Annotated in this window: 53 protein-coding genes, 4 tRNA genes and 1 rRNA gene (1 of these 58 running past the window's edge); 13 read left to right on the top strand and 45 right to left on the bottom strand. The window is 35.7% G+C overall.

Translation table 11 applies throughout. The features are described from left to right. Positions 1-122: the start of a two-component system sensor histidine kinase LytS gene (gene lytS / locus ACXVYO_RS01175; protein ID WP_000933595.1), read on the bottom strand. It extends 1,648 nt beyond the left edge of the window; the window shows 122 of its 1,770 coding nt (coding positions 1-122); it begins with the start codon at positions 120-122; the stop codon falls past the left edge of the window. Between the two features lie 327 nt (positions 123-449). On the opposite strand from lytS, the gene ACXVYO_RS01170 reads away from it, so the two are divergent. Next, entirely contained in the window at positions 450-1,748 is a 1,299-nt protein-coding gene (locus ACXVYO_RS01170) for an MFS transporter (protein ID WP_048560485.1), read from the top strand. 96 nt (positions 1,749-1,844) lie between these two features. Here the strand turns inward: ACXVYO_RS01170 and ACXVYO_RS01165 are convergent, their stop codons facing one another. Both ACXVYO_RS01165 and ACXVYO_RS01160 read right to left on the bottom strand, forming a co-directional pair. Next, on the bottom strand, positions 1,845-3,413 hold the full coding sequence (locus tag ACXVYO_RS01165) for a BCCT family transporter (protein WP_458465823.1): 1,569 nt from the start codon (positions 3,411-3,413) through the stop codon (positions 1,845-1,847). A gap of 361 nt (positions 3,414-3,774) precedes the next feature. After that, positions 3,775-4,845 carry a nitric oxide synthase oxygenase gene (locus tag ACXVYO_RS01160; protein ID WP_458465822.1) on the bottom strand — a complete coding sequence of 357 codons (1,071 nt, stop codon included), beginning with the start codon at positions 4,843-4,845 and terminating at the stop codon, positions 3,775-3,777. Between the two features lie 215 nt (positions 4,846-5,060). Here ACXVYO_RS01160 and sodA point away from each other — a divergent pair, with 215 nt between their 5' ends. Then, positions 5,061-5,687 carry a superoxide dismutase [Mn] gene (sodA, locus tag ACXVYO_RS01155; protein WP_458465821.1) on the top strand — a complete coding sequence of 209 codons (627 nt, stop codon included), beginning with the start codon at positions 5,061-5,063 and terminating at the stop codon, positions 5,685-5,687. Between the two features lie 88 nt (positions 5,688-5,775). Here sodA and ACXVYO_RS01150 read toward each other — a convergent pair whose 3' ends face one another. From ACXVYO_RS01150 to trhA, 4 genes are all read right to left on the bottom strand, one after another. Further along, the gene (locus ACXVYO_RS01150; RefSeq protein ID WP_458465820.1) at positions 5,776-6,663 is read right to left on the bottom strand and encodes an NAD-dependent epimerase/dehydratase family protein; all 888 of its coding nucleotides are present in this window, start codon (positions 6,661-6,663) and stop codon (positions 5,776-5,778) included. A gap of 99 nt (positions 6,664-6,762) precedes the next feature. Further along, entirely contained in the window at positions 6,763-7,353 is a 591-nt protein-coding gene (locus ACXVYO_RS01145) for an AmiS/UreI family transporter (protein ID WP_063262405.1), read from the bottom strand. Positions 7,354-7,783: 430 nt separating this feature from the next. After that, entirely contained in the window at positions 7,784-8,800 is a 1,017-nt protein-coding gene (gene galE, locus ACXVYO_RS01140; protein ID WP_458465819.1) for a UDP-glucose 4-epimerase GalE, read from the bottom strand. 223 nt (positions 8,801-9,023) lie between these two features. Continuing rightward, on the bottom strand, positions 9,024-9,671 hold the full coding sequence (gene trhA, locus ACXVYO_RS01135) for a PAQR family membrane homeostasis protein TrhA (RefSeq protein ID WP_000995322.1): 648 nt from the start codon (positions 9,669-9,671) through the stop codon (positions 9,024-9,026). Between the two features lie 164 nt (positions 9,672-9,835). Between trhA and ACXVYO_RS01130 the strand changes: the two genes are divergently transcribed. Next, positions 9,836-10,396: a DUF1836 domain-containing protein gene (locus ACXVYO_RS01130; protein ID WP_458465818.1), complete on the top strand. Its 561-nt coding sequence runs from the start codon at positions 9,836-9,838 to the stop codon at positions 10,394-10,396. 193 nt (positions 10,397-10,589) lie between these two features. On the opposite strand, the gene ACXVYO_RS01125 is transcribed toward ACXVYO_RS01130, so the two are convergent. The 3 genes from ACXVYO_RS01125 to ACXVYO_RS01115 all read right to left on the bottom strand — a co-directional run bounded on the left by ACXVYO_RS01125 (position 10,590) and on the right by ACXVYO_RS01115 (position 14,735). Then, positions 10,590-11,828, bottom strand: coding sequence for a hypothetical protein (locus tag ACXVYO_RS01125; protein ID WP_458465817.1), 1,239 nt, complete (start codon positions 11,826-11,828; stop codon positions 10,590-10,592). 242 nt (positions 11,829-12,070) lie between these two features. Then, positions 12,071-13,516, bottom strand: a complete 1,446-nt coding sequence (gene dbpA / locus ACXVYO_RS01120; protein WP_458465816.1) for an ATP-dependent RNA helicase DbpA — start codon at positions 13,514-13,516, stop codon at positions 12,071-12,073. 187 nt (positions 13,517-13,703) lie between these two features. After that, the gene (locus ACXVYO_RS01115; RefSeq protein WP_458465815.1) at positions 13,704-14,735 is read right to left on the bottom strand and encodes an acyltransferase; all 1,032 of its coding nucleotides are present in this window, start codon (positions 14,733-14,735) and stop codon (positions 13,704-13,706) included. A 240-nt stretch (positions 14,736-14,975) separates the two neighbouring features. Here ACXVYO_RS01115 and guaC point away from each other — a divergent pair, with 240 nt between their 5' ends. After that, positions 14,976-15,959 (top strand): GMP reductase, encoded by a 984-nt coding sequence (gene guaC, locus ACXVYO_RS01110; protein ID WP_458465814.1) that lies wholly within the window; start codon positions 14,976-14,978, stop codon positions 15,957-15,959. A gap of 137 nt (positions 15,960-16,096) precedes the next feature. Then, a complete protein-coding gene (pepF, locus tag ACXVYO_RS01105) occupies positions 16,097-17,914 on the top strand; it encodes an oligoendopeptidase F (RefSeq protein WP_458465813.1) in 1,818 nt (605 codons plus the stop codon). Between the two features lie 187 nt (positions 17,915-18,101). On the opposite strand, the gene ACXVYO_RS01100 is transcribed toward pepF, so the two are convergent. The 25 genes from ACXVYO_RS01100 to ACXVYO_RS00980 form a co-directional block, all read right to left on the bottom strand. Further along, positions 18,102-18,980 carry a radical SAM/SPASM domain-containing protein gene (locus tag ACXVYO_RS01100; RefSeq protein ID WP_000713629.1) on the bottom strand — a complete coding sequence of 293 codons (879 nt, stop codon included), beginning with the start codon at positions 18,978-18,980 and terminating at the stop codon, positions 18,102-18,104. A 104-nt stretch (positions 18,981-19,084) separates the two neighbouring features. Continuing rightward, on the bottom strand, positions 19,085-19,696 hold the full coding sequence (locus tag ACXVYO_RS01095) for a hypothetical protein (RefSeq protein ID WP_458465812.1): 612 nt from the start codon (positions 19,694-19,696) through the stop codon (positions 19,085-19,087). A gap of 70 nt (positions 19,697-19,766) precedes the next feature. After that, the gene (rlmH, locus tag ACXVYO_RS01090) at positions 19,767-20,246 is read right to left on the bottom strand and encodes a 23S rRNA (pseudouridine(1915)-N(3))-methyltransferase RlmH (RefSeq protein WP_001027003.1); all 480 of its coding nucleotides are present in this window, start codon (positions 20,244-20,246) and stop codon (positions 19,767-19,769) included. A 59-nt stretch (positions 20,247-20,305) separates the two neighbouring features. Then, positions 20,306-20,491, bottom strand: a complete 186-nt coding sequence (locus ACXVYO_RS01085) for a CxxH/CxxC protein (RefSeq protein ID WP_001052827.1) — start codon at positions 20,489-20,491, stop codon at positions 20,306-20,308. 53 nt (positions 20,492-20,544) lie between these two features. Beyond that, positions 20,545-21,720, bottom strand: coding sequence for a S1C family serine protease (locus ACXVYO_RS01080; RefSeq protein WP_097845638.1), 1,176 nt, complete (start codon positions 21,718-21,720; stop codon positions 20,545-20,547). Positions 21,721-21,783: 63 nt separating this feature from the next. After that, a complete protein-coding gene (locus tag ACXVYO_RS01075; protein WP_000522836.1) occupies positions 21,784-22,578 on the bottom strand; it encodes an MBL fold metallo-hydrolase in 795 nt (264 codons plus the stop codon). Beyond that, entirely contained in the window at positions 22,562-23,404 is an 843-nt protein-coding gene (locus tag ACXVYO_RS01070) for a two-component system regulatory protein YycI (RefSeq protein ID WP_458465811.1), read from the bottom strand. Before ACXVYO_RS01070 ends, ACXVYO_RS01075 begins: the two co-directional genes overlap by 17 nt. Continuing rightward, positions 23,385-24,701 carry a YycH family regulatory protein gene (locus ACXVYO_RS01065; protein WP_458465810.1) on the bottom strand — a complete coding sequence of 439 codons (1,317 nt, stop codon included), beginning with the start codon at positions 24,699-24,701 and terminating at the stop codon, positions 23,385-23,387. The genes ACXVYO_RS01070 and ACXVYO_RS01065 overlap by 20 nt, the downstream gene beginning before the upstream one ends. Next, the gene (gene walK, locus ACXVYO_RS01060; RefSeq protein ID WP_000755360.1) at positions 24,698-26,539 is read right to left on the bottom strand and encodes a cell wall metabolism sensor histidine kinase WalK; all 1,842 of its coding nucleotides are present in this window, start codon (positions 26,537-26,539) and stop codon (positions 24,698-24,700) included. The genes ACXVYO_RS01065 and walK overlap by 4 nt, the downstream gene beginning before the upstream one ends. 3 nt (positions 26,540-26,542) lie before the next feature. Then, complete coding sequence (walR, locus tag ACXVYO_RS01055) at positions 26,543-27,250, bottom strand: cell wall metabolism DNA-binding response regulator WalR (protein WP_000971865.1); 708 nt, start codon at positions 27,248-27,250, stop codon at positions 26,543-26,545. Positions 27,251-27,683: 433 nt separating this feature from the next. After that, positions 27,684-27,756 (bottom strand) — tRNA-Phe (locus tag ACXVYO_RS01050). A 41-nt stretch (positions 27,757-27,797) separates the two neighbouring features. Further along, positions 27,798-27,873: transfer RNA gene (locus tag ACXVYO_RS01045), tRNA-Asp, on the bottom strand. A gap of 22 nt (positions 27,874-27,895) precedes the next feature. After that, a tRNA-Glu gene (locus ACXVYO_RS01040) sits at positions 27,896-27,967 on the bottom strand. 13 nt (positions 27,968-27,980) lie between these two features. Continuing rightward, a tRNA-Lys gene (locus ACXVYO_RS01035) sits at positions 27,981-28,056 on the bottom strand. Between the two features lie 141 nt (positions 28,057-28,197). After that, the gene (locus ACXVYO_RS01030; protein ID WP_000100234.1) at positions 28,198-29,487 is read right to left on the bottom strand and encodes an adenylosuccinate synthase; all 1,290 of its coding nucleotides are present in this window, start codon (positions 29,485-29,487) and stop codon (positions 28,198-28,200) included. 215 nt (positions 29,488-29,702) lie between these two features. Further along, positions 29,703-31,052: a replicative DNA helicase gene (dnaB, locus tag ACXVYO_RS01025; protein ID WP_001286239.1), complete on the bottom strand. Its 1,350-nt coding sequence runs from the start codon at positions 31,050-31,052 to the stop codon at positions 29,703-29,705. Between the two features lie 27 nt (positions 31,053-31,079). Then, positions 31,080-31,526: a 50S ribosomal protein L9 gene (rplI, locus tag ACXVYO_RS01020; RefSeq protein WP_000864239.1), complete on the bottom strand. Its 447-nt coding sequence runs from the start codon at positions 31,524-31,526 to the stop codon at positions 31,080-31,082. After that, positions 31,523-33,496: a DHH family phosphoesterase gene (locus tag ACXVYO_RS01015; RefSeq protein WP_458465809.1), complete on the bottom strand. Its 1,974-nt coding sequence runs from the start codon at positions 33,494-33,496 to the stop codon at positions 31,523-31,525. The genes rplI and ACXVYO_RS01015 overlap by 4 nt, the downstream gene beginning before the upstream one ends. Positions 33,497-33,574: 78 nt before the next feature. Next, positions 33,575-34,510 (bottom strand): YybS family protein, encoded by a 936-nt coding sequence (locus ACXVYO_RS01010; RefSeq protein WP_458465808.1) that lies wholly within the window; start codon positions 34,508-34,510, stop codon positions 33,575-33,577. An 81-nt stretch (positions 34,511-34,591) separates the two neighbouring features. Continuing rightward, a complete protein-coding gene (rpsR, locus tag ACXVYO_RS01005) occupies positions 34,592-34,825 on the bottom strand; it encodes a 30S ribosomal protein S18 (RefSeq protein ID WP_000918874.1) in 234 nt (77 codons plus the stop codon). 44 nt (positions 34,826-34,869) lie between these two features. Next, a complete protein-coding gene (ssb, locus tag ACXVYO_RS01000) occupies positions 34,870-35,391 on the bottom strand; it encodes a single-stranded DNA-binding protein (RefSeq protein ID WP_000981963.1) in 522 nt (173 codons plus the stop codon). 26 nt (positions 35,392-35,417) lie between these two features. Further along, positions 35,418-35,708, bottom strand: coding sequence for a 30S ribosomal protein S6 (gene rpsF / locus ACXVYO_RS00995; protein ID WP_001233781.1), 291 nt, complete (start codon positions 35,706-35,708; stop codon positions 35,418-35,420). A 191-nt stretch (positions 35,709-35,899) separates the two neighbouring features. Then, on the bottom strand, positions 35,900-37,000 hold the full coding sequence (ychF, locus tag ACXVYO_RS00990) for a redox-regulated ATPase YchF (RefSeq protein WP_000524656.1): 1,101 nt from the start codon (positions 36,998-37,000) through the stop codon (positions 35,900-35,902). A gap of 115 nt (positions 37,001-37,115) precedes the next feature. Beyond that, the gene (locus ACXVYO_RS00985; protein ID WP_000436051.1) at positions 37,116-37,313 is read right to left on the bottom strand and encodes a DUF951 domain-containing protein; all 198 of its coding nucleotides are present in this window, start codon (positions 37,311-37,313) and stop codon (positions 37,116-37,118) included. Positions 37,314-37,333: 20 nt separating this feature from the next. After that, on the bottom strand, positions 37,334-38,215 hold the full coding sequence (locus ACXVYO_RS00980; RefSeq protein WP_242253526.1) for a mechanosensitive ion channel family protein: 882 nt from the start codon (positions 38,213-38,215) through the stop codon (positions 37,334-37,336). Between the two features lie 259 nt (positions 38,216-38,474). Between ACXVYO_RS00980 and yyaC the strand changes: the two genes are divergently transcribed. Continuing rightward, positions 38,475-39,071 carry a spore protease YyaC gene (gene yyaC / locus ACXVYO_RS00975; RefSeq protein ID WP_458465807.1) on the top strand — a complete coding sequence of 199 codons (597 nt, stop codon included), beginning with the start codon at positions 38,475-38,477 and terminating at the stop codon, positions 39,069-39,071. Positions 39,072-39,091: 20 nt separating this feature from the next. On the opposite strand, the gene spo0J is transcribed toward yyaC, so the two are convergent. From spo0J to rpmH, 10 genes are all read right to left on the bottom strand, one after another. Further along, entirely contained in the window at positions 39,092-39,943 is an 852-nt protein-coding gene (spo0J, locus tag ACXVYO_RS00970) for a stage 0 sporulation protein Spo0J (RefSeq protein ID WP_458465806.1), read from the bottom strand. Then, the gene (gene soj, locus ACXVYO_RS00965) at positions 39,936-40,697 is read right to left on the bottom strand and encodes a sporulation initiation inhibitor protein Soj (RefSeq protein ID WP_000516117.1); all 762 of its coding nucleotides are present in this window, start codon (positions 40,695-40,697) and stop codon (positions 39,936-39,938) included. The genes spo0J and soj overlap by 8 nt, the downstream gene beginning before the upstream one ends. A 189-nt stretch (positions 40,698-40,886) precedes the next feature. Next, the gene (noc, locus tag ACXVYO_RS00960; protein ID WP_000799027.1) at positions 40,887-41,759 is read right to left on the bottom strand and encodes a nucleoid occlusion protein; all 873 of its coding nucleotides are present in this window, start codon (positions 41,757-41,759) and stop codon (positions 40,887-40,889) included. A 105-nt stretch (positions 41,760-41,864) separates the two neighbouring features. Then, the gene (gene rsmG / locus ACXVYO_RS00955) at positions 41,865-42,584 is read right to left on the bottom strand and encodes a 16S rRNA (guanine(527)-N(7))-methyltransferase RsmG (RefSeq protein WP_001019622.1); all 720 of its coding nucleotides are present in this window, start codon (positions 42,582-42,584) and stop codon (positions 41,865-41,867) included. 21 nt (positions 42,585-42,605) lie between these two features. Then, positions 42,606-44,495, bottom strand: a complete 1,890-nt coding sequence (gene mnmG, locus ACXVYO_RS00950; RefSeq protein ID WP_073519039.1) for a tRNA uridine-5-carboxymethylaminomethyl(34) synthesis enzyme MnmG — start codon at positions 44,493-44,495, stop codon at positions 42,606-42,608. Positions 44,496-44,541: 46 nt separating this feature from the next. Continuing rightward, positions 44,542-45,918 carry a tRNA uridine-5-carboxymethylaminomethyl(34) synthesis GTPase MnmE gene (mnmE, locus tag ACXVYO_RS00945; RefSeq protein WP_000393765.1) on the bottom strand — a complete coding sequence of 459 codons (1,377 nt, stop codon included), beginning with the start codon at positions 45,916-45,918 and terminating at the stop codon, positions 44,542-44,544. 226 nt (positions 45,919-46,144) lie between these two features. Then, entirely contained in the window at positions 46,145-46,762 is a 618-nt protein-coding gene (jag, locus tag ACXVYO_RS00940; protein WP_458465805.1) for an RNA-binding cell elongation regulator Jag/EloR, read from the bottom strand. Continuing rightward, a complete protein-coding gene (gene spoIIIJ, locus ACXVYO_RS00935; protein ID WP_061679591.1) occupies positions 46,759-47,526 on the bottom strand; it encodes a YidC family membrane integrase SpoIIIJ in 768 nt (255 codons plus the stop codon). Before spoIIIJ ends, jag begins: the two co-directional genes overlap by 4 nt. A gap of 52 nt (positions 47,527-47,578) precedes the next feature. Further along, positions 47,579-47,926: a ribonuclease P protein component gene (gene rnpA, locus ACXVYO_RS00930; RefSeq protein ID WP_000750813.1), complete on the bottom strand. Its 348-nt coding sequence runs from the start codon at positions 47,924-47,926 to the stop codon at positions 47,579-47,581. Positions 47,927-48,002: 76 nt separating this feature from the next. Further along, complete coding sequence (gene rpmH / locus ACXVYO_RS00925; RefSeq protein ID WP_000831901.1) at positions 48,003-48,137, bottom strand: 50S ribosomal protein L34; 135 nt, start codon at positions 48,135-48,137, stop codon at positions 48,003-48,005. Positions 48,138-48,702: 565 nt separating this feature from the next. On the opposite strand from rpmH, the gene dnaA reads away from it, so the two are divergent. The 7 genes from dnaA to ACXVYO_RS00890 all read left to right on the top strand — a co-directional run. After that, positions 48,703-50,043 (top strand): chromosomal replication initiator protein DnaA, encoded by a 1,341-nt coding sequence (gene dnaA / locus ACXVYO_RS00920; RefSeq protein ID WP_016085337.1) that lies wholly within the window; start codon positions 48,703-48,705, stop codon positions 50,041-50,043. Positions 50,044-50,221: 178 nt separating this feature from the next. After that, on the top strand, positions 50,222-51,361 hold the full coding sequence (dnaN, locus tag ACXVYO_RS00915) for a DNA polymerase III subunit beta (protein WP_001212888.1): 1,140 nt from the start codon (positions 50,222-50,224) through the stop codon (positions 51,359-51,361). Between the two features lie 127 nt (positions 51,362-51,488). Next, on the top strand, positions 51,489-51,701 hold the full coding sequence (gene yaaA, locus ACXVYO_RS00910) for a S4 domain-containing protein YaaA (protein ID WP_000821366.1): 213 nt from the start codon (positions 51,489-51,491) through the stop codon (positions 51,699-51,701). A 12-nt stretch (positions 51,702-51,713) separates the two neighbouring features. After that, the gene (recF, locus tag ACXVYO_RS00905) at positions 51,714-52,841 is read left to right on the top strand and encodes a DNA replication/repair protein RecF (protein ID WP_000470743.1); all 1,128 of its coding nucleotides are present in this window, start codon (positions 51,714-51,716) and stop codon (positions 52,839-52,841) included. Positions 52,842-52,879: 38 nt separating this feature from the next. After that, positions 52,880-54,802, top strand: coding sequence for a DNA topoisomerase (ATP-hydrolyzing) subunit B (gene gyrB, locus ACXVYO_RS00900; protein WP_327799181.1), 1,923 nt, complete (start codon positions 52,880-52,882; stop codon positions 54,800-54,802). A gap of 88 nt (positions 54,803-54,890) precedes the next feature. Then, on the top strand, positions 54,891-57,362 hold the full coding sequence (gene gyrA, locus ACXVYO_RS00895) for a DNA gyrase subunit A (protein WP_001282859.1): 2,472 nt from the start codon (positions 54,891-54,893) through the stop codon (positions 57,360-57,362). A 243-nt stretch (positions 57,363-57,605) separates the two neighbouring features. Then, a 16S ribosomal RNA gene (locus tag ACXVYO_RS00890) occupies positions 57,606-57,671 on the top strand; the annotation flags it as partial.

Raw genomic sequence — 57,671 nt, 5'->3', positions numbered from 1 at the left:
TTATCTACATATCCATCTTGTCTATGAAGAAGGCGCCTGAACGTTTTAATATGAGAAAGTAAAAATCCTAAAATAACAATAAGTCCAACACGTTCAATCATCATAAGTACTAAATTTAGCATCTGTGATTCATTCCTTTTTATATGAGTTAGTTTTATTATGGGAAAATAATGAAGTGGGCGTCAAGGAGAATGAAGTATCTTTTGAAATATTTTACACATAACTATCCCCTCTTTATTTGACAATCTAATAGAAGAGTGCTAAAAATAAAGTAATATAATACAGTCCTTTAACCCAACCCCGTGAGGTTGAGAAGGAAGTCGGAATATACTATACGTATGGTCTTTTTTAGGGATACGTATGCTTTTTTGGCCTTCTCATCATATCAGGTGAGAAGGCCTTTTGTTATTCTTCCATAGCGACTGTAGAAAAAATAAGGAGGAGTAATGATGAACGTCACTACTGATGTACAATCAACAACAGAGGAAACGAAGGAGAAAAGATATAAAACATTGTTTGGTTCTGCGCTAGGATATGCAGCAGAAGGTTTAGATATGTTGCTCTTATCTTTCGTACTCGTCTACATTTTAAAAGAATTTCATTTAAGCCCTGTTGAAGGTGGAAACTTAACATTAGCTACCACAATAGGAATGCTAATTGGGTCTTATTTATTTGGATTTATTGCTGATTTATTTGGGCGTATCCGTACGATGGCCTTCACAATCTTACTATTCTCACTAGCAACAGCACTTATTTATTTCGCAACAGATTATTGGCAATTATTAATTCTTCGCTTTTTAGTTGGAATGGGAGTTGGTGGTGAATTCGGGATTGGGATGGCCATCGTAACTGAAACATGGTCTAAAGAAATGCGCGCTAAGGCGACATCCGTTGTTGCACTGGGATGGCAATTCGGCGTACTAGTCGCTTCACTCCTTCCAGCATTTATCGTCCCGCATTTCGGATGGAGAGCTGTTTTCTTATTTGGGCTCATTCCCGCTCTACTAGCTGTCTATGTACGCAAAAGTTTAAGTGAACCGAAAATATGGGAACAAAAACAACGCTACAAAAAAGAGTTGTTACAAAAAGAAGCTGAAGGTAATTTAACAACTACTGAGGCAGAACAACTAAAGCAAATGAAAAAGTTCCCACTTCGAAAGTTATTTGCCAATAAAAAAGTAACGATAACAACCATTGGTCTTATTATTATGTCATTTATCCAGAACTTCGGATATTATGGAATTTTCACATGGATGCCAACTATTTTAGCGAATAAATATAACTACACATTAGCAAAAGCGAGCGGTTGGATGTTCATCTCTACGATCGGCATGCTAATTGGAATTGCAACGTTTGGTATTCTAGCCGATAAAATTGGCCGCCGTAAAACTTTTACAATCTATTATGTCGGTGGTACTATATACTGTCTCATTTACTTCTTCTTATTCACAGACTCAACATTATTGTTATGGGGAAGTGCATTGCTGGGATTCTTTGCAAATGGCATGATGGGAGGATTCGGAGCCGTTTTAGCTGAAAACTATCCTGCTGAAGCTCGATCGACAGCAGAGAACTTTATTTTCGGTACAGGACGTGGGTTAGCTGGCTTTGGACCTGTTATTATCGGATTACTTGCTACAGGTGGTAACTTAATGGGAGCACTATCTCTCATCTTCATTATCTATCCAATCGGTTTAGTTACAATGTTATTATGTGTCCCAGAGACGAAAGATAAAGTATTAGAATAGATTGAAACTGTATCCTTCAAGAAAAGTAGTTGGATAAATAGTAAAGAGGAAGCATCTCAAATGAAATGCTTCCTCTTTTTATATAAATACAATTCTTTATTTTGATTTACTAGCTTTTTGGAACAAGAAGGAAGTTTTCTCTCCTTCTTTTACAATACCTTGTTTTAACGCTAATTCTCCTGCAACTTTAGGCGCTAGCCATAGCATTGGGAATAACAGAATAGATACTGGGACAGCTGTTACTACGATGAATGATTGTAAGGCGTTAATACTTCCCTCACCCATGTATAAAAGAATCGCTGCAACTGCGCCCATAATAAGCGACCAAAACACTCGCAAACTAATTCTAGGATCTCCATCTCCAGTCACTGCCATTGAAATCGAATACGCCATTGAATCTCCTGTTGTCACTACAAATAAAATTGTTAATAAAAGAAATGCAGGTCCAATAATATTAGATAGTGGCAGTTGCTCTGTAATTGCAATCATAGCCGCTGGCATACCAGATTCACTTAATGCGGTCGAGATAGAACCAGGATTCATTAACTCATAAAACACACCTGATCCACCTAGTATAGTAAACCAAAACGTTGTAATAATAGGTGCAATAATTCCAATTGCAACGATGATTTCTCGGATTGTTCTTCCTCTTGAAATACGGCTCACTAAAATTGCCATCATCGGTCCGTATCCAATAAACCATCCCCAGAAAAAGATTGTCCACGATCCTAACCAACCTGTGTCCCCACGATATGTGCTCATTGGAATAAATTCATTTATATAAAATCCAAACGAAGAAACAAATGAATCAATAATAAATCCACCTGGTCCAAACAGTAATACGAATACCATTAATAAAACTGCTAACCTAACATTTAAATCACTTATAATTTGAATCCCTTTATCAATTCCTGTTACCGCAGATATAGTAGAAACAGCTACTACACAAACAATAATGGCTAATTGAGTAGTAAACACATCAGGAATGTCAAACAATGCTTGTAATCCATAACTTGCTTGTAGTCCTAAAAATCCAATCGGACCAATTGTCCCTGCAGCTACTGCAATAATTGCAAACACATCGATCGTTGTTCCAAGCCAACTCTTTCGCAATTTCTCTCCAAAAATAGGATATAAAAGCGTTCGAGGTTTTAACGGCATACCTTTATGGTAATGTCCGTACATCATAACTACCGCACTAATTGTTCCTAAAATCGTCCAAGCGAGGAAACCCCAATGCATATAACTTTGCGCTAAAGCAGGCATTACTGCTTCTTTCGTTCCAGCAGTTATACCTTCATGTATTGGTGGCACCGTCATCAAATGGTACATCGGCTCTGCAGCTGCCCAAAAAACGCCACCTCCGGCAAGTAATGTAGACATAATAATAGCGAGCCATTTTGCCGTACTAATCTCAGGTTTTTCTAGTCCCCCAAGTTTAACTCTCCCATATTTTGAAAACGCCATACACATTGCCACAATAAATGTACCAATTAATAAAACCTGCCAAAAGGCACCAAAATATTTAATCGAAGCTGCAAAACTTCTATTAATAACTCCCTCTACGTAATTTTTATTTAAAATAACTGCAATTACAAATAATAAAAGTGAGCCACCACTAATAAGAAATACAGGCCAATCTGTTTTTCGACTCTTCATTCTCATTTACACTTCCTCCTTCCTCAGCAATCTAAAAAAACAACTTTATTATGTTTTATTGTTTACACCCAAAACATAATGATTATATAAGCATAATAATTTATCGATTTTCTACACACTTATGTTGTCCCTAAAAATATGCTAAATCCCTTATTTAAAAGGAAATTCCTATTCTTATTACATAAAAAAGCAAAACAAAAGACCTTATATTTCTATAAGGTCTTCGAAACAGAAATTTGATTATAACATAAGGAACTCCTTGGTTCAAAAAGCTCCTTCCAAAAATAACCGATAGTAAAGGCTTCCATTTGCTACGTAACAGTAATTAAAAAAAATTATATTTTGCAGAAAAAAACTATACTAAGTATCATTTATGAAAGAAATTTGGCTTCAAAATTTCATTCGGATATGGTTTATGATAAATATGAGTGGTAGCTGGCGACAAAGGTGGAATGAGCCACACCCAATTGCCTGTTACAACCCGTCCACATGCTGCTTCTTGCTTTTCAAATTGTTGAAATTGTTGTGCGGCTGTATGGTGATCCACAATACTAACTCCTTGTTTTTTGAAGGAATGTAATACAGCAATATTCAACTCAATTAGTGCCTTGTCTTTCCATAACGTACCGTTTCTTGATGTATCTAACTCCATCATCTCCGCGACAGCCGGAAGTAAATTATAGCGATCATGATCCGCTAAGTTACGTGCCCCAATTTCCGTACCCATATACCATCCATTGAACGGAGCAGCAGTATAAGAAATACCTCCAATCTCTAGGCGCATATCTGAAATCATCGGTACTCCATACCATTTTGCTCCAAGTGATGAAATCGGGTATTCTGGGTGTTCAATTGGTACTTCTTTCACTTCTTTTTTAGGAATTTCTTTATATACAGGTTCTTTTCCATCGACAGAAAATACAAGTGGCAATACATCGAAATTCGTACCTTCTCCCTGCCAGCCAAGTTCCTGACAAAAATCCGTAAACGCAGTGGAATGAGAGTCACCAATCACTCCCATTTCTGTTTTATATCCTGCATATCGAATCAATTGGTGATTATAAATTCGTATATTATTTTCCTCACCTTGATATTGCTTAAAAATTGTAATTGTCGGTTTCACTTTTCCATCGTTCGTTGCATATTTAATATGATGAATTAATGCATTATATACACCTTCTTCATCATTTACTTCACGTGCATCTAATATGTGCATCTTACTCCAAAATAGTCTTCCGATACATCGATTACTATTGCGCCATGCCATTCGCGATCCATGAACAAGTTCTTCAAATGTATGCTCATACGTCCCCGTCTTCTCTATCTCAACTTGAATTTCTTTCACACGCTCTTCTATGAATTGCTCTTTATTAAGCTCTTTATAGCAAATCGTAATAAACTGACTCGCTTCCTCTATTAATTGTTTCGTTTTACTCATAAACAATCTCCTTCTATTTCAACAAAACGTTCTACTCTACAGTATAAGCAAAAAGAATAAGAGTCACAAATGAAAGTCGAAGTGTTACTTTTATTGTAATATTTTTCAGAAAATTAAAGGCATTACTATTGACTTGTATAAAAAATAGGTGTATTTTTGACTCAGGTAAATTATTTTTACCTAGACCAACTTTTAATACGAAAGGAGGGAATATCATGTCTTCATTTCAATTGCCAAAGCTTTCATATGACTATGACGAACTAGAGCCATATATCGACAGCAACACACTTTCTATTCATCACGGAAAACATCATGCGACATACGTAAATAACTTGAATGCCGCTTTAGAAAACTATACGGAATTACATAATAAGTCTTTAGAAGAGTTACTATGTAATTTAGACATTTTACCAAAGGAAATTGTTACAGCTGTAAGAAATAACGGTGGTGGTCACTATTGTCATAGTCTTTTTTGGGAAGTAATGAGCCCGCGAGGTGGCGGTGAGCCTAATGGAGACGTTGCAAAAGTAATTGATTATTATTTCAATACCTTTGACAACTTAAAAGATCAACTTTCCAAAGCAGCTATTAGTCGTTTTGGAAGTGGCTATGGGTGGCTTGTTCTTGATGGTAGAGAACTTTCCGTTATGAGTACACCCAATCAAGATACACCTTTGCAAGAAGGTAAAATTCCATTACTCGTCATCGATGTATGGGAACACGCCTATTATTTAAAGTATCAAAATCGACGTCCAGAATTTGTTACCAATTGGTGGCATACAGTGAACTGGGACCAGGTAAATGAAAAGTATTTACAAGCAATTCAATCAAAAAAGCATTAGTCGTGCGTATAAGGTAAGTTTGGTAATGTAAAATTAGTATTGTCGAAATCCTCCAGAATCCCCCGGATTGCCACCGGGGGATTTACAATTACTCCATTGCATGTATGTAATAACGTAATACTTGCTCTATGTCTATTTTCACCTCTCGGAACGGGAATCCTAATTCACTAGCTTTCCCATTATGTAATGTACAATTAATCACTTCATTATAAGGCGCTACATTATCTCCTACTTCTTGAACAAGTGCTTTTATTCCCGTACTTTCTTCTATGAAATGAATAACTTCGCTAGTAGAAACTACCCCGTTGCTACAAGCATTAATTGGCCCTTTTATGTCCTTCATTCCGCACCAAGCTAAAAATTCTCCTGCTTCTTTCTCATGTATAAATGACAATTCTCCATCTAAATGCTTCACCGCGACAGGCTCTTGCCACGCAATATGTTCAACGTAAAATTGTAACCTTTTCGTATAATCGTTTTCTCCAATAACAACTGGAAAACGTACTGCAACAACTGGGAATATTGCGTGTTGAAATACAACAGCTTCAGCTAATCGCTTGCCTTCACCATAATTAAAATCCTTCCTATCCCCATACGTAATAGCATACTCATACGGATTAAAGTTCTCTTCTAACAATCCTATTGCTGGCTCGTAAACAGCCATTGAAGATGTCATAACGTATTTCTTCGTTTTTCCTCGTAACACCTCACATATTACCTTCGCTGCATTCGAGCTATAGCATAAATTATCGTATACGATATCATAACTTTCATCTTCTAGACGCTCTGCAAGTTGTTTTTCGTCTTCTCTATCGACAATCAGTCTTTTTACTGCACTTCCAAAAGGATCTTCTGTAATCCCTCTCGTCGCAATTGTTACATCGTGTCCATCTTGCAAAAGTGCTTCTACTAAATGTTTACCAAAAAATCTTGTTCCCCCTAGCACTAATACTTTTTTCAACTTCATCATCCCCATTTTGATAAAATGTAAAATAATACCTCTCTATTATAACTGCTCACATATAAAAAGCATGGAATTCGTTTAACGATTCCATGCTTTTCTACAGAAAATATATTAACGTACTCGATATTTATAAATACAATAACAGAAGTATAAAATAGAAATTACGGATACATAAACCCATAGATCATATACGAATCCCTCGCCCCATACTCCCATAAAATAAAAGAGTGAAGGCAACGTTAACGTTACCCACGATTGTACGAAGGCGATTCTTCCAAGATATTGATTGATATTCTTTTTTTGTGTATTTAATACAAAGAATAAATACCAAAGTAATGCCCACATAAACCATGTTAATGCATTCACAACATCATGGAATTGAACAAATGAAACAACCATATAGAATAAAGCAATAATTGCTACCCACATACAAAACCAGCCTAGACCGCTACTATCCATTCCTTTTATAAAAGTAACACCTACATATAAATATGTTAATCCAAATAAGAAAGTAGCTGCATATGAATACACTGTCCAATTGCTTTGGTCAGAAATCATGATCAAATAGAACGGAATAATAATTTGTAGTGCACCTACAAATAAATTAAAAACACCCGCACTTTTCATCTCTGCTTTTCCTAATATAACAAGACTATTCAAAAATAAAGCTGCACCCGAAAGTAATAATCCTACGTAACCCATATATCCTCATGTGAAAACCTTACATTTTCACACTGTCCCTCCCTATCTTGTAAAAATTATATTATTCCTTATTCTCCTTCTTACTTACAACTACATACAAAGTTTTTTCGGAAATAAGTCAGACTTCCTACCTTAAAAAACAATAAAAAAACCTTTTCATACATGTCATACAGTAATGATATCAATCGAAATGTACCACACAATAAAAACGCTTTCAATAATAGGTAATTCAATCAAAAAGCTAATAAGATTATTTGATTATAAACGTACTTTAACAATGATACAAGTATTGGAATACTTTTCAAGAGAACCCGTTTCTATTCAAATGCTATGGTCAGTAATATTTTATTACATTCTCTTTCTTGAATTGAACATATTACTGACCTCAAGCAACATAATAAAAAATACAATTTATTATATACTAACTCGCTTAAATCATTTGATAACCATTTTTATTATTTACCTGCCATCTCCAAGAATCTACACACATCTCTTCTAATCCATATTCCGCTTCCCATCCTAATTCTCGTTTCGCTTTAGATACATCAGCAAAACATATTGCTACATCACCAGGACGACGCCCTATTACTTTATAAGGTATTTTTTTACCTGAAACCTTCTCAAAAGCCTTTACCATCTCCAATACACTATATCCCTTACCTGTGCCAAGATTGTATGCCTCGATTCCTTCCGTCTCAAGTACTTTCTCAAGTGCCTTTACATGTCCTTTTGCAAGATCAACAACGTGAATATAATCACGGACACCGGTCCCATCTTTCGTTGGATAATCATTGCCGAATATATTTAGCTCTTTTAACTTACCTACCGCCACCTGCGTTACATATGGCATTAAATTATTCGGAACTCCATTTGGATCTTCTCCAATACGGCCACTTTTATGTGCTCCAAATGGATTGAAATAACGAAGTAACGCAATACTCCATTCATCATCAGCTTTTGCTACATCACGCATAATTTGCTCAATCATTAATTTTGTTTGCCCATATGGATTTGTCACACTTAGCGGAAATTCTTCTGTAATTGGTGATGTTTTTGGAATTCCATATACAGTTGCAGATGAACTAAAAATAAATTTTTTAACATTATGTTTCTGCATCACATCACATAGTATAATCGTACTCATTACATTATTATAATAATATGTAAGAGGAATTGTAGTTGATTCCCCCACTGCTTTAAATCCAGCAAAATGTATAACCGCTTCAATGTTATTTCTCAAAAAAATCTCATTCATTTTTTCACGATTTAAAACACTTTCTTTATAAAATTCGAATTGTTTTCCTGTTATCTCTTTTACTCGGTTTAAAGACTCGATTGAACTATTTGAAAGATTATCTACGACTATAATTTTATAATTATTATTTAATAATTCTATACACGTATGACTACCAATATATCCTGCTCCACCCGTTATAAGTATCGCCATATATATAGTCCCCCACTAATTATTAATTATAAAATTTTATAACCTCAATACACCTCTATCCTACCATAAAAAGACTGATAATTTTAACAATTTATTTTAAATTATTATTCATAAAAAAAGAGCCGCATAACCTTTACGTTATACAACTCTTTAACATACATATGTGTCCATATCTTTATTTATTAATCAAGAAAAATAAAAATCATTCGGAAATTTCATCTTGTTAAATTACGTAGCAATATACACTTAAAAAGTGGGCAAGGCTTCCCAATAACACGAACACGTGAAAAATTTCATGATGCCCCATATGTTTAAACTCTAACCATTTTGGCTTTGTTCCATAAATAAATCCACCAATCGTATAAAGAATGCCTCCAAGTACTAGCAGCACGATACCTCCTGCACTTAAGTTAGCAGCTAACGGTGCAAAGAACAAAACAATTAACCAGCCCATTGTAATATAAATTGCTGTTGATAACCATCTCGGGCAACTAAACCAAAACATTTTAAAAACAATACCACAAATGGCCGTTGCATACACTAAACAAAATAATAATAAACCGTTTGCGGAATGTAATGTAATTAAACAAAATGGTGCATATGTACCTGCAATCAATATAAAAATCATAGAGTGATCGAGCTTCCGAAAGAAATAAATAACACGTTCACTGGCTACAACACTATGATATACAGCCGATGCTGTATACAGAACCATCATTCCGATGCCAAACAAAATAACAGCTGTAATTGCCGCAAAAGATGGCGTCTTAATAGAAACTTTTACAAGCATAGCTAATAATGCAATAAATGATAATACGGCTCCCCCCAAGTGGGTAAAAGCATTAACTGGTTCTCTTATATAAGCATTCATATATACACCCCTCATATAATTACATGTAGTTTTGATAACTACATGTAATTATATACGTATTATAACTAGAGGTCAACATTTACAATTCATTTGTTTCGTAATACCATATTTAGAGATAAACTAAACATTATGCTCCACTAAGTTATAAAAGCGAGGGGTTCTACGTGGAAAATATAAATAAACTGCTTGAAACATTACATTTAGAAAAAAATATTACGCTTGAAGATATTCCAAATGTCGACTTGTATGTAGACCAGGTTGTCCAACTATTTGAAAATACTTATGCGGATACAACAAGAACCGATGATGAAAAAGTATTAACAAAAACAATGATTAACAATTACGCAAAAGGGAAACTGTTTATTCCAATCAAAAATAAAAAATACTCAAAAGAGCATATGATTTTAATTAGCTTAATTTACCAATTAAAAGGGGCACTTTCCATTAATGACATAAAAAGCTCCTTAGAAAATATAAATGAATCCTTATTAAGCGATGATTCATTCGAATTAAATACGCTATATAAAGATTATCTTTCGCTTACCGAAAACAACGTCAAAAGCTTTACACAAGACGTAAATAACCGTGTTTCAGAAGTAAGTGAGATTTCTTCTTTAGAAGATCCGAACCTAGAGAAATTTTTATTACTAACATCATTTGTGTCGATGAGTAATATGTATAGGCGCTTAGCTGAGAAGTTGATTGATGATTTAGAAGAAGCCTAATAACTATAAAACGCTACCTAAAAGCAGGTAGCGTTTTATAATTACTAGAATGAACTTCAACTATCCGAATGATTGTAGTATTTTAGAAATTATATTTTCTAAGTATCCTCTCATGTTTATTTTTTCTATTTTCAATAGAAAAAAGCACATTCTGCATATTAGCAAAATGTACCTCCCCTTAAAATTATAATTTTTATTGTTTCTTTATTAGTAATCCAAAGCTATCATAATACTCTTTTACTAATAATTTACACATAGCATAGAAAATAAACACATTAATAGTAACGATAAACATTCCCATATTTGTATTAGAGCCCGCATACAGAACCATTACTATATTTAAAAAGATTGTTAACGTTAATCCTAATGCTATTCCTGTCCACTTCATTTCATATAGCAGTAAAAAGATGACAAATACTAATGCTGGGAAAGCATATCTCTCATGCATTTGCGTAGGTAACATAAAGAACGCAAAGCTTATAAAAGTCGCTGCTTTTAATAGAACTGCCGTATTCATATGACGATGGAAAAAGACATATAAACAAGTTAATGCCGATGCAATAGACAAGAGTATTAATCCAACTGTCTTCAATGTAATATGTGGTAAAATTTGAATAGTATCCACTGTATTAGGATCCGTACCAATCGCGTAATACCAGATGTTCATAGCAAATACAGTTACCGTTGGGAACGTACCTACCGCATTTAAATATGCTTGTTTTAACATCATGATAAATGTTCCATGAGCTGCGAAATAAAGACCGAATATTAATAATGGGATACAGAACCCTATTATAAATTTAGTTAATTGCTTGCCTTCTCTTTTTTCAAAAATGACTTTTAGGAAATACATAGCAAATACAGGCGCAATTACGATCGATTGAAATTTAGCCAGTAACGCTATAGCGTAAATAGCACCAGACCAAGTTGGCTTAGACATTAGTAATAAAATAGAACTAACCATCAATATACTATGTAGCATATCTACTTGACCCCAAATAGTTCCATCCACTATAACAGCTGGACTAAATGCAAAAAATGTTACTAACGCTGCTCTCACAATCGAATTGTTTATCCTTTTAGAAACTGTAGCAAAAATAATTATAGCTACTAATTCAAATACAATAGATGGGACTCGAATTAAAACACCCGCAGCTTCCACATATGTATTAAAAAATGACAATATGCCTCCATAAATACCTAAAAGAGCTAAGAAAAATGGCGGATAGTTTACTAAATCTCCATGTGCATACACATCACCTAGTCCATATTTACCTACTGTATTCATCCAATCCACAAAAAATAGTTGATCTCGTTCATATCCTTCTAAATGAAATGCTAAATATAAACGTAATAACAGCGATGCAACAACTACTACAATCAAATAAAAATGAAGCCATTTTAAACTCCATCTATCTTGAGTAAAATTCATTTAATAAACACCGTCCTTACTTTTTATAGCTTACAACAATTAAATTGAAATTGATTTACTTATATAAAAATATACTCCTCAATGAATTAACAATTTCTCCATTCAATGGTAAAAAAATTAAATAAATATACTAACATACAAAAAAACAATCGTCAATCACGTATTAGTTAAAGTCCATTCAAATTGTCTGCTCTATAGATCATCCCCAAAAAAATATCCACTTTTAAAGTGGATATTTTCATCTATTTAATTGCCTCATGAACTTTTAATTGTTTACCTTTTATCGTTGTATTTCTCATAACCTTTAAAACAAGTGGTCCTTTTCCGTTTAATATTTCAACATACGAAACATTATCTTGTATTGTAATAATACCTATATCATCAGCAGAAACACCTTGAATTTTAGCAATTGTACCAACGAAATCTACTGCCCTAATTTTCTTTTTCTTTCCGCCATTAAAGTACAATTTCATAATTCCTTTGTTTAGGTCTGCACTTTTATCTTTCTTTATAATTGGTTTAGCATATATCTTTTCTTCAAATATTGCTTTCACTTTCATAACTTCTTCTTTTGAAGGTGCCAGTTCCTTCGGAATTTCAAATCCGATATATTCCTCAATCTCTTCTAAAAATCTATTTTCATAAGGCGTTATAAATGTAATAGCATTTCCACTATTACCAGCTCGTCCCGTTCTTCCTGTACGATGTACATAGCTTTCTTTTTCTAATGGAATATCGTAATTAATAACATGTGTAATATTATCAATATCAATTCCTCTCGCAGCTACATCAGTTGCTACTAAATAACGGAACTTTCCTTTTCTAAAATCATCCATAACTTCAAAACGATCTTCCTGTACCATACCACCGTGTATTTTGTCACAAGGATAATTAACTCGTTTTAGCTGTCTATATACATGGTCTACGTTTTCTTGTGTACGACAAAAAATAATACAACTGTCTGGATTTTCAATCATAGTTATATCCTTAAGAAGTGAAAGCTTTTCTTCTTCCCTTACTTCAAAAAGGGTATGTTCAATTTTATCTGTTGTAATCCCAGCTGCTTTAATTTCAATATGAGTTGGTGCATTCATATATGTACGGGATAACTTTTCAACATCTTCCGGTAGGGTTGCTGAAAATAGCATTGTCATTCTTTTTGTAGGTAATTCATCAATAATTGCCTCTACTTGATCGATAAAGCCCATATTTAGCATTTCATCTGCTTCATCAATCACTAAATATTTCAATCGCTCTAAAGAAAGGGTTCCTTTTTCAATATGATCCAACACACGTCCTGGAGTCCCTACTACAATATGCGTCTTTTGTTTTAACTCTAATTTTTGACGTGCAAATGGAGATTTACCATAAATTGCAGCAGCCTTAATTCTTTTGAATCGCCCTATATTCGTAATATCTTCTTTCACTTGAACAGCAAGTTCCCTAGTTGGTGTTAAAACTAATGCTTGTGGTTTATTCTCTTCCCACTCTACCATTTCACAAAGTGGTATACCGAATGAAGCCGTTTTCCCACTTCCCGTTTGCGACTTTACAACAAGATCCTTCTTTTGCAATGCAACTGGAATAACTTCTCCTTGCACTTCTGTTGGATGCTCATATCCTAAACCAGTAAGTGCCCGTCTTACTTCTTTACTTAATGCATAATTACTAAAGCTTTTTTTACTCATATATTAACCTCATTTGATTTTATATTTAACTTATTATGTTCTTCATACCTCACTTTAGACTATAGTAAGATACTATATTAATCCACTGTTTTTAATTCGTTTAAACCTAAATTTATCTAAGTATAATTTTAAAATAGTAAAGGGCAGCCTTCATAATAAGTCTGCCCTATCTATACTGTATTCATTTTTACGGAACCAATTTTTTCACAACTGGTATTCTTTGCAATACTAACGTGATTATCAGACTTAGAACAATTGTAATCGTTACATTAATAGGTATTGCCAATATTGCATGCACACGCTCATTTACTTTAGGGAAAACCATGTACAACAAATTATTTAATAAGAAGAAGTGAAGAATATAGATTCCAAGGCTTGCTTGATTTATAACACGGAATAACAATGGTAATTCTCTTTCTGATTTTTGGAAAGCATATTTGAAAAATACAAATAATCCAATCGCCATTAGTACAACGCCTGGCGCAAAATATCCGTACCAAAATTGCTCTAACTGTCCATTTGCTTTTACTGTATAGTAATATGTAATAAAGAATGTACTAATAAATCCTACAAGTCCTCCAATGTAAGAAATATTTCTCCACTTTTTCGTCATATCGTAATTGGATAAATAATAACCAAGTAAGAAATATCCTACATAATTTGTAACGTAAAATAATTCAATATTAAAGTTGATAGGATAATAATATTTAACTAAATTGACTACAACAGACGCATATATCCATAAAATTAAAAAGTATTCTATCTCTCTTTTTTTAGCGTTCTTCACAAAGATTTTCAGTAAAGGTGTAATTAAATATATCCCTACAATCATGTATAAGAACCATAAATGTCCCCCAATTGTATCCGTTAAAAAGTGCTTTATCCCCTGCTTTAAAGATGCCGGGAAATATCCTGCATATGCTCCATATGCATAAAATATAGCACTCCAAGCTACAAAAGGTATAATTACTTTACTTGCACGCTTCTGTAAAAATTCCCCGACTGAAATATCTTTCGTTCCTTTTAACAATAAAGCTCCACTAATCATTACAAAAATCGGCACACTCGCACGTGAAATCGATTCAAATAGATTACCAGCCATCCAGCGTGATACATTATTTGCATCTAGCATAGAAGCATAACCAGCAGAAACGTGAATTGTAACCACTGCGATTGTTGCTAGTACACGCAACCAATCCATATATACTAAGCGCTTCATTAACAGCCCTCCTAAATTTACCTATTTAACTTTTCTTTTCCAAACATAATTTTACATCAAATAATGCTATGTTTAAACACATTTTAGTTATATGAACTTACAACATAGACGGCTAAATTTTAATTTTCAAATATAATCATGAAAACCTTTGACTTATGAGTGAAAATAATGTAAATTATCCTTTGGACGAACATTTTTAAACAAACTGAATAAAATATTCGTATTTTAGGGGTGTAAATGATGGAAAACGTATTCGACTATGAAGATATTCAATTAATTCCTGCAAAATGTATTGTGAACAGCCGCTCTGAATGTGATACAACTGTCACTTTAGGTAAACATAAATTTAAATTACCTGTCGTACCTGCTAATATGCAAACGATTATTGATGAAAGAATCGCAACTTATTTAGCTGAAAACAATTACTTCTATATCATGCATCGTTTCCAACCAGAGAAACGTATCTCATTTATTGGAGATATGCAATCACGTGGATTAATCGCTTCTATTAGCGTTGGTGTAAAAGAGGACGAATATGAATTCGTACAACAATTAGCTGCTGAGCAACTTACACCTGAATACATCACGATTGATATCGCACACGGACATTCTAATGCGGTAATCAACATGATTCAACATATTAAAAAGCATTTACCAGAAAGCTTCGTTATCGCTGGAAACGTTGGAACTCCAGAAGCGGTAAGAGAATTAGAAAACGCTGGTGCTGACGCAACAAAAGTTGGTATTGGACCTGGTAAAGTTTGTATTACTAAAATTAAAACAGGCTTTGGAACTGGTGGTTGGCAACTAGCTGCACTTCGCTGGTGTGCAAAAGCTGCAAGTAAGCCAATTATCGCTGACGGTGGTATTCGTACACACGGCGACGTAGCTAAGTCTATTCGATTTGGGGCGACTATGGTTATGATCGGTTCTCTATTCGCTGGTCATGAAGAGTCTCCAGGGGAAACAATCGAAAAAGACGGCAAACTTTATAAAGAGTATTTCGGTTCAGCTTCTGAATTCCAAAAAGGCGAGAAGAAAAACGTTGAAGGTAAGAAAATGTTCGTTGAGCATAAAGGTTCTTTAGAAGACACTTTAATCGAAATGGAACAAGATCTTCAATCTTCTATCTCTTACGCTGGTGGAACAAAATTAGACTCAATTCGTACTGTAGATTATGTAGTCGTGAAAAACTCTATTTTCAACGGGGATAAAGTATATTAATTTTTAAATTTAACTCGAAGGACAAGCAGTTTTATGCTTGTCCTTCTTTTTCATATATAGAAATGTTAAATATTTTCATTTTACTGAATTTTCTAGTATCATGTTTTTAGATACTTATGATAAGGGGGATATAACAAATGAAAAATATAATTGAGAAACGCCATATTCGCGCAGAAGTCCCTACCGAACTAATATGGGACCTCTCTGATTTATACGAATCTGATAAAGAGTGGGAAACTGCATTACGTGTATTAACAGACGATATAAAAAAACTTGAGGCGTTTAAAGGTCAATTACACACTAGCTCCACTACCTTATTACATTGCCTACTTTTAGAAGAAGAGCTTTTAATGAAATTAACAAAACTATACTCCTATGCAAATTTAAAAGAATCAACTGATCGTACAAATCCAGTTATTCAAGCAAACTCTTCTAAAATTGCTGCTTTATGGACGAAAGTGCATACTGCACTATCCTTTATCCATAATGAAATCCTCTCATTCGACGAAGGAACAATTGAAAAATATTTAGCTGAAGAAACAAAACTCGAACCTTTCCGTAAATCATTACTAGACATTCTACACAAAAGGCCGCACACGCTCTCTCCTGAAACAGAAGAAGCTCTTGCTGCACTTGGCGAAGTACATAGTTCTCCATACAAAATTTACGGTATGACTAAATTAGCGGATATGGATTTTACCTCCATACAAGACGAACAAGGAAACGAACTCCCTGTATCATTTGCATTATTTGAAAGTAAATATGAGTTTTCTCCAAGCATAGACATACGTAGAAAAGCGTACTCATCATTTGTTTCCACCTTGAAACGATATAAAAATACAGTGGCAACAACATATGCGACTGAAGTAAAAAAACAAGTAACACTCTCTCGTTTACGCAAATTTGAATCTGTTACTCATATGCTTTTGGAACCTCAAAAAGTTCCACTTGAAATGTATGACAATCAACTTGATATTATATACAAGGAATTAGCACCTCATATGCGCCGTTTTGCAGATTTAAAAAAGAAAGTACTAGGACTCGATCAAATGCTGTTCTGTGACTTACATGCACCTTTAGATCCCGAATTTAATCCAAGCATCACATACGAAGAAGCCGGAAAACTCATTCACGACTCTTTACAAGTATTGGGCGATGAATATGGTTCCATTATCGAAAAAGGATTTAAAGAGAGATGGGTCGATCTTGCAGATAATGTAGGGAAATCAACAGGGGCATTTTGTTCAAGTCCATATGGTTCTCATCCATACATTTTAATTACATGGCAAAATACGATGCGTGGATGCTTCACATTAGCCCATGAATTTGGGCATGCTGGTCATTTTTATTTAGCAAATAAAAACCAGCGTATTATGAATGTACGTCCATCTATGTACTTTGTCGAAGCACCATCTACGATGAACGAATTACTATTAGCACAGCATTTATTAGCGACGACTGACGATAAGAGAATGCGTAGATGGGTGATTCTGCAACTACTCGGCACATATTATCATAACTTTGTTACTCACTTACTTGAGGGAGAATATCAAAGAAGAGTATATACGCTAGCAGAAGAAGGAGAAGCACTTACAGCTACAACTTTAACTGAAATAAAAACAAATGTACTTTCGACATTCTGGGGAAATTCTGTAGAAATTGACGAGGGCGCTGGCTTAACTTGGATGCGTCAACCACATTATTATATGGGCTTATATTCTTACACCTATTCCGCGGGCCTCACTGCATCTACTGCGGTAGCTCAAATGATTAAAGAGGAAGGGCAGCCTGCCGTTGATCGCTGGTTAGATGTACTTCGAGCTGGTGGTACGATGAAACCACTTGAATTAATGAAACATGCTGGAGTAGATATGTCAAAACCAGATGCAATCCGTAAAGCTGTTTCTTACGTCGGTTCCTTAATTGATGAATTAGAACGCTCTTATCAAGAATAAAGTGAAACTTTAATCAGTGGGGGGTGTCCATCCCCCACTGATTATTAGTTGAACCAATCGGGCTTTTACGGGCAGTTGATTCCCTACCTAACTTCTTTGCTTCCGCTGAATTTTGAGGTGGGGGTCTTACTGCCCGTTAATGCGGGATAAAAAATAAGCCCTCGCTTTATGGGGGCTTGTTTTTTATTTATTTTCCAAATCTTTTACGGTATCCACATTTTCTGCATAGCTCTTCGACTGCAACTCTTTTCGAAAATCCATCGACAATGTTTGTTGCTCTTTCACCTTCTATAATGTTAGAAAATGAGTCATTATTAATATTCCCAAGGTTAATAATCCCCTCACCATCTAAACAACAGGGAATAACCGTTCCGTTCGCTAAAATACCCGCTTGATTTCGAAGACCATGACAGAATCCTTTTCCATCATCCTCTTCTTCATGTAATGCCGGCCACTGGAATTCATAGTCTTGATTAATAAAGACACGTTCCGCGATTTTTATACCTTTTCCTGGTGTAAGCTTCTCTTCGATTTGATAAGATAGACCAAACTCATTTTCAATGATGGATAATAAATCTCTATTTTTCTGGATTTCAGCATTCGTTTTATTATCCTGAGTTAAATTCCATAACCGGAGTGAAACAATTAAATCCGATTGACTTGTCGCCTCTCTAATAAAGGAAAGTATACTTCTTACATAACCCTCTTTATCTTGCGAACCTGGATGTCCATCAAAACTGTGTAATGAAAAATTCATTTGTCTTAACGCAGGTTTATTTAAAAGTCTATGCCTTCTCTTATTAATTAACGTTCCGTTCGTTGTAATGTTAACTTTAAACCCTTTTTCATGGCTTAAATCTAACAATTGATCTATTTTTGGATGGAGCAATGGCTCACCCTTCACGTGCAAATAAATGTAGTCTGTGTGAGGTTTAATTTGGTCTAATCTTTTCGCAAAATCCTCCACAGAAATGAATTGCTTCTGCCTTTCCGTCGGCGGACAAAAGCTGCACGCAAGATTACATACACTCGTAATCTCCAAGTAAAACTTTTTAAACTTCTTCACCTTTAATTCCTCACTTCTATGACTACTTATACTTTTTTCCTCTTCATATTACATCACACTTTTTTAGAAATAGAAACATACTTATTTCAGGAAATAAAAGTTTACTACATAAAATACTTCTTTAACCTCTTTTTAATTTCCGGAAGTTGCATATAACTATCATGTTTTCTATCTTTAATCTCTTGAATACCTCTCTCAAGGATTTCTTTCGCTTTCTCTTCTTGCCCTGACATCATATAAAAATCACATACTTTTTCATAAAAAATAATCGGACTTCTTGTAGCATACTCTGCCGCAATATTCCAATCATCAATTTGCGAATAATAGGGAATCCCAATATTCATTACATTCCCTACAAACGCACTAAATTCCGCCTTATCACATTCTGAATTCGTGAGCTTCCAGTGCTGCGCCTTCCTTTTCCATCCTGGAATATTCCACTCTGCATCTCCAGTTATTGCATCATTGACTGGTTTATCTCCCCATTGGTCTTTATACCATTTTGCATACTTTTTTGACGTAACATCCCACATAGTCCAAAACTCACAATAATTTTCAGAGTTCCATGTAATGAGCGAAAAGCTAAAGTTTGGTTCAAAATCACCTTGTTTACGAGAAAATTTAGGTACACTCTTTGCATAACGAAAGCCCAACCTTTGTAGTTCATCGACTAAAAATTTTTCTATATGTAAACTTAGTAGTTGCTTTGGCTTCATACGCTTCTCCTATTACATATTATGAAATATAGAAAACGGCCACATCTGTAGCCGTTTGAATGTACTATTACTATTTATGATACGGTTCACCACGATTAATACGAAACGCTCTATACACTTGCTCAAGCAATACTAATCGCATTAATTGGTGCGGTAATGTCATCTTTGAAAAAGAAAGAGATTCGTTTGAACGCTTCATTACTTCTGAACTTAGTCCAAGTGATCCACCAATTACAAAGGCAACTTTACTCTTTCCATATGTAGCAAGGCGATCTAAGCTTACTGCAAATTCTTCTGATGATTTTTGTTTTCCTTCTATCGCTAGCGCAATGACGTGCGTATCGTCAGAAATTTTATCCAGTATACGTATACCTTCTTTTTCTTTTACAATTAACATTTCTGCTTCACTTAAATTTTCTGGTGCCTTTTCATCTGGCAATTCAATTACTTCTACTTTTGCGTATGCAGATAATCGTTTTAAGTATTCTGCTATACCTTGTTTTAAATATTTTTCTTTTAATTTCCCAATTGAAATAATCGAGATATTCACACGTATTCCCCACCTTACAAACATGTTATCCACATGACTTATCCACATATCCACAAATGTTACCCACATATTGTGTGAGAATCTGTGTTCGATACAACATATGTCGCCTCGTTTTGACAAAATTCACATGTTTTTTTCTCTTTTTCCGAGTTATCCACATTGTTGATAACTGGTGCGACTTCACACTCATCCACAATAATATCTAAAGCTAATTCCACATGTTCTAGACAACAAGGTAAATTCATATTCTTCACCTCACTTTTCTACAATAGAAAACAGGAGGTAGGCCCTCCTGTTTTTAATACTTTTGAACGCCTAGTTTAACCGTTGTTGTTGCTCGTTTTGTACCACGATAAAACGTAAGAGTCATTTTATCATTAATTTTTTTATCATATAAGGCCGTACGGAATCCGATAATATCGCGAACCGGTTTTCCATCTACTGCTACAATCACATCGTGTTCTCGTAAACCAGCATCTACACCTGGCGAAGGACTTTTCACATCTAAAATGCAAACTCCCTCTGTTACATTACCTGGTAAATGCAATGTTTTTGACCAATGATAGTTTGGAATCTCATTTAACGATCTAAGTTCAATTCCAACATACGGTCTCCTTACTTTTCCGTACTTCTCTAATTCATTCATAATTGGAACCGCTCTAGTAACTGGAATAGCTAGTCCAATTCCTTCTACTTCTTTTGCTGCAATTTTCATTGAGTTAATGCCAATTAATTGGCCTGCCGCATTTACAAGCGCACCACCACTATTACCTGGATTAATTGCTGCGTCTGTTTGTAATACTTCTACTTGCCAATCGTAATGTCCATCTTGATCCAAATCTACAGGAACAATACGTTCCTTAGCCGAAATAATGCCTTGTGTGACGGTTCCAGAAAATTGCAGCCCAAGTGGGTTTCCAATCGCAATGACCGGTTCTCCTCTACGAACAGTATTAGAATCGCCAATCTCAATTATTTTTTTCACATGCTTTGCATCTATTTCTAGTACAGCCAAGTCTGTGACTACATCCGTTCCTAATACTTTTCCCGGAACCTTCTTACCATCACTTAAACTTACTTCAATGCGATTTGCTCCAGCAACAACATGATTATTCGTTACAATATAAGCTTGGCCATCTGCTTTTTTATAAATTACACCTGATCCTGTACCAGCTTCTGAATCTGCCTCTGAAAAATTATCTCGTTGAATATTAATAACGCCAACAACAGCTTCAGACGCACGATCAACAGCATCAACAAAGCTAATCTGTTTAATCCCTTGAGCTTCGGCCATATTACTTCCACTTGCTTCAGCTTGTGGAAGCGCGCCCGCATCATTCGCAAATAGAGGAGCTCCAAATGCAAATAACGAAGCTCCTACAATTGTTCCTGCTATACTAGAAATAACAATACCTTTATGCTTCTTTTTTCTTGCACGTTTCATACGATAATTTTCTTCATCAATAAAGGACATATTTGTTCACCCATCTTCCTGAAAACAACTATATTCACCTTTATTGTTTACTAAAATGAAGAATTATACGTATTGAATTTTTGTAGGCATTTTCGGATCTGTATCATGAATTTCGAAGGCTTCTCCCACTCCAAATCCTTTTTCCTCTAATACTTGTGATACTGACATACGTGCTAGTTCTTTCATGTTATTATCTAAACTTAAATGGGCTAAATAAATATGTTTTGTCTCATCTGTAATTACATCCGCCATCGCTAATGCAGCATCCTCATTACAAACGTGCCCCACATCACTTAAAATACGTCGCTTAATACTCCATGGGTAACGTCCCATACGAAGCATTTCCACGTCATGATTACTTTCAAATACGAAAGCATTAGCCCCCTTAATAACACCTTTCATACGGTCACTCACGTATCCCGTATCTGTAATAAGGGCTAACTTTCGATTATTGTTATGAAAAGCATAGAACATCGGCTCTGCCGCATCATGAGAAACCCCAAATGACTCGACCTCAATATCACCGAATGTTTTCACATCCCCAACTGAGAAAATAAACTTTTGCTCAGTTGGGATATTTCCAATTAAATGTTCCATTGCATTCCATGTTTTCTCATTTGCATAAACAGGTAAATCATATTTACGTGCCAATACACCTAACCCTTTAATATGGTCACTATGTTCATGTGTTACAAGAATACCTGATACATCATTTATATTTAGTTCTGCCTGTTTAAATAAAGCCTCTGTTGCTTTACCACTTAAACCTGCATCGACGAGTAATTTTTTTTCATCTGTTCCTACATATAGCATATTCCCTGTACTTCCACTTGCAAGTACGCTAAAATGCAACCCCATTCTTTCTCACTCCAGTATGTTCATCAACCACTTGATTTTCCCTTTCCCCTAATTCCATAACTTGTCCTTCAATTGCATTTACAAAGAAGTCCTGCTTCTGCTCCGTTTTTAAATTCCACGTTGGAGCAAGTACTTGGTTATTAGAAGTAGATGCGGTAAGGGTGGCATAACCAATTTGTGCTTCTTTTACATGTGTATTCCCATGAACTTTATTTTTTAAATACAGATTCTCTAAAGCCGTTTGAGCAGTAATAATTTCTTGCTGTTTCGTTTTTTCACTTTCGCCCATTTCTTTTAAATCAGTTAGCATCGTCTGTGTGTACGACACAAGTTCATTTTTTTCATTTAATTCCACAACAATCATTGCCTGATCGTTATAGAAAATAGGCTTATCTTTATAATTTTGGAAGAAGTAAATTTTAGAGTCTTTCATCGCCCCATACTCATACTTTTGTCCATCCAATACATAGTTCTTCAAAAAATCACTATACTTATCTTTGGATAATGATTTTGTATTCAAAAAGGGCTCTTTTAGCTTACTTTCTATCTTGTACATATTTTGTATATGCGCTGTTTGATTTTTTAAAGACTGTACATCTTCTTCTTTAAATGCCTTGTTTTCCGCCCTAATAAATGACTCTTTTTTCGGTTCTTTAGGGAAATTACCCATAGTAATTTTGTTCGCTTTTAATTCTTGATCTATCTTTGTTTCTGCAATAAGCTCCAATTGATTACTATCTTGCTTTTGAATGAATTGAAAAATGAGAAAGAGGTCCAAAACAAAAAAGGTCACAATAAATATGGTTTTAATCCGATCCCAATCCATTTAGTCCTCCCTCACTCCACTCATATATTTTTTGTTTGCCAGCTTCATCTTCAACAAACTTTACATACCAAATTGGCTGTAGTCGAGCCACTTGCCCATCTAGTGATAATTTGTATCCAATACCAACGTCTTTAATGAATCTTTTATCTACCGCGGCGTTATTTTCTAAGGATGCCATTACAACGTGACCTGATGGAAGAGTAACCTTCTGTTCTATGCCTTTCGTATTTAAAGACAACAACGGTCTTTCATATTCCATTACGTCTTCTGATCCCCATACTTGTCTCAATTCAGCTAATCCATCTGTATTGAATACGGAATATCCATCTTCGTGTAAACGGAATACCGTCTGTCCTTTATTCATATAGTCCAAACGATATGAATCCAAACTCCCACTGTGACCATTTACAAAATCAAAACTTTTTTGTAAAAGCATTAAATTATCTGTCGTTTTCTCACTTGAAACCGAAGAATTTTTATACTTTAACATATGCTGATCGTTTTCAATCTCCATGGACCTAATACCATCTGTAAATGTTTCTTTTGATTTCTCAGTAATAGGGCTTAAATAACGTGGGTCACTAAAAAGAGCATTCTTAAATGTATCAACCGCTAAATTAGATGAAATATATGTTATATTACTTAATTCTGTCGTTCCATCTGGTAAAAATAGCTTTTTCATATCATTAATTTGATAGTCAAAATAAGGTTTTGCCGATACTATAAATTGATTTTGTGCATTTACAACATCTTTTAAATATACACCACTTAATTTTGCTTCATATATTCTAGAGTTATCACCATCAGAAACAAAATTAATTTTAATTTCTTGATCTCTACTTCTAGAAGGATCAAGAATAATTCGATTAAAATGTTTAGGTTTATCTATACTTTTTTCTTTTATATTAAACATAGACTTAACTGCATCAAATGGGATGTTGGTAGGAAAAACAAGTTCAATTTTCCCTTCACCATGCACATAAGAAAGGAAATCACCTTTAGCAATCGGTATCTCTTTGAAATCATATAACTCCCCTGCTTCCAAAGTTTTATAGATTGATTCTATATCTCCCTCTCTTTTACTCCCGTAATGATTTTTATCTTTATGCACGATGATAGAAGTAGGACGGACAACATCAGCGATTTTAGTTTGAGTAGTTCCTTCATTCCCCTGCACAAATTTTGCGTTTTGCATAGACGTGGAATCTGGCACATACGTCCATAAGTTAAAAGTAAGAAATAAGCTAATTACAACTAAATTAATTAAAACTATCGTTTTAACATTTTCCATACTCATTCCCAATCGTCCTCTTCATCCGCTGCCATCGGCAATGTGAAGTAAATAGTTGTCCCTTTTCCTTCCTCACTCTTCGCCCAAATCGAGCCACCATGTGCCTCAATCATTTCTTTCGCAATTGCTAATCCAAGTCCTGTACCACCCATTTGTCTTGAACGTGCTTTATCTACGCGATAGAAACGTTCAAAGATTTTATCGACATTTTCTTTTGGAATACCCATTCCTTGGTCACTTACACTAATCTCTAATAATTCCCCGCGATCACGTAAGCGATATGTTACTGTTCCACCTTCTGGTGAATACTTTAATGCATTCGAAATAATGTTATACAAAACTTGCGTAATTTTATCCGTATCCATATCAATAAATCGGGATTTCTTAGAGAAAGATCGTTTGAAACTTACGTTTTGCTCTTTAGACATTTCAAAACGATCTATAATGTTATTAAAGAAGTCAGTAAAGTCGACCCATTCTTTCATTAAACGGTGTTCTGTACTATCGAGTTTAGAAAGTTGCAATAATGCATTTACAAGTCTAATCATTCTTTCTGTTTCTTCTTGTGTAACTGTTAAAAATTGTGGTGCAATATTCGGATCTTGCCATGCGCCGTCCGTAAGTGCCTCTAAGTAACTGCGCATCGTTGTTAATGGCGTTCTTAATTCATGGGAAACGTTTGCCACAAACTCACGGCGTTCCCTTTCTATACGCTCCTGCTCAGTTACGTCATATAATACGGCTATTAAACCATTTGCTTTCCCTGTCTCTTTTTGAATAACAGAGAAACTAGCACGTAGAATATATGGTTCATTTCTCGTACTAAAATCTAATAAAACGGAATCAGGCTCTTCGTATAAATGATCGAGCGTAAATTCTTCTTGTATCCCTAATACTTCTAAAACAGATTGATCGAGCGCCGTTTCACGCGAAACATTTAGCATCTTTTCCGCAGGATCATTTAATAAAATAATGTCCCCTTTTCGGTCAGTAGCAATTACTCCATCTGTCATATGTGATAAAACGGATGATAATTTACGTCTTTCACTTTCCGTTGAAGAACGAGCTTGTTGTAATTTTTTTGATAAATTATTGAAAGATAATGCTAATTGCCCAATTTCATCATGGCTATGGACTTTTACTTTTCTTGAATAGTTCCCTTTTGCCATTTCAATCGCTTGTCTTCGCATATCTGAGATTGGTCTCGTAATCGTTTGAGCTAACAAAATTCCAAGTACAGCTGTTACGAGTAATGCAATAACGGTTCCAGTCGCAAAAATTTGATTAATATCCTTCATCTGTTTATAAACATCTTCCATAGATGCAACAATGTAAATAACACCAAGTGGATCCTTACCGTTATCATCTATAATAGGAGTAAGCATAACTTGTACACGATGGCCTGTACGACCATCCTTCTCAATTTTCACTTCTGGCTTTTTTTGTACCAATACCCGTTGAACAGCAATATCAGTTGATGTTCTATTTACCTTGTTTTGCTTTGACTCATCTGAAATAGCAAGTAACTTTCTATTCGAATCAAATACACTTACCTCTTGGATATCTTTCTTTCGATCAGAGGCAAATTTTCGAATTGAAGTTTTAATCGTTTCATCTGTTGATTCTGTTTCTGCTTTTGTATGACTTTTTTTAAACTCTTGTTTCAAGTTATATGCTAATAAGTTCGTTTGCTGCGTTAAAGAATCTCTAAAGCCTTGTACAAGACTCTTTTCTAACTCCCTTACGAAATATACTCCAATAACTTGCATTGCTATTAATATTAATAGCATATATATGAGTACAAATTTTAAATGAATAGATTGAAAAAAACCGACTTTCTTCATATACTATTCCTGCTCTGGGTCACGCAAGTAATACCCTACTCCACGTCTAGTTACAATTAAAGTGGGGTGACTTGGATTATCTTCAATTTTTTCACGTAAACGACGCACTGTTACATCCACTGTACGTACATCTCCAAAATAGTCATAACCCCAAACCGTTTGCAATAAATGTTCACGAGTCATAACTTGTCCTAAATGTTTTGCTAAATAATGTAGTAGCTCAAATTCACGATGTGTAAGTTCAATATTTTCCTCACGTTTCGTTACACTATATGCATTTGGATTGATAACAATTGGCCCAATAACCATTTCTGTGTTTTCTTCTTTTTCTGCAGCACCACCTTGTTGATGGCGGCGTAAATTCGCCTTCACACGAGCAAGTAATTCCCTCGTACTAAATGGCTTCGTTACATAATCATCTGCCCCAAGCTCAAGTCCTAATACTTTATCAATTTCAGAGTCCTTTGCTGTAAGCATAATAATCGGCATTTCTGAGCTTTTACGTATTTCACGACAAACCTCCAAGCCATCCTTACCTGGTAGCATAATATCTAATAAAACCATATCTGGCTGCTCTTCATTCGCTTTTTCAATCGCTTCATCACCATCATGCGCCATTACAATTTCAAAACCTTCTTTTTCTAGGTTGAACTTCAAAATATCCGCAATCGGCTTTTCATCATCAACTACTAAAATTTTCTTTCCCATCATCGTCTATTTCCTCCTTATAAAGTGAAACTTTAATCAGTGGGTGTTTTCTTCATCATCCACTGATTATTAGCCCTCACCAATCGGGCTTTTACGGGCAGTTGATCCCCCATCTAACTTCTTTTCTTTCGTTGAATTTTAAGGTGGGGCTTACTGCCCGGTAAATAGCGGGTAAAAATATGGTCAATATCCCTAAACACATTGATGTCTACATAGTATGTCCCTATATGACCGCATCTTTTGCTTAAGTACTTTTTCCTCTATTCTCACAGACTCATGTATGATCCACTTTTACACGGAATCCTATACGATCTATAGAAAAACCTCTAGCTTCAACTGCTAGAGGCTCCTCATTCTATTTTAAAATAACTACTCAATTTTGTAAAATTACACAAATAAAAAGGATATTAAGTGGGCCCACTTAATATCCTGAGAGTGGCTCGGGACGGAATCGAACCGCCGACACGAGGATTTTCAGTCCTCTGCTCTACCGACTGAGCTACCGAGCCAAAACTATATATAAAACCACTAATGGTGGTATAAACAAAAGTGGCGGTCCCGACCGGGGTCGAACCGGCGATCTCCTGCGTGACAGGCAGGCATGTTAACCACTACACCACGGGACCAAAAATGAACATAAAAAAAACATGACCCGTACGGGATTCGAACCCGTGTTACCGCCGTGAAAGGGCGGTGTCTTAACCACTTGACCAACGGGCCACGAAAAATAAAATGGTGAGCCATGAAGGATTCGAACCTTCGACCCTCTGATTAAAAGTCAGATGCTCTACCAACTGAGCTAATGGCTCATACTCACCAACGTCATATTTTCGTGACGACAAGATGTATCATAACATATTTTCTTTGTTTTTTGCAATACCTTTTTTCATTTTTTTATAAAAGATAAGAAAAAACTCATGCGGACATGAGTTTTTTCTCAAAAATATCAATTAAGCTTCGTATACGTTACGAACGATATTTGTTTGGTTACGATCTGGTCCAACTGAGAACATAGATAATTGAATTCCTGTTAACTCAGAAACACGTTCTACGTATTTTCGTGCATTTTCAGGAAGCTCGTCTAATGATTTTACACCAGTAATATCTTCTGTCCAACCTGAAAGCTCTTCGTATACAGGCTCACATTTCGCTAAAATGTTTAAGTTTGCTGGAACTTCATCGATAACTTCGCCATTGTATTTGTAAGCAACACAAATTTTAAGAGTCGGAATACCTGTTAGAACATCGATAGAATTTAATGATAAATCTGTTAAACCACTAACACGACGTGCATGTCTTACAACAACGCTATCGAACCAACCTACGCGGCGTGGACGACCAGTTGTCGTTCCATACTCACGACCAACTTCACGAATTTGATGACCAATTTCATCATTAAGCTCAGTAGGGAATGGACCATCACCTACGCGGCTTGTATATGCTTTACATACACCTACAACGCGAGTAACTTTTGCAGGACCAACTCCAGTTCCAACTGTTACACCACCAGCAATCGGGTTAGAAGATGTAACGAACGGGTACGTACCGTGATCGATATCAAGCATAACACCTTGTGCACCTTCAAATAATACACGGTGATTGTTATCTAGTGCATCATTTAATACAACAGATGTGTCGCATACATATTGTGCGATTTGTTGTCCATATTCGAAGTACTCTTCAAAGATTTCTTCTACGCTGAAACCTTCTGTATCGTACATTTTTTCAAATAAACGATTTTTCTCTACTAAATTGCGCTCAAGCTTCTCTTTAAATGCTTCACGGTCTAAAAGATCAGCCATACGAATACCGATACGAGCAGCTTTATCCATATATGCAGGACCGATACCTTTTTTCGTTGTACCGATTTTGTTATCACCTTTACTCGCTTCTTCTAACTCATCTTGTTTTAAGTGATAAGGTAAAATAACGTGCGCACGGTTACTTACACGTAAATTATCAGTACTTACACCACGATCATGTAAGTATTTTAACTCTTCAAGTAATGCTTTCGGATCTACTACTAAGCCATTTCCGATTACACAAATTTTCTCTTTATAGAAAATACCAGATGGAATTAAGTGTAATTTATATTTAACTCCGCCGAAAACAATTGTATGTCCCGCGTTATTTCCACCTTGATATCTTGCAACTACTTCCGCATGCTCAGAAAGAAAATCAGTGATTTTACCTTTTCCTTCGTCGCCCCATTGTGTTCCTACAACTACTACTGAAGACATTATTAAAGCACCTCCGCGATTTTCAAACGATCTATTCAAACAATATAATTGTACCAAAACCGAAAAAGAAGTCAACCAAAAAGCGAACATTTTTTTATTAAAATTCATTTTCGTTCGTAAGAATTATATTTTCACATTATGAAAGCCTTATCTTTTCTATATAAAAAAAGAAACACATCTTATTATAAGAAATGTGTTTCTTTTTTATACTGCCTTTATGCCCCATCTTCAAAGCGTCGTTCTAAGTTGACGAATTTATTAAATTCCTTAACAAACGCAAGCTCTACTGAACCTACGGGACCGTTACGCTGCTTTGCAATAATAATTTCAATCGTATTTTTATTTTCCGTTTCTCGGTCATAGTAATCTTCACGATATAAGAAGGCTACAATATCAGCATCCTGCTCGATACTTCCCGATTCACGAATATCAGACATCATCGGACGTTTATCTTGACGAGATTCTACACCACGAGATAGCTGTGACAAGGCAATAACAGGTACTTGCAATTCACGCGCAATCCCTTTTAATGTACGAGAGATCTCAGATACTTCCTGCTGACGGTTTTCTCCTGATTTCCCGCTTCCTTGAATAAGCTGTAAATAGTCAATCAAAACCATCCCGAGACCTTGTTCTTGTTTTAATCTACGACATTTCGCTCGAATCTCATTTACTTTAATCCCTGGTGTATCATCAATATAGATGCCAGCATTAGAAAGACTACCCATCGCCATCGTTAATTTCGCCCAATCATCAGAAGTTAATGAACCGGTACGAAGTCTTTGTGCATCGATATTCCCTTCTGCACAAAGCATACGCATAACAAGCTGATCAGAACCCATCTCAAGACTAAAAATCGCTACATTTTCATCCGTTTTCGTCGCTACGTTTTGTGCGATATTTAATGAAAATGCGGTTTTCCCTACTGATGGACGTGCCGCTACGATGATTAAATCATTTCGCTGGAAACCTGCGGTCATCTTATCTAATTCAGTAAATCCAGTTGGTATCCCAGTAACTTCACCTTTTTGATTATGCAAAAGTTCAATTTTATCGTAAGCATCTACAAGAACATCTTTAATGTTTTGGAATGCTTTTGCATTCGTTTGGTGAGATACTTCTAATATTTTTTTCTCAGCCTCATTTAAAAGGCCATCCACATCATCTTCTCTCTCATACCCATCAGACACGATATGAGTCGCCGTTCGAATCAATCGACGTAAGAGCGCCTTTTCAGCGATGATTCGTGCATAATATTCTACGTTAGCAGCAGTTGGAACGACTTCTGCTAGTTCTGCTAAGTAAGAAACCCCACCAACTTCTTCTAATAATCCTTGATCAGCCATTGCTGATGTCATTATTACTAAGTCAATCGGTTCTCCTTTATCAGATAACCCAAGCATGACTTCAAAAATCTTTTGATGTTTCGTTCGATAAAACGAGTCAGGTACCAATAATTCCGATGCTGCCGTTAATGCATCTTGATCAATTAATATGGCCCCTAAAACTGCCTGCTCAGCCTCTATATTATGCGGAGGGGTACGATCAGCCATTACATCACTCATACGCAATCCTCCTTGCTTAACTTATTTTTATTGTTCACTAACATGAACTTTTACTGTTGCTGTTACTTGCGGATGCAATTTCACAGTAACGTTTGTATAGCCTAATGCACGAATTGCATCATCCATTTCAAATTTACGCTTATCAAGTTTAATCTTGTGTGATTTTTGCATTGCATCTACGATTTGTTTACTTGTGATTGAACCAAATAGACGGCCACCTTCTCCAGATTTAGCCTTTACTTCCACAGTTAGTTTCTCTAACGTTTCTTTTAATTGTTTTGCACTTTCAAGCTCTGCCTCTGCATCTTTTTCTTCTTTGCGTTTTTGAGCTTCTAAAGTTTTCATACTGCTATTTGTCGCCTCAGCAGCTAATCCTTGTTTTAGTAAGAAGTTATTTGCATAGCCATCTGGTACGTTTTTTACTTCTCCTTTTTTCCCTTTACCTTTTACGTCTTTTAGAAAAATTACTTTCATGATTGTGTGCCTCCCTGTAAATAGTCATCAATAACAAATTGAAGCTTCTCCTCAGCTTCATCTACTGTAACATTTTTCATTTGTGTGGCTGCATTCGTTAAATGCCCGCCACCGCCTAAATTCTCCATAATTAGCTGCACATTCACTTCACCTAAAGACCTGCCGCTAATTCCAATGAAATTCTCGCCACGTTTTGCAATAACAAATGATGCAATAATCCCTGTCATTGTTAATAATGTGTCCGCCGATTGCGCAATAAGCACTTGATCGTAGTAATCATCACTATCCACTTTTGCAATCGCAATTCCATTTGTATAAATGTACGCATTTTTAATAGCTTTTGCAACCCGTAAGTACTGATCCATATCTTCTTTTAAAAGCTCTTGTACAAGTACAGTATCTGCACCATGTGAGCGTAAATAAGAAGCGGCATCAAACGTACGAGCACCTGTCCGGAATGTAAAGCTTTTCGTATCAACAATAATACCCGCTAACAATGCTGTCGCTTCTAACATTGTCATTTTTAAATTTTTCGGTTGGTATTCAAGTAATTCTGTAACAAGTTCTGCCGTGGAAGAAGCATATGGCTCCATGTACACAAGCAATGGATCTTCAATAAAATCTTCTCCTCGGCGATGATGGTCAATTACAACTACATTTTCAATTTTGTGTAGCAGCTTTTCTTCCATCACCATTGAAGGTTTATGCGTATCAACAACAACAAGTAAGGAATCATCATTTGCAAATTCCATCGCTTGTTCTGGTGTAATAAAGTGAGACCATAACTCTTCGTTTTGTTTCACTTTATCCATCAAACGCTTAATTCCCTTATCAGAATCATTTTCATCTAGCACAATATATCCTTTGCGCTCATTTAATTGCGCTACCTTTAAAATACCAATCGCAGCACCAATCGCGTCCATATCAGGAGCCCTGTGCCCCATTATAATGACGTTACTGCTTTCTAATACTAAATCCTTTAATGCGTGCGAAATAACTCTGGCACGTACACGAGTACGTTTTTCTACTGGATTTGTCTTACCACCATAAAACTTAACTTTACCTGTTGCTTGCTTAATAGCCACTTGATCTCCACCGCGACCAAGTGCAAGGTCTAAGCCGGACTGAGCCATTGCCCCAAGCTCTGATAAAGGTAAATCACCTGATCCAACACCTACACTTAAGGTGAGTGGTATATTCCTTTTGGATGTTTCTTCACGCACCTGATCTAAAATGCTAAATTTCCCTTTCTCCATCTGTGCTAAAATACTTTCATTTAGCACAACAAAGAATCTTTCTGAAGATGCACGTTTTAAATATGCCCCATACTTAACGGCCCATTCATTTAGGCGTGATGTTACAAGACTTGTTATATTCGTACGTAATTGATCATCTAATCCCTGTGTAACTTCATCATAATTATCTAAATAAATGACAGCTAAAACAGTACGTTGATCCTCGTACATCTTTTCAATCTCAGTTTGTTCCGTTACATCAAAGAAATAAATTAACTTTTCTTCTTTCCTTACAAAGACACGAAACTTTCGATTATTTAATGAGACTATATCATCGGAAGTTTCTCCTTTAATAAAAAGAAGTAACGTTTCCGACACATCATAAAGGTGCCATCCAGCTAATGCATGCTGTCCTAGGCATGAAGATAAATAAGGATTCGCCCAATCAATCCCATAATCCTTATTGTATAACAAAATACCAATCGGCATTTGGTTAAATGCCTCATTACTCACCTTCTTTACCCTTGTAATCATCTCTGTCGTATGTTTTTCAAAGTTCTTTTGAAAGGTAAGTTCAAATCGTACAACAACAAAAAGGACGATACAAAAAATGAAAAAGGAGACTATCCCCATCATTAAATGAAAGTAACAAAGGATCGAAATGAGCACAAACACAAAAAATGCCAATACATAAACAGGATATAAAAACCACTGTTTCTTATAAAATTCAGGCATGTATACAACTCCTATAAAGTAAAACTAACTCATCTTCCAGTTAGTTAAACAGATTAAAATAGTATAAGGAATATGACTTTATCCTCCTATTTTAGAACGCAATGAAATCCCTAAATCAATTATACCTAAGATTGTCACAAGAGGAAACAGCATCGGAATAAACATGCAGACAATAAAACTAATAATAGGAACCCCTTTCGTAAAACCTTTGCTATGCGCTAGAAAAGCGATAAATGTCAGACCTTGCAGTACTAGTAGTAAAGCAAATATGACATATAGGTTAGAAAATACCATATGTAAATATGATGTCGGTTCTACTTTTATAAAAGTTGATAGCAAAATAAATATAACGTAATACCAAACAATACTCTTTGGTAATTGTATATCTTTAAATTTAGGCCAAGGTATAACGTCATGTTTTAGTTTTCTCAAAACACTACCCGATATCATAACTGTAATCCAAGACAAACATACCGAGACCATCACAAGTAAACTTGGGAATAAAGTTTGTAACACATCATTAAATTGTGTAAATAACTCTTTTTGTTCTTTACTAACAGGCATACCCGCAGCATTAACTATCTTTTCACTTTGCGCCATACTTTCATTAAACATATTTTGCATTTGCTTCATTAAATCTATGTTAAAAAACTTTATACTCGCAACATAAATGAGCATAATACCAATTAAGTACGCAAGCGTCCCCGCCATCAAAATTTCTATCGGCTTTTTTCGTTTTTTATACATATATCCTAAAACGATACCTATCAATCCAAACATAGTTGTCTTTACTAGGTTCATCGGTTGACTGACAATAACAGTAATAAAAAGTGCCGCCATAAAAATTACGAAGGCGTTAGATAATCTATACCTTATCGTTAGCAATATAAACGGCAATGGCAATGCAAACGTTACAACTGTACCTAAAATCGGAACATACATAGATATAAGCAATAACATTGCATATATCGCTAACAGTGCTGCACCCTCAGTAATAAATTTCGTATTCTTCATCATCTAACCTCTCTTTCAAAAAAAGAAAAGCATAGCAAAATGCACAGTAGAGTCCGACTCTACTGTGCATTTCATACGCTATTATTCACCAACATATGGTAAAAGTGCCATTTGACGAGCACGTTTAATTGCAACTGTAAGTTTGCGTTGGTATTTTGCGCTTGTTCCTGTTACACGACGAGGTAAAATTTTACCACGCTCAGAAACGAAACGTTTTAATAAATCAACATCTTTATAGTCAATGCGAGTGATGCCGTTAGATGTGAAGAAACACACCTTACGACGTTTCGCACGTCCACCTTTGCGTCCTGCCATGTCTATTCCCTCCATTCTTTGTTAAAACTAACTAATTTACTGTATTAGAACGGTAAATCGTCGTCGGAAATGTCGATCGGTTGACCTACATTTGAAAATGGATCGTCATTCTTCGTAAATCCAGAGTTTCCTTGGTTACCTTGGTTGCCTGAATTACTAGATTGACCAAATGGGTTAGAGCTTTGGTTACCGAAACCAGCTCCTGATGGTTGCTGATTAAATGAACCACGTTGCTCCCCACCGCCATTACGCGGCTCTAAAAATTGTACGCTTTCCGCAAGAACTTCTGTTACATATACACGTTTTCCATCTTGTCCATCGTAATTACGAGTTTGAAGACGTCCATCTACGCCTGCTAAGCTACCTTTTTTCAAATAATTTGCTACGTTTTCTGCTTGTTTACGCCATATTACACAATTAATAAAGTCAGCTTCACGCTCACCTTGTTGATTCGCAAATGCGCGATTCACAGCTAACGTAAAAGTAGCTACTGCAACACCATTGGGCGTGTAACGTAAGTCAGGGTCCTTAGTTAAACGACCAACGAGGATAACACGATTCATCAATCGAACCACTCTCCCTTATATATCAATTATTTTTCTTCTTCTTTAACAACGATATGACGAAGGATGTCTTCGTTGATCTTAGCTAAACGGTCGAATTCGTTAATCGCTTCTGCGTTAGAGTTCACGTTTAAGATCATGTAGAAACCTTCACGTAAGTCGTTGATTTCGTAAGCTAAACGACGCTTACCCCACTCTTTCGTGTTAATGATTTCTGCACCATTGTTTGTTAAAACACCTGCGAAACGTTCAACTAAAGCTTTTTGAGCTTCTTCTTCAACGCCAGGACGAATGATGTACATAATTTCGTACTTTCTCATTACACTTTCACCTCCTTTTGGTCTAAACGGCCCATAATGGGCAAGGAGCAATTAATTTATAGTAATTACTCACGAGTTTAGATTATATCATAGTAAGTTAGATGAATCAACTCACCCATGCATAAAAAACTTGGCAAACACGTAATATATTTGCCAAGCTCATACCTTTATTTTTCCTAGGAAATATTAAATTAAACGTTGAAGCGGAAGTGCATAACGTCTCCGTCTTTTACGATATACTCTTTTCCTTCTAAACGAACTTTACCAGCTTCTTTTGCAGCTGTCATAGAACCGTTTGTCATTAAGTCTTCGTAAGAAACTGTTTCTGCACGAATAAATCCACGCTCGAAGTCCGTATGAATTACGCCAGCACATTGTGGTGCTTTCATACCTTGTTTAAACGTCCATGCACGTACTTCTTGCACACCTGCTGTGAAGTAAGTAGCAAGTCCTAATAAATCATATGCAGCACGAATTAATTGATCTAAACCAGATTCTTCAATGCCTAGTTCTTCAAGGAATACTTTTTTCTCTTCTTCGTCTAGCTCAGCGATTTCTTCTTCGATTTTTGCACATACAACAATTACTTGAGAATTTTCATTTGCAGCAAATTCTTTTACCATTTGTACGTATTTGTTTTCAGAAGGGTCGATAATATCGTCCTCACTTACGTTTGCTACGTATAACATTTCTTTCGTTGTAAGTAAATGAAGGCCTTTAACAATCTTCATTTGCTCTTCTGTGAATTCAACAGTACGAGCTGGTTTGCCCTCTTCAAAAGCTTCTTTTAAGCGAACTAAAATTTCATGCTCATATACTGCTTCTTTATCTTTTTGTCTTGCTAATTTCGCAACACGTTCGATACGTTTATCAACAGATTCTAAATCTGCTAAGATTAGCTCTAAGTTGATTGTTTCAATATCATCGATCGGATCTACTTTCCCTGAAACGTGTGTAATATTTTCGTCTTCAAAACAACGTACAACTTGGCAAATTGCATCTACTTGGCGAATGTGAGATAAGAATTTATTTCCTAAACCTTCACCTTTACTAGCACCTTTTACGATACCTGCAATATCAGTAAACTCAAATACAGTCGGAACAGTTTTTTTCGGTTCTACTAATTCCGTTAATTTATTTAAACGCTCATCTGGTACTTCTACAATCCCTACGTTTGGATCAATTGTACAGAATGGATAGTTTGCAGATTCTGCTCCTGCTTGTGTAATTGCATTAAATAAAGTTGACTTCCCTACGTTAGGTAATCCAACAATCCCAGCCGTTAATCCCATATTTTTCACTCCTATGTCTCAATCTTTCATCATTATAGATAGTAACGAAAAAAATGACAAGTTTCCTCCAAACGAAAAAAAGTAACAGCTACCCACTGCAACTGTTACTTTCTCTCTATTCTTCGTGCTTCACAAGTATTTTTTTCACCTTACGATCAAATTCTCTTCGAGGAATCATTACTGAATGGTCACATCCCTCGCACTTAATGCGGATATCCATTCCCATACGAATAATCTTCCAGCGATTCTCACCACATGGGTGGGCTTTCTTCATTTCCACAACATCGTACAAGTTATACTGCTTTTGCTCCATTCTCCAAACCCCTCTCCATACTAAATTGCTTTTCCACTCACCAATTCTTCACGATTATATAAAACCATACGTGGATATGGAATTTCAATTCCATGTAAATCTAGACGATTTTTAATTTCTTTACGAAGGGCTCTTGCAACAACCGCATGTTGCATCGGCTCTACTTCCGCAATAACACGTAATATAACTTCTGATGCAGCCAATGTTTGCACACCTAATAACTGAGGCCTTGCTACCATTTGCGTATACTGTGCAGGTAATTCTTCTAATAAATCTTCAATGACTTGCTCCGCTTTCGCTATATCAGCCTCATACGAAATGGATACATCAACAAATGCTACACTATTACTAACGGAATAGTTCGTAACTTGAATGATACTTCCGTTTGGTAAAGTATGAATTTCACCTGTCCAACTCTTTACTTTCGTTGTACGAAGTCCAATTTCTAGAACGACACCTTCAAACTGCCCAATTTTCACATAGTCACCTACTGAAAATTGATCTTCTAGCAAAATAAATAACCCCGTAATGACATCTTTCACTAAACTTTGAGCACCAAATCCGACTGCTAAACCAATTACCCCGGCACCCGCTAATAGACCAGATGCATTAATATTAAACACACCCAAAATCGCAATTAACATAATAAACATAACAACGTATGCCACAATATTTTCAAGTAACTTCGCTACTGTAACTGTACGACGTTCTGAAATTTGAATTGGCGAACGGCTTCCCATACGAAACGCATTTCGCACAATTGCACGCGCAACTCGTACAACAACCGCACCAATTATTAAAATAATACATATTTTCAATGTCGCTGTTCCAATATCAGCCCAACGATCAGCATTTAATAAATACTGTTTTGTGGCATTAAACCACTTTGTTAATAAATCCATGTACCTCTACCTCTCCAGCCAAAATTTCTTTTTAGTTATCCTTCTTATTGTATCAGAAGTCTCCTAATTGCTGAAAAAATTTTATGACTTTAATTATATTTGTTAACTTCCATACAGGTATAAAATGGAACAAATATATATATACTAGTACTATTATTTCCGTTTTCACTCAAGTTTTACAAGAAGTACGCACTTATAGTTTTCCATTTTACTCACCATATAACATATTTTGAAAATTTATTAAAAGGATGGATGCTTCATGAATATTGGAAGTTTTCGCTTACCCTTTTTCGAAAAAGAAACTCAAAATGTTATGCACCAAGACGTAGAAGCCTCCGAGATCATTAGTAATTTCTTACTTTCCCATATCCCTATTAAAACAAATATACCGATTATTCTCGTTTGTATTGGAACAGATCGTTCTACAGGCGATGCACTTGGTCCGTTAGTCGGTACGAAACTAGAACAAGTAGGAATTAAAAACTTCCAATTGTTTGGCACACTAGATGAGCCAGTACATGCACTAAATTTAGAAGAAAAAATTCAGAATATACAGAAAGATAATCCAAATTCGTTTATAATTGCGGTTGATGCCTGTTTAGGAAAGTCTCAAAATATCGGTTCCATCACTACCGGAATGGGGCCTAGTAAACCTGGAGCTGCGATGAACAAAAAGTTACCTGCTGTTGGTGATTTACATATTCACGGCATCGTAAATCTAAATGGTTTTATGGAGTTTTTCGTCCTGCAGAATACGAGATTAAGTTTAGTCATGAAAATGGCTGATGTCATTGCACAAAGTATAAAAGAAACAGACCAAAAATTATCTGTATTAAAAAAAGCAAACCATCTATAAATAATAAGATGGTTTGCTTTTTAGTTTTTCTGTGCTAATAATTCTAAAATACGATTTAAATCTTCTTTATTAAAAAATTCAATTTCGATTTTACCTTTTTCTTTTTTCGTTTCTTTAATCTTCACATCTGTGCCAAACTTTTCTCTTAAGAACGTTTCGCGTTCTACAAAAAATATATTTCTCTCTTTTTTCACTTGTTTTGTTTCACGTGAAACGCGTTGATTAATCTCCTGAACAATTCCCTCTAGTTGACGAACATTTAATCCTTCTTTTTCGATTCGTTTTAATAAAGATTTTAATTGTTCTTCATCTTTTATCGTAAGCAAAGTTCTCCCATGAGCCATTGAAAGTTGGCCATTTGCAATCATATCTTGCACAAAAGAAGGGAGGCTTAATAACCGCGTATAGTTTGCAATGTAAGGTCTGCTCTTACCAAGACGTTTTGCTAATTGTTCCTGCGTTATATTTAGCTCATTCATTAACATTTGATATGCCATTGCTTCTTCCATTGGATTTAAATCTTCTCGTTGTAAGTTTTCAAGCAATGCAAACTCCATCATTTGCTGCTCATTTAATTGTCTTACAACAGCAGGTACCTTTTCGAGCCCCGCCTCTTTGGCAGCACGATATCTTCTTTCGCCTGCAACGATTTCATATCCTTTAATACTCTTTCTAGCAATTAATGGTTGCAGTATGCCGTGCTCTTTAATAGAAGCCGACAATTCTTGAATCGCCTCTTTATTAAAGTGTTTACGTGGTTGATATGGATTCGGTCTTAATTCAGTTATCGCAATCTCCTGAATTGTCTCTTCTTCTTTTACATCTAAATCAGGAAAAAACACATTGATTCCTCTTCCTAATCCTTTAGCCACCTGCAATCACTTCCTCTGCTAAATCTATATATACTTCTGCCCCTCTTGATTTAGCGTCATACTGCATAATTGGTTTCCCATGACTTGGTGCTTCACTTAAACGAACATTACGAGGAATAATCGAACGGTATACTTTATCTCTAAAGTATTTTTTCACTTCATCTATAACCTGAATCCCTAAATTCGTACGGGCATCCAACATTGTTAGCAATACACCTTGAATTGCTAGATTTTTATTTAAGTGCTTTTGCACAAGTCGAACTGTATTTAATAGCTGACTTAATCCTTCCAGTGCGTAATATTCGCATTGAACAGGAATAATAACAGAATCTGCTGCGGTTAATGCATTAATCGTTAATAACCCTAAGGACGGGGGACAGTCGATAATAATATAGTCATATTCATCACGAACTGGCTGTAATGCCCTTTGTAAACGTACTTCCCGGGAAATAGTCGGTACCAATTCAATTTCAGCACCTGCTAATTGAATTGTAGCGGGTAGAACATCTAAGTTTTCAGTTGCGGTTTTACGTATAACCCCTTGAACATCTGCATCTTCCACAAGAACATTGTAAATACATTGATCTAATTCGGATTTTTCAATTCCCACACCAGTCGTTGCATTTCCTTGAGCATCAATATCTACAAGAAGGACCTTTTTACCTACTTGTGCTAATCCAGCCCCTAAATTAACAGATGTGGTTGTTTTCCCAACGCCACCTTTTTGATTGGCAATAGCAATGATTTTTCCCATGATGTCACCTACTTTCAACCTTTCTATCTTATTCTAGTAACAATTACGTTTATTGTAACATGAAATAAAAGTTTTTCTTTTACGTCCTTATTAAACTTCAAAATTTATTTGTAAACTCCTTCTTCATCTAACAAGAAAATATAGTAAAAGAGACCTATCCAATAGGATAAGGTCTCTAACACGCCATTATTATTTTTTCTTTGGAATTTGAATTGTAATTTGATAGTACTCATCAAATTCTTCTTCCTCAGAATTAACATTTAAACCACTGTCAGCAACCATTTGTAATGACTGCCTAATTGTATTCATGGCAATTCTCGTATCTCGACTTACTGCTTTTTGCTTTGCCTTACGCTTCGGTTTTGCTTCCTCTAGTAATTTCGCAATTCGTTCCTCTGTTTGCTTTACATTCAGCTGTTTCTCCACAATTTCCTGTAAAACCTTCAGTTGTAATTCCTCATTTTTTAAAGGAATGAGCGCGCGAGCATGTCTTTCTGTAATGCTTTTTTCTAATAACGCACTTTTTATTTCTTCAGGCAACTTTAACAATCGCAACTTATTTGCGATTGTGGATTGTCCTTTTCCAAGTCGTTGCGCCAATGCTTCTTGTGTTAAATTATGTAACTCAATTAGCTTTTGATATGCCACAGCTTCCTCGATTGCTGTTAGTTCCTCACGTTGCAAGTTTTCAATTAAAGCTACAGAAGCTGTCTCTGTATCATTTAAGTTTTTTATAATTGCAGGAACCTTTTCCCACCCTAACTTTGTTGCGGCACGGAAACGTCTTTCCCCAGCAATAATCTCGTACTTATCATCCTCATATTGCCTCACAACAATTGGCTGAATAAGTCCATGTGTACGAATCGTTAATGCTAGCTCTTCAATACGCGCATCATCAAAAACTGTTCTTGGTTGATAACGGTTAGGGGTAATATTTACTATCGGAATTTCTTGTATTTCTTCATATACCTTTTTATCTATTTCTTCATGGCTTTCGTCTTGTAATTCGAATTCGCTCTCTTTATCTCCAAAGCCAAATAAACGAGAAAACGTATTTTTCATACATATTCCACCACCTTTTAGGCCTATTGACTATTCTCCATAAAATGTTTCCTATGAAACATTTACGTTTTCATTTATATAATTTAATCTTACGTCTAATAAGATTTATTTTTCAATAGGTAATTTATTGGGTGTTCCCGGTTTGCGTGGATATTTCTTTGGTGTCTTGCGCTTTTTCTCGATTAATAAAATATTACGTTCACTTTCTTCAAACGGTAATTGGAACGTAGACATTTCTTTTAGATCCCCGCCTAGCACCTCTAAAGCATACTTGCCATTTTCAATTTCTTCGTTTGCTGCAGCGCCTTTCATTGCAATGAATGTTCCTCCAACTTTTACAAGTGGTAAACATAGCTCACTCAATACCGAAAGACGCGCAACTGCACGTGCCATTACAATATCGTACGATTCACGTACACCTTCTTTTTTCCCAAATGTTTCAGCACGATCATGACAAAACGCAACGTCACTTAATTCCAACTTTTGTGCTAAATGATTTAGGAAATTAATGCGTTTTTGCAATGAGTCTACAATTGTCACTTTTAAGTGCGGGAAACAGATTTTTAAAGGAATACTTGGGAATCCAGCTCCTGCGCCAACATCACAAATTGAGAATGGTTTTGAAAAATCATAATAAAAGGCAGCTGTAATAGAATCAAAAAAGTGTTTTAAATATACTTCTTCTTTCTCCGTAATAGCCGTTAAATTCATTTTTTCATTCCACTCTACTAATGTTTCGAAGTAGATTTCGAACTGCTCTAACTGTCTAGAAGAGAGGGTGATCCCCTTCTCTTCTAGCATAGATTGAAATTGTTCTATGTTCATCTAGCAATATCTCCTTACTATTTATTGGTTCGATACTCGCGCAATTTTTCCTTGTTCAATATACACAAGTAAAATGGAAACATCCGCTGGGTTTACGCCAGAAATACGTGAAGCCTGCCCCATTGAAAGTGGACGAACATCTTTCAATTTCTGTCTAGCTTCTGAGGCAAGACTAGAAATCGCATCATAATCAATATCCACAGGGATTTTTTTGTTTTCCATTTTCTTCATGCGCTCTACTTGCTGTAAAGATTTTTCAATATATCCTTCGTACTTAATCTGAATTTCAACTTGCTCTGTCACTTCATCACTTAATTCTACTTCACTTGGTACTAAAAGATGAATGTGCTCATATGTCATCTCTGGACGACGTAATAAGTCACTTGCACGTATTCCATCTTTCAATTCACTTCCGCCAATGCTACGAATTAATTCTTGAACTTCAGGACGTGGCTTAATAATGATGCTGCTTAAACGTTCCTTTTCCTGTTCAATTTGTAATTTTTTATTTGTAAATCGCTCATAGCGCTCTTCTTTAATTAATCCAATTTCACGACCAACTTCAGTTAAACGAAGATCAGCATTATCATGGCGTAATAATAGGCGATATTCTGCACGAGACGTTAATAAACGATATGGTTCATTTGTACCTTTCGTTACAAGATCATCAATTAAGACACCAATATAAGCATCCTCGCGACCTAAAATAACTTCTTTTTTGCCTAAAGAACGACATGCTGCATTAATCCCAGCCATAAGCCCTTGTCCTGCGGCCTCTTCATAACCAGAAGTTCCGTTAATCTGCCCTGCTGTATATAAATTCTTAATTTTTTTCGTTTCAAGTGTTGGCCATAGTTGTGTTGGCACAATCGCATCATATTCAATTGCATAACCTGTACGCATCATTTCAACGTTTTCTAGACCAGGGATTGTTCTAAGCATATCACGCTGCACATCTTCTGGTAAGCTTGTGGATAAACCTTGTACATACACTTCTTGTGTATTACGTCCCTCTGGCTCTAAGAAAATTTGATGACGTGGTTTATCATTAAACCTTACTACTTTGTCTTCAATTGAAGGACAATATCTAGGTCCTGTTCCCTTAATCATACCAGAATACATAGCTGAGCGATGTAGGTTTTCATCTATTAAACGATGTGTTTCCGTACTTGTATACGTCAACCAACATGGAATTTGATCCATAATAAATTTTGTCGTTTCAAAAGAGAAAGATCGTGGTTTATCATCACCTGGCTGAATTTCTGTTTTACTGTAATCAATTGTATTACTATTTACACGCGGAGGTGTACCTGTTTTAAATCTAACAAGATCAAATCCAAGCTCCTCTAAATGCTCCGATAAAGTAATAGATGGTTGTTGATTATTCGGACCGCTCGAATACTTTAAATCCCCCATAATAATCTCACCGCGTAAAAATGTTCCAGTCGTAATTACTACTGTCTTTGCTGTATATTCAGCACCAGATTGCGTAATTACCCCTTTACATTCGCCATCTTCAACGATTAAACGCTCTACCATTCCTTGGAACAACGTTAGGTTTGGTGTTTCTTCAATTGTTTTCTTTAATTCATGCTGGTAAGAGAACTTATCTGCTTGTGCTCGAAGTGCGCGTACAGCTGGTCCTTTACCCGTATTTAACATACGCATTTGAATATGTGTTTTATCAATGTTGCGTCCCATTTCTCCGCCTAATGCATCAATTTCACGAACAACAATCCCTTTTGCTGGTCCACCAACAGAAGGGTTACATGGCATAAACGCTACCATATCTAAATTAATTGTTAACATTAATGTGTTGGAGCCCATTCGTGCTGCCGCAAGACCAGCTTCACATCCTGCATGACCTGCACCGATTACTATGACATCGTATGAACCGGCATTGTATCCCATTGTTTATTCCTCCTAATAATCTCTATCTTTCTAAAACATCACTATATTATTTTCCTAAACAAAATTGAGAGAACAGCTGGTCAATTAGGCTTTCATGGACCGTATCACCAGTAATTTCACCAAGTATTTCCCACGTTCTTGTTAAATCAATTTGTACCATATCAATTGGAACACCATTTTCTATCGCCTCAATCGCATCTCCAATTGTTTTTCCTGCTTGTGTTAATAATCCAATATGTCTTGCATTAGAAACATATGTCACATCTGCAGAATCGATTGCTCCTTCAAAGAATAAGTCAGCTATTGCCTTTTCAAGCTCATCTATTCCTTGTTCCTCAATTAACGATGTTGTAATAACACGATTTCCCGCTGCTAATTCTGTAACACGTTCCATATCAATTGTTTGCGGTAAATCAGTCTTATTTACAATAACAATGAAATCTTTTCCTTGTACGGCACGGAATAGATCTTCATCCTCATTCGTCAAAGCCTCGCTATAATTAACGACAACTAAAACTAAATCAGCTTGGCTCATCATTTCTTTTGAACGCTCTACACCAATTCTTTCAACAACATCTTCTGTTTCACGAATTCCGGCTGTATCTATAAGTTTAAGTGGTACACCACGCACATTAACGTACTCTTCAATAACATCACGAGTTGTTCCTGCAATATCCGTTACAATTGCCTTTTTCTCCTGAACGAGACTATTTAATAGCGATGACTTCCCAACGTTAGGTCTACCGATGATCGCAGTAGCAATACCTTCCCGTAAAATTTTTCCTTGTTTCGATGTTTCTAATATTTTTGCAATTTCGGCACGAACATGTGTAGCTTTCTCAATTAAAATATTATGTGTCATTTCTTCCACATCATCATATTCCGGGTAATCTATGTTTACCTCAACATGAGCTAACGTTTCTAATATGTCCTGACGCAGACGGCCGATTAATTTAGATAATCGTCCTTCCATTTGATTAATCGCTACGTTCATTGCACGATCTGTTTTTGCACGGATTAAGTCCATAACAGCTTCTGCTTGTGATAAATCAATACGGCCATTTAAAAAAGCACGTTTCGTAAATTCACCAGGCTCCGCTAATCGTACTCCTTGCGCTAAAATAAGCTGCAACACTTTGTTTACCGAAACAAGTCCACCGTGACAGTTAATTTCTACTATATTTTCACGTGTAAAAGTCCTTGGTGCACGTAGAATAGACACCATCACTTCTTCAATAACCTGATTTGTATCTAAATCAACAATATGACCATAATGAATTGTGTGAGAAGGAACCTCTGTTAAATCCTTCCCTTTAAAAATACGATTAACTTTTTCAACCGCATCATCCCCACTTACTCGAACAATGGCAATTGCACCCTCTCCAAGCGCTGTGGAAATCGCGGCAATTGTATCAAATTCCATGTCCTTTCACCTCACTTGCTTATTTATCTCTATTTCAACATGATTATTTTCTTCACTAAATTATTAGAATACCATAACGAACCTATCTACAAAAGAATAATAACTCATTTTATTATGTCCTCATGTAAAAAACACTAAACTTATTCACAGTGGATAAGTTTAGTGTTTTTTAGTTATCCACACTTATTTTTCGCTCAAAAAAACCGGCACTCAATTGAGTAACCGGTCACTTGGAAGATATTACAACATGTCGATGTGGTTCTTTTCCTTCAGAAGTTGTAATGATATTTTGATGATTAGATAATGCTTGATGGATAATCTTTCGTTCAAAAGATGGCATAGGCTCCAACACAACCCTTTTTTTCGTACTTACTACTTGTTTTGCTAATCGATAAGAAAGGGCTTCTAATGTACCTTTTCTTTTATTACGATAATTTTCAGCATCAAGTGTGATGCCAATATACTGCTTCGTATTACGATTCGCCACAAGCTTTGTTAAATACTGTAAAGAATTTAAGGTGTTTCCTCTTTTTCCAATCAAAACACCTATGTTTTTGCCAGAAATTGTAAATTCAACTTCACGTCCTTTTACAATTTTACTAATCTCAGCTTCCACACCCATATCGCGAATCACATTTTTTAAATATTCTTCACATTCTTGAATCGGATCTTTCTTCAATACAACTTCTACTACTGCAGGTCGATTCCCAAATAAACCTAGGAACCCTCTTTTACCTTCATCGATAATATTTATATCTACTCGGTCTTCTGAAACATTTAATTGTCTTAAAGCATCCTGTACTGCCAGCTCGACTGTTTGTCCTTTAGCAGTAATTACACTCACTTGCTTGATCCTCCTGCCTTACTAGCCTTAATTTCTGGCCCCTTGATCAAGTACATTTGAGCGATACCAAAGATATTACCAACAACCCAGTAAAGTGATAATGCAGCTGGGAAGTTAATTGCAAAGACTAAAATCATAATTGGCATAAGCCAAATCATCATTGCCATTTGCGGATTTTGACCAGCTGTTCCTGCCATTGCAAGCTTTTGCTGAATAAATGTCGTAATTGCCGCAACAACCGGTAAGATATAGAACGGGTCTGCCTGTCCTAAGTCGAACCATAAGAATGTATGCTTACTAATTTCTGCTGTTCTCATGATCGCATGGTAAAACGCGAATAAAATAGGCATCTGAACAAAGATTGGTAAACATCCTGCTAATGGGTTTACACCATTTTTTTGATATAACTGCATCATTTCTTGCTGTAGTTTTTGCTGTGTTGCTTGATCTTTAGAACTATATTTCTCTTTTAACTTCACCATTTCTGGTTGTAACGCCTGCATTGCTTTCGTACTCTTCGTTTGTTTAATCATTAATGGTAATAATGCAAAACGAATGATAAGCGTTGTAACAACGATTGCTAAACCGTAATTACTACCAAATAAGTTGGCAAAATACGTAATTAACTGAGAAAGCGGATATACGAAATATTCATTCCAAATTCCAGTACTTTTCGGCGTAATCGGCTGATTCACTTCACTACAGCCAGTAGCAATTGCCATTAATGCAATAACCATGGCTAGTAAACCTATTTTCTTTTTCAAAGCCTGCTCCTCCTTGTTTCGGTATGTATATAGTGTAATTCATTTCCTTACGCTACTTTTTTATTCTTTTCATACCAGAGCGTTTAAAGACATGAATTAAGCTTTTCTTTAATTCTTCATATGTCATCTCTGCACAAGGCTTCCTTGCTATTATAACAAAATCTTTTCCAGAATCTATCTCATCTTTTAATTCTGTGATTGACTGGCGAATCATACGTTTAATTCGGTTACGCACTACTGCATTTCCTATTTTTTTGCTGACAGAAAGACCAATACGAAAGTTTGGCTGCTCTGCCTTATCTAGTTGATAGACAACAAGCTGACGATTCGCATTCGATTTTCCTTTTTGAAAAACCGTCTGGAATTCATCATTCTTTTTTATACGATGTGTTTTCTTCATATCAATTGACACTCCTGTAGTTCATCAGTGGAAATTCACTATTATTAGAAAAAAAGACCACTGAACGATCAGTGGTCTACGCAGATAATACTTTTCTTCCTTTACGACGACGAGCTGCTAGCACTTTACGTCCGTTCGCTGTGCTCATACGGCTGCGGAAACCATGTACTTTGCTGCGCTTACGTTTATTTGGTTGGTAAGTTCTTTTCATTATATGACACCTCCCTGAGGAATATCTGTTAAAGACAGTCCTATAAATTATAGTTAATCAACTAGGAAAATGTCAATGGTTCTCGAAATTTTCATCAAATATTCATTTTGAACCTATTCACATACTTTTTCACAGACCCTACATTTCCTTGTGGATAAATGTTTTTTCTTGTTTTTTATATCCACAAACTCTTCTCACACTTTTACACAGTATATCGTGTTGTGGACAAGTTTATTCCACAAGGTATTGATTTTGTGGATAACTTTCTGAAATTCATTGCTATAGCTACTTTTTTTTGATATTATAGTTGTGTTTTCACTTTGAATAAGTTTTCCACATCTTTATCTTATCCACAATTTGTGTATAACATGTGGACAGTTTTAATCACATGTGGGTAAATGATTATCCACATTCGCTTTTTTTGTCGAAAACCCTATCTCATATACAAACGACGTTTTTAGGTTTTAAAATACGTTTCGTATAAATATACATTTTATATTTATTTAGGTTGTACATTTGTTGCGCAACCTTATTCTTTTACCATCTTAGTAAAGGAGGGACACCTTTGGAAAACATCTCTGATTTATGGAACAGCGCCTTAAAAGAACTAGAAAAAAAGGTCAGTAAGCCAAGTTATGAAACATGGTTAAAGTCAACAACCGCGCATAATTTAAAGAAAGACGTATTAACAATTACGGCTCCAAATGAATTCGCTCGTGATTGGTTAGAATCTCATTATTCAGAGCTAATTTCGGAAACACTTTACGATTTAACGGGGGCAAAATTAGCTATTCGCTTTATTATTCCCCAAAGTCAAGCTGAAGAGGAGATTGATCTTCCTCCTTCTAAACCAAATTCAGCACAAGATGATTCTAATCATTTACCACAGAGTATGCTAAATCCAAAATATACGTTTGATACATTTGTTATTGGCTCTGGTAACCGTTTTGCTCACGCTGCTTCATTGGCCGTAGCTGAAGCACCAGCTAAAGCATATAATCCCCTCTTTATTTACGGGGGCGTTGGACTCGGAAAGACTCATTTAATGCATGCAATTGGTCATTATGTAATTGAACATAATCCAAACGCGAAGGTTGTATATTTATCATCAGAAAAATTTACAAATGAATTCATTAATTCTATTCGTGATAATAAAGCGGTCGATTTCCGTAATAAATACCGTAATGTAGATGTTTTATTGATAGATGATATTCAATTTCTAGCAGGAAAAGAACAAACTCAAGAAGAGTTTTTCCATACATTCAATGCATTACACGAAGAAAGTAAACAAATTGTAATTTCAAGTGATCGGCCACCAAAAGAAATTCCAACTTTAGAAGACCGTCTTCGTTCTCGCTTTGAATGGGGACTCATTACGGATATTACGCCACCAGATTTAGAAACACGAATTGCAATTTTACGTAAAAAAGCAAAGGCTGAAGGACTCGATATACCAAATGAGGTTATGCTTTATATTGCAAATCAAATTGATTCAAACATTCGTGAACTAGAAGGTGCACTCATAAGAGTTGTAGCTTATTCATCTTTAATTAACAAAGATATTAATGCCGATTTAGCAGCTGAAGCACTTAAAGATATTATTCCAAATTCTAAACCAAAAATTATCTCTATTTATGATATTCAAAAAGCTGTTGGAGATGTTTATCAAATAAAATTGGAAGATTTCAAGGCGAAAAAGCGAACAAAATCAGTTGCCTTCCCTCGCCAAATTGCAATGTATTTATCACGCGAACTTACAGACTCCTCCTTACCTAAAATAGGTGAAGAATTTGGTGGACGTGATCATACAACAGTTATCCATGCCCATGAAAAAATTTCTAAGCTACTTAAAACGGATACGCAATTACAAAAGCAAGTTGAAGAAATTAACGATATTTTAAAGTAGTAGCTGAATAGTGTGAATAACTTACCTTGTTTTACGCACAGTCTATCCACATGTAGATAGACTGTTTTTACATCCTTTAGCGGGGTTATCCACATATCCACAAGCCCTATTACTATTACTACTATTTTTTATCTTTATTAATTAAATAAAATCTTATACTTACCGGAGGTTTTTCTTTATGCGTTTTACAATACAAAAAGACTATCTTGTAAGAAGTGTACAAGATGTAATGAAGGCTGTTTCTTCTCGTACAACAATTCCGATCCTTACAGGAATTAAAATTGTCGCTACAGAAGAAGGGGTTACGTTAACAGGAAGCGATGCTGATATTTCTATTGAATCCTTTATCCCAGTTGAAGACGATGGAAAAGAAATCGTAGAAGTAGCGCAATCAGGAAGTATTATTTTACAAGCAAAATATTTTAGTGAGATTGTAAAAAAATTACCTAAAGAGACTGTCGAAATTTCTGTGGAAAATCATTTTATGACGAAAATAACTTCTGGAAAATCGGAGTTTAATTTAAATGGTTTAGATTCTGCTGAATATCCATTGTTACCACAAATTGAAGAACATCATGTTTTTAAGATTCCAACAGATTTACTAAAACATATGATCAGACAAACTGTATTTGCAGTTTCCACTTCTGAAACAAGACCGATCTTGACAGGTGTAAACTGGAAAGTATATAACAGCGAATTAACTTGCATTGCTACAGATAGTCACAGGTTAGCTCTTCGAAAAGCAAAAATCGAAGGAATCGCAGATGAATTTCAAGCAAATGTTGTTATTCCGGGTAAAAGCTTAAATGAATTAAGCAAAATTCTAGATGAGTCTGAAGAAATGGTAGATATCGTTATTACGGAGTATCAAGTATTATTCCGTACAAAGCATTTATTATTCTTCTCAAGATTGTTAGAAGGGAATTATCCTGATACAACTCGTTTAATTCCAGCTGAAAGTAAAACAGATATTTTTGTAAATACAAAAGAATTTTTACAAGCAATTGACCGTGCATCTTTATTAGCAAGAGATGGTCGTAATAATGTTGTAAAATTATCAACTTTAGAACAGGAAATGCTAGAAATTTCTTCGAATTCACCAGAAATCGGGAAAGTAGTAGAAGAAGTTCAATGTGAAAAAGTAGATGGGGAAGAGTTAAAAATATCTTTTAGTGCAAAATATATGATGGATGCACTAAAAGCTTTAGATAGTACTGAAATTAAAATTAGCTTTACTGGCGCAATGAGACCATTCTTAATTCGCACAGTAAATGATGAGTCCATTATTCAATTAATTTTACCGGTTCGTACTTACTAAGTAAGAAGTAAGGGTTGCTAGTTTTCAGATACTAGTAGCCCTTATTTGATTTTTGGGTATTACTTTCCTAATGTTAGTTTATTTAGTACAATGAAAGAATGAACACTTTCAGAAAGTGAGCGATTTTATGAAACGTATTAAAATTTCAACAGAGTATATTACACTAGGACAATTTTTAAAGTTAGCCGATGTAATTGATACAGGTGGCGCTGTAAAATGGTTTTTACAAGAATATGAAGTGTACGTGAATCAAGAACTTGAAAATAGAAGAGGTCGCAAATTATATGCGAACGATATTATTGAAATTCCAGGAAGCGGAAGTTTCCAAGTTCAGGCATAAAGGGGGAGCCCTTTGTTTATTTCAGAAATACAGTTAAAAAACTATCGCAATTATGAAAAGTTAGAGCTTTCCTTTGAAGATAAAGTGAATGTGATTATCGGTGAAAACGCGCAAGGGAAAACGAATTTGATGGAAGCTATTTACGTTTTAGCGATGGCGAAATCTCATAGAACCTCTAATGATCGCGAGCTTATCCGTTGGGATGAAGACTTCGGTCAAATTAAAGGGAAATTACAAAAGAGAAATAGTTCTTTGTCTTTGGAATTAAATATTTCGAAAAAAGGTAAAAAGGCAAAATTAAATCAACTTGAACAACAAAAATTGAGTCAATATATTGGCATGATGAATGTTGTCATGTTTGCCCCAGAAGATTTAAATCTTGTAAAAGGAAGCCCTCAAGTAAGAAGACGCTTTTTAGATATGGAATTAGGACAAATAGCCCCAGTCTATTTGTATGAATTGAGTCAATATCAAAAGGTGCTCACGCAACGAAATCACTTGCTGAAAAAGATGCAAGGGAATAGTAAGAATGAGGAAACGATGTTGGATGTATTTACACTTCAACTTATTGAGCATGGTGCAAAAATATTGCAAAAACGGTTTGAATTTTTGCATTTACTACAAGAATGGGCAGCTCCAATTCATCGCGGTATAAGCCGTGGATTAGAAGAATTAGAAATTGTCTATAAACCAAGTGTAGATGTATCAGAATCAATGGATTTGTCGAAAATAAAAGAAGTATACTATGAAAATTTTCAATCTGTGAAACAACGTGAGATTTTCCGTGGTACGACTTTAATTGGTCCTCATCGTGATGATTTACAATTCTTCGTTAATAGTAAAAATGTTCAAGTCTTTGGTTCGCAAGGACAACAACGAACGACCGCACTGTCCCTAAAATTAGCTGAAATTGAATTGATTTACTCAGAAGTTAAGGAATATCCGATTCTTTTATTGGATGATGTATTATCAGAATTAGATGATTATCGTCAATCGCATCTGTTAAATACAATTCAAGGAAAAGTGCAAACATTTGTGACAACGACGAGTGTCGACGGAATTGAACACGAAACATTAAAAGAAGCGAAAACAATTCATGTAACGAACGGCACGGTAGATTGTGAAATAGATAGGGCGTAATCCCTATTTAAATGGAAAAGTAGGTGATCTTTGTGTCAATGGAACAAAAGCAAATGGAAGAAAACTCATATGATGAAAGTCAGATACAGGTACTTGAAGGATTAGAAGCGGTGCGAAAACGTCCTGGTATGTATATTGGATCTACAAGTGGAAAAGGACTTCACCATCTTGTGTGGGAGATCGTCGATAATAGTATCGATGAAGCACTTGCAGGGTATTGTGATGAAATTAACGTTAGTATCGAAGAAGATAATAGTATTCGTGTAACGGATAATGGACGTGGTATTCCAGTTGGTATACAAGAAAAAATGGGACGTCCTGCTGTAGAAGTTATAATGACCGTTCTTCATGCTGGTGGTAAGTTTGGCGGTGGCGGTTATAAAGTTTCTGGCGGTTTGCATGGTGTTGGGGCATCTGTAGTAAATGCTCTATCAACGGAACTAGAGGTATTTGTACATCGTGAAGGAAAAATCCATTATCAAAAATACGAACGAGGTATTCCGGTTGCGGATTTAAAAGTCATTGGTGACACAGATCAAACAGGAACGATAACTCGATTTAAACCAGATCCAGAAATTTTTCAGGAAACAATAGTATACGAATTTGATACGTTAGCAACTCGTATGCGCGAATTAGCATTTTTAAATCGTAATATTAAATTAACAATTGAAGATAAACGTGAACATAAACAGAAGAAAGAATTCCATTATGAAGGTGGAATTAAATCATATGTTGAACATTTAAATCGTTCAAAACAGCCAATTCATGAAGAACCTGTATATGTAGAAGGTTCAAAAGATGGTATTCAAGTTGAAGTTGCGCTTCAATATAACGAAGGATATACAAATCATATTTACTCATTTACAAATAATATTCATACGTATGAAGGTGGTACACATGAGGTAGGATTTAAAACAGCCTTAACTCGTGTGATCAACGATTATGGCCGTAAAAATAATATTTTAAAAGATGCGGATAGTAATTTAACTGGTGAAGACGTTCGTGAAGGTTTAACGGCAATTGTGTCGATTAAACATCCAAATCCGCAATTCGAAGGACAAACGAAGACGAAACTTGGAAATAGTGAAGCAAGAACGATTACAGAGTCAGTGTTCTCAGAGGCATTTGAAAAGTTCTTACTGGAAAATCCCAATGTTGCGCGTAAAATTATAGATAAAGGGACGATGGCAGCCCGTGCACGTGTAGCAGCTAAAAAGGCTCGTGAGTTAACTCGCCGAAAGAGTGCTTTAGAAGTTTCAAGTTTACCAGGGAAATTGGCAGACTGTTCTTCTAAAGATCCAGCAATTAGTGAAATTTATATCGTAGAGGGTGACTCTGCGGGTGGTTCTGCGAAGCAAGGGCGCGATCGTCATTTCCAAGCAATCTTACCGTTGAAGGGTAAAATTATTAATGTCGAAAAGGCACGTTTAGATAAGATTTTATCAAATGATGAAGTTCGTACAATTATTACAGCGATCGGTACAAATATCGGCGGAGACTTCGATATTGAAAAAGCACGCTATCATAAAGTTATTATTATGACTGATGCCGATGTTGATGGTGCGCATATTCGTACCCTATTATTAACGTTCTTCTATCGTTATATGCGTCAAATAATTGAGTGTGGTTATATATATATCGCACAGCCACCTTTGTTTAAAGTACAACAAGGTAAGAAAATTCAATATGCTTACAACGATAAGGAACTTGAAAAAATCTTAGCGGAATTACCAGCCCAACCTAAGCCGGGAATTCAGCGTTATAAAGGTCTAGGGGAAATGAATCCAACTCAGTTATGGGAGACGACAATGGACCCAGAAGTACGTTCGTTACTTCAAGTTTCTCTTCAAGATGCAATTGAAGCGGATGAAACATTTGAAATTTTAATGGGAGATAAAGTAGAGCCGCGTCGTAACTTTATCCAAGAAAATGCAAAATACGTGAAAAACCTTGATATTTAAATGGGTAATGACAGGAATCTAAGTATTCCTGTCTTCTACATATAAATCAATGTATGTGTAACGGAAATGTAAGAGGAGGTGCTCGTTGATGTCAGACAATCAACAACAAGCACGAATTCGAGAAATTAATATTAGTCATGAAATGCGTACATCGTTTTTAGATTACGCAATGAGTGTTATCGTATCTCGTGCATTACCAGATGTTCGTGATGGATTAAAACCTGTGCATCGTAGGGTTTTATATGCGATGAATGATTTAGGAATTACAGCTGATAAAGCGTATAAGAAATCAGCGCGTATTGTCGGTGAAGTAATTGGTAAGTATCACCCTCACGGTGATTCAGCTGTTTACGAGACGATGGTACGTATGGCGCAAGATTTTAGTCAGCGTTATATGCTTGTTGATGGGCATGGTAACTTTGGTTCTGTTGATGGCGATTCAGCAGCAGCGATGCGTTATACAGAAGCAAGAATGTCTAAGATTTCTATGGAATTAATACGTGATATTTCAAAAAATACGATTGATTATCAAGATAACTATGATGGTTCTGAAAGAGAGCCAATTGTATTGCCAGCGCGTTTCCCTAATTTATTAGTGAATGGTACGACGGGTATTGCGGTTGGCATGGCAACAAATATCCCGCCTCATCAACTCGGTGAAGTAATTGATGGTGTATTGGCACTAAGTCATAATCCTGACATTACGATTGCGGAATTAATGGAGTTTATTCCAGGACCTGATTTTCCAACAGCAGGTTTAATTTTGGGACGAAGTGGGATTCGAAGAGCGTATGAAACAGGTAGAGGCTCTATTATGCTTCGAGCTAAAGTTGAAATTGAAGAGAAGTCAAATGGTAAACAATCTATTCTCGTAACTGAACTACCTTATCAAGTTAATAAGGCACGATTAATTGAAAAAATCGCAGAATTAGTTCGTGATAAGAAAATTGAAGGTATTACGGATTTACGTGATGAGTCAGATCGAAACGGTATGCGTATTGTTATGGAAGTACGCCGTGATGCTAATGCCAATGTACTATTAAATAATCTATATAAACATACAGCACTTCAAACAAGTTTCGGTATTAATATGTTGTCTCTTGTAAATGGAGAGCCACAAGTATTGAATTTAAAACAAAATTTATATCATTACTTGGAGCATCAGAAGGTAGTAATTCGTCGACGTACTGCTTATGAATTAGAAAAAGCAGAGGCGCGTGCTCATATTTTAGAAGGATTAAGAATTGCTCTAGATCACCTTGATGAAGTTATTACGTTAATTCGTAGTTCGAAAACAGCAGATATTGCAAAGCAAGGCTTAATGGAACGTTTCGGTTTAAGTGAGAAACAAGCGCAAGCAATTTTAGATATGCGTCTGCAACGTTTAACAGGATTAGAACGGGAAAAAATTGAGCAAGAATATCAAGACTTAATGAAGTTAATCGCTGAATTAAAAGCAATCTTAGCAGATGAAGAGAAAGTTCTTGAAATTATTCGTGAAGAATTAACGGAAGTAAAAGAGCGCTTCAATGATAAGAGACGCACAGAAATTACAATTGGCGGCATGGAATTTATTGAAGATGAAGATTTGATTCCAGAGCAAAACATCGCTATTACGTTAACTCATAATGGTTATATTAAGAGGTTGCCAGCTTCTACGTACAAAACACAGAATCGTGGTGGACGTGGTGTACAAGGAATGGGAACAAATGATGATGATTTCGTAGAACATTTATTAACTACTTCTACGCATGATCACATTTTATTCTTTACTAATAAAGGGAAAGTATACCGTACGAAAGGATATGAAATCCCAGAGTATAGTCGTACAGCAAAAGGTATACCTATTATTAACTTATTAGGTGTAGATAAGGGTGAATGGATTAACGCCATTATTCCAATTCGGGAATTTGGTGACGATGAATTCTTATTCTTCACAACAAAACAAGGTATTTCTAAGAGAACGCCACTTTCATCATTTGCAAATATACGTACAAATGGTTTAATTGCAATCTCTCTTCGTGAAGAGGATGAAGTAATATCTGTACGTTTAACATCTGGTGATAAGGATATTATTGTAGGAACAAGCAACGGTATGCTAATTCGCTTTAACGAGCAAGATGTACGTTCTATGGGACGTAATGCGGCTGGTGTAAAAGCAATTACATTAGGTGACGAAGATCAAGTTGTAGGCATGGAAATCGTCGAAGAGGATGTAAATGTTCTAATTGTAACCAAAAATGGTTATGGAAAACGTACACCAATTGATGAATACCGTCTACAAAGCCGTGGTGGTAAAGGTCTGAAGACTTGTAATATTACAGATAAAAACGGTAAGTTAGTAGCTGTTAAATCTGTAACAGGTGAAGAAGACATCATGTTAATTACGGCAGCGGGTGTTATTATTCGTATGCCAGTTGATCAAATCTCTCAAATGGGACGTAATACACAAGGTGTTCGTCTAATTCGTTTAGAGGATGAGCAAGAGGTAGCGACGGTAGCAAAAGCACAAAAAGATGAAGAAGAGGAATCTAACGAAGAGGTTTCTTCTGAAGAATAAGAGGGTGGGATTTTCCCCCTCTTATTTTTTTATAATAATACTTGCATAGCAATAGAAAACTCTATATAATAGGCAGAGTCAACAAATGAGAGATACAAATTATCTTAAAAAACTTGTTGACGAAAATAATATACTATGATATATTATGAAAGTCGCTGAAACGCGATATTGAACTTTGAAAACTAAACGAAACAAACAACGTGAAACGTCAATTTTTATTTTTAGATGCTAGACAAACTAACTTTATTGGAGAGTTTGATCCTGGCTCAGGATGAACGCTGGCGGCGTGCCTAATACATGCAAGTCGAG

It is taken from the genome of Bacillus sp. BC08 (assembly GCF_054326875.1).
This window is presented reverse-complemented; position numbering and strand designations above follow the sequence as displayed.

Coding starts and splice junctions, on each gene's coding strand:
- rplI (WP_000864239.1), bottom strand. CDS start 31,526: ATGAAAGTAATTTTTCTAAAAGACGTAAAAGGTAAAGGGAAAAAAGGA.
- gyrB (WP_327799181.1), top strand. CDS start 52,880: ATGGAACAAAAGCAAATGGAAGAAAACTCATATGATGAAAGTCAGATA.
- ACXVYO_RS01030 (WP_000100234.1), bottom strand. CDS start 29,487: ATGTCTTCAGTAGTAGTTGTAGGAACACAATGGGGCGACGAAGGAAAA.
- ACXVYO_RS01165 (WP_458465823.1), bottom strand. CDS start 3,413: ATGAGAATGAAGAGTCGAAAAACAGATTGGCCTGTATTTCTTATTAGT.
- ACXVYO_RS01125 (WP_458465817.1), bottom strand. CDS start 11,828: ATGAATTTTACTCAAGATAGATGGAGTTTAAAATGGCTTCATTTTTAT.
- rnpA (WP_000750813.1), bottom strand. CDS start 47,926: ATGAAGAAAACACATCGTATAAAAAAGAATGATGAATTCCAGACGGTT.
- ACXVYO_RS01075 (WP_000522836.1), bottom strand. CDS start 22,578: ATGGGGTTGCATTTTAGCGTACTTGCAAGTGGAAGTACAGGGAATATG.
- ACXVYO_RS01145 (WP_063262405.1), bottom strand. CDS start 7,353: ATGGGTTACGTAGGATTATTACTTTCGGGTGCAGCTTTATTTTTGAAT.
- rpmH (WP_000831901.1), bottom strand. CDS start 48,137: ATGAAAAGAACTTACCAACCAAATAAACGTAAGCGCAGCAAAGTACAT.
- yaaA (WP_000821366.1), top strand. CDS start 51,489: ATGAAACGTATTAAAATTTCAACAGAGTATATTACACTAGGACAATTT.
- sodA (WP_458465821.1), top strand. CDS start 5,061: ATGTCTTCATTTCAATTGCCAAAGCTTTCATATGACTATGACGAACTA.
- ACXVYO_RS01065 (WP_458465810.1), bottom strand. CDS start 24,701: ATGAGTATGGAAAATGTTAAAACGATAGTTTTAATTAATTTAGTTGTA.
- guaC (WP_458465814.1), top strand. CDS start 14,976: ATGGAAAACGTATTCGACTATGAAGATATTCAATTAATTCCTGCAAAA.
- dnaB (WP_001286239.1), bottom strand. CDS start 31,052: ATGAGTGATGTAATGGCTGATCGTACCCCTCCGCATAATATAGAGGCT.
- rpsF (WP_001233781.1), bottom strand. CDS start 35,708: ATGAGAAAGTACGAAATTATGTACATCATTCGTCCTGGCGTTGAAGAA.
- ACXVYO_RS01015 (WP_458465809.1), bottom strand. CDS start 33,496: ATGCCTGAATTTTATAAGAAACAGTGGTTTTTATATCCTGTTTATGTA.
- ACXVYO_RS01160 (WP_458465822.1), bottom strand. CDS start 4,845: ATGAGTAAAACGAAACAATTAATAGAGGAAGCGAGTCAGTTTATTACG.
- dnaN (WP_001212888.1), top strand. CDS start 50,222: ATGCGTTTTACAATACAAAAAGACTATCTTGTAAGAAGTGTACAAGAT.
- gyrA (WP_001282859.1), top strand. CDS start 54,891: ATGTCAGACAATCAACAACAAGCACGAATTCGAGAAATTAATATTAGT.
- ACXVYO_RS01080 (WP_097845638.1), bottom strand. CDS start 21,720: ATGTCCTTTATTGATGAAGAAAATTATCGTATGAAACGTGCAAGAAAA.
- ACXVYO_RS01010 (WP_458465808.1), bottom strand. CDS start 34,510: ATGAAGAATACGAAATTTATTACTGAGGGTGCAGCACTGTTAGCGATA.
- ACXVYO_RS01150 (WP_458465820.1), bottom strand. CDS start 6,663: ATGGGGATGATGAAGTTGAAAAAAGTATTAGTGCTAGGGGGAACAAGA.
- mnmE (WP_000393765.1), bottom strand. CDS start 45,918: ATGGAATTTGATACAATTGCCGCGATTTCCACAGCGCTTGGAGAGGGT.
- pepF (WP_458465813.1), top strand. CDS start 16,097: ATGAAAAATATAATTGAGAAACGCCATATTCGCGCAGAAGTCCCTACC.
- mnmG (WP_073519039.1), bottom strand. CDS start 44,495: ATGGGATACAATGCCGGTTCATACGATGTCATAGTAATCGGTGCAGGT.
- dbpA (WP_458465816.1), bottom strand. CDS start 13,516: ATGAGTAAAAAAAGCTTTAGTAATTATGCATTAAGTAAAGAAGTAAGA.
- ACXVYO_RS01070 (WP_458465811.1), bottom strand. CDS start 23,404: ATGGATTGGGATCGGATTAAAACCATATTTATTGTGACCTTTTTTGTT.
- ychF (WP_000524656.1), bottom strand. CDS start 37,000: ATGGGATTAACGGCTGGGATTGTTGGATTACCTAACGTAGGGAAGTCA.
- ACXVYO_RS01085 (WP_001052827.1), bottom strand. CDS start 20,491: ATGAATTTACCTTGTTGTCTAGAACATGTGGAATTAGCTTTAGATATT.
- galE (WP_458465819.1), bottom strand. CDS start 8,800: ATGGCGATACTTATAACGGGTGGAGCAGGATATATTGGTAGTCATACG.
- yyaC (WP_458465807.1), top strand. CDS start 38,475: ATGAATATTGGAAGTTTTCGCTTACCCTTTTTCGAAAAAGAAACTCAA.
- ACXVYO_RS01115 (WP_458465815.1), bottom strand. CDS start 14,735: ATGAAGCGCTTAGTATATATGGATTGGTTGCGTGTACTAGCAACAATC.
- ACXVYO_RS00985 (WP_000436051.1), bottom strand. CDS start 37,313: ATGGAGCAAAAGCAGTATAACTTGTACGATGTTGTGGAAATGAAGAAA.
- ACXVYO_RS01095 (WP_458465812.1), bottom strand. CDS start 19,696: ATGAAGCCAAAGCAACTACTAAGTTTACATATAGAAAAATTTTTAGTC.
- trhA (WP_000995322.1), bottom strand. CDS start 9,671: ATGAATGCTTATATAAGAGAACCAGTTAATGCTTTTACCCACTTGGGG.
- soj (WP_000516117.1), bottom strand. CDS start 40,697: ATGGGAAAAATCATTGCTATTGCCAATCAAAAAGGTGGCGTTGGGAAA.
- walR (WP_000971865.1), bottom strand. CDS start 27,250: ATGATGGGAAAGAAAATTTTAGTAGTTGATGATGAAAAGCCGATTGCG.
- noc (WP_000799027.1), bottom strand. CDS start 41,759: ATGAAAAATACGTTTTCTCGTTTATTTGGCTTTGGAGATAAAGAGAGC.
- rsmG (WP_001019622.1), bottom strand. CDS start 42,584: ATGAACATAGAACAATTTCAATCTATGCTAGAAGAGAAGGGGATCACC.
- ACXVYO_RS00980 (WP_242253526.1), bottom strand. CDS start 38,215: ATGGATTTATTAACAAAGTGGTTTAATGCCACAAAACAGTATTTATTA.
- rpsR (WP_000918874.1), bottom strand. CDS start 34,825: ATGGCAGGACGCAAAGGTGGACGTGCGAAACGTCGTAAGGTGTGTTTC.
- walK (WP_000755360.1), bottom strand. CDS start 26,539: ATGAAGAAAGTCGGTTTTTTTCAATCTATTCATTTAAAATTTGTACTC.
- ACXVYO_RS01170 (WP_048560485.1), top strand. CDS start 450: ATGAACGTCACTACTGATGTACAATCAACAACAGAGGAAACGAAGGAG.